Source organism: Pseudodesulfovibrio nedwellii, assembly GCF_027923765.1.
GTDB classification, from domain to species: Bacteria; Desulfobacterota; Desulfovibrionia; order Desulfovibrionales; family Desulfovibrionaceae; genus Pseudodesulfovibrio; species Pseudodesulfovibrio nedwellii.
Map to the genome: position 1 here is coordinate 3,487,716 of NZ_AP026709.1, position 57,671 is coordinate 3,545,386.

At 49.6% G+C, this 57,671-nt stretch carries 51 protein-coding genes and 2 pseudogenes (2 of these 53 cut by a window edge); 24 read left to right on the plus strand and 29 right to left on the minus strand.

Annotation, left to right across the window (positions count from 1 at the left end; translation table 11 throughout):
• The 3 genes from SYK_RS16255 to SYK_RS16265 form a co-directional block, all read left to right on the plus strand.
• A protein-coding gene (locus tag SYK_RS16255; RefSeq protein WP_281761320.1) for an arylsulfatase crosses the window boundary here: on the plus strand, positions 1 to 481 show its end. The gene continues 1,160 nt to the left of window position 1, outside the view; the window shows 481 of its 1,641 coding nt (coding positions 1,161–1,641); its start codon lies beyond the left edge, outside the window; the stop codon is at positions 479 to 481.
• Between the two features lie 113 nt (positions 482 to 594).
• Entirely contained in the window at positions 595 to 2,982 is a 2,388-nt protein-coding gene (locus tag SYK_RS16260; protein ID WP_281761321.1) for a tetratricopeptide repeat-containing diguanylate cyclase, read from the plus strand.
• 113 nt (positions 2,983 to 3,095) lie between these two features.
• Positions 3,096 to 3,938, plus strand: coding sequence for a DUF2971 domain-containing protein (locus SYK_RS16265; RefSeq protein ID WP_281761322.1), 843 nt, complete (start codon positions 3,096 to 3,098; stop codon positions 3,936 to 3,938).
• Between the two features lie 23 nt (positions 3,939 to 3,961).
• Here SYK_RS16265 and SYK_RS16270 read toward each other — a convergent pair whose 3' ends face one another.
• From SYK_RS16270 to SYK_RS16280, 3 genes are all read right to left on the minus strand, one after another.
• Positions 3,962 to 4,459, minus strand: coding sequence for a cyclic nucleotide-binding domain-containing protein (locus SYK_RS16270; RefSeq protein WP_281761323.1), 498 nt, complete (start codon positions 4,457 to 4,459; stop codon positions 3,962 to 3,964).
• Positions 4,460 to 4,476: 17 nt separating this feature from the next.
• Entirely contained in the window at positions 4,477 to 4,968 is a 492-nt protein-coding gene (locus tag SYK_RS16275; RefSeq protein WP_281761324.1) for a Crp/Fnr family transcriptional regulator, read from the minus strand.
• A gap of 68 nt (positions 4,969 to 5,036) precedes the next feature.
• Positions 5,037 to 6,275: a M48 family metallopeptidase gene (locus SYK_RS16280; RefSeq protein ID WP_281761325.1), complete on the minus strand. Its 1,239-nt coding sequence runs from the start codon at positions 6,273 to 6,275 to the stop codon at positions 5,037 to 5,039.
• 205 nt (positions 6,276 to 6,480) lie between these two features.
• On the opposite strand from SYK_RS16280, the gene SYK_RS16285 reads away from it, so the two are divergent.
• On the plus strand, positions 6,481 to 7,353 hold the full coding sequence (locus tag SYK_RS16285; protein WP_281761326.1) for a hypothetical protein: 873 nt from the start codon (positions 6,481 to 6,483) through the stop codon (positions 7,351 to 7,353).
• Here the strand turns inward: SYK_RS16285 and SYK_RS16290 are convergent, their stop codons facing one another.
• A complete protein-coding gene (locus SYK_RS16290) occupies positions 7,354 to 7,830 on the minus strand; it encodes an NHL repeat-containing protein (RefSeq protein WP_281761327.1) in 477 nt (158 codons plus the stop codon).
• A gap of 95 nt (positions 7,831 to 7,925) precedes the next feature.
• Here SYK_RS16290 and SYK_RS16295 point away from each other — a divergent pair, with 95 nt between their 5' ends.
• Positions 7,926 to 8,849, plus strand: a complete 924-nt coding sequence (locus tag SYK_RS16295; protein ID WP_281761328.1) for a LysR family transcriptional regulator — start codon at positions 7,926 to 7,928, stop codon at positions 8,847 to 8,849.
• A gap of 149 nt (positions 8,850 to 8,998) precedes the next feature.
• Here SYK_RS16295 and SYK_RS16300 read toward each other — a convergent pair whose 3' ends face one another.
• Both SYK_RS16300 and SYK_RS16305 read right to left on the minus strand, forming a co-directional pair.
• Complete coding sequence (locus SYK_RS16300; protein WP_281761329.1) at positions 8,999 to 9,223, minus strand: helix-turn-helix domain-containing protein; 225 nt, start codon at positions 9,221 to 9,223, stop codon at positions 8,999 to 9,001.
• An 8-nt stretch (positions 9,224 to 9,231) separates the two neighbouring features.
• A complete protein-coding gene (locus SYK_RS16305; RefSeq protein ID WP_281761330.1) occupies positions 9,232 to 9,804 on the minus strand; it encodes a DUF2975 domain-containing protein in 573 nt (190 codons plus the stop codon).
• A 207-nt stretch (positions 9,805 to 10,011) separates the two neighbouring features.
• Here SYK_RS16305 and SYK_RS16310 point away from each other — a divergent pair, with 207 nt between their 5' ends.
• Together SYK_RS16310 and SYK_RS16315 are read left to right on the plus strand one after the other, a co-directional pair.
• Positions 10,012 to 10,332, plus strand: coding sequence for a hypothetical protein (locus SYK_RS16310; RefSeq protein ID WP_281761331.1), 321 nt, complete (start codon positions 10,012 to 10,014; stop codon positions 10,330 to 10,332).
• A gap of 64 nt (positions 10,333 to 10,396) precedes the next feature.
• Positions 10,397 to 10,774 (plus strand): PH domain-containing protein, encoded by a 378-nt coding sequence (locus SYK_RS16315; protein ID WP_281761332.1) that lies wholly within the window; start codon positions 10,397 to 10,399, stop codon positions 10,772 to 10,774.
• 287 nt (positions 10,775 to 11,061) lie between these two features.
• On the opposite strand, the gene SYK_RS16320 is transcribed toward SYK_RS16315, so the two are convergent.
• From SYK_RS16320 to groES, 3 genes are all read right to left on the minus strand, one after another.
• Entirely contained in the window at positions 11,062 to 11,712 is a 651-nt protein-coding gene (locus tag SYK_RS16320) for a hypothetical protein (protein ID WP_281761333.1), read from the minus strand.
• A 286-nt stretch (positions 11,713 to 11,998) separates the two neighbouring features.
• Complete coding sequence (groL, locus tag SYK_RS16325; protein WP_281761334.1) at positions 11,999 to 13,663, minus strand: chaperonin GroEL; 1,665 nt, start codon at positions 13,661 to 13,663, stop codon at positions 11,999 to 12,001.
• A gap of 53 nt (positions 13,664 to 13,716) precedes the next feature.
• Positions 13,717 to 14,004 (minus strand): co-chaperone GroES, encoded by a 288-nt coding sequence (groES, locus tag SYK_RS16330; protein WP_281761335.1) that lies wholly within the window; start codon positions 14,002 to 14,004, stop codon positions 13,717 to 13,719.
• A gap of 641 nt (positions 14,005 to 14,645) precedes the next feature.
• Here groES and SYK_RS16335 point away from each other — a divergent pair.
• Both SYK_RS16335 and SYK_RS16340 read left to right on the plus strand, forming a co-directional pair.
• On the plus strand, positions 14,646 to 16,484 hold the full coding sequence (locus SYK_RS16335; protein WP_281761336.1) for a bifunctional lysophospholipid acyltransferase family protein/GNAT family N-acetyltransferase: 1,839 nt from the start codon (positions 14,646 to 14,648) through the stop codon (positions 16,482 to 16,484).
• 55 nt (positions 16,485 to 16,539) lie between these two features.
• The gene (locus SYK_RS16340) at positions 16,540 to 17,172 is read left to right on the plus strand and encodes a DsbA family protein (protein ID WP_281761337.1); all 633 of its coding nucleotides are present in this window, start codon (positions 16,540 to 16,542) and stop codon (positions 17,170 to 17,172) included.
• A gap of 126 nt (positions 17,173 to 17,298) precedes the next feature.
• On the opposite strand, the gene SYK_RS16345 is transcribed toward SYK_RS16340, so the two are convergent.
• On the minus strand, positions 17,299 to 17,928 hold the full coding sequence (locus tag SYK_RS16345; protein ID WP_281761338.1) for a queuosine precursor transporter: 630 nt from the start codon (positions 17,926 to 17,928) through the stop codon (positions 17,299 to 17,301).
• A 157-nt stretch (positions 17,929 to 18,085) separates the two neighbouring features.
• Here SYK_RS16345 and queF point away from each other — a divergent pair, with 157 nt between their 5' ends.
• Both queF and SYK_RS16355 read left to right on the plus strand, forming a co-directional pair.
• Complete coding sequence (queF, locus tag SYK_RS16350) at positions 18,086 to 18,586, plus strand: preQ(1) synthase (protein ID WP_281763285.1); 501 nt, start codon at positions 18,086 to 18,088, stop codon at positions 18,584 to 18,586.
• Between the two features lie 801 nt (positions 18,587 to 19,387).
• Complete coding sequence (locus tag SYK_RS16355) at positions 19,388 to 21,682, plus strand: AAA family ATPase (RefSeq protein WP_281761339.1); 2,295 nt, start codon at positions 19,388 to 19,390, stop codon at positions 21,680 to 21,682.
• Positions 21,683 to 21,708: 26 nt separating this feature from the next.
• Here SYK_RS16355 and SYK_RS16360 read toward each other — a convergent pair whose 3' ends face one another.
• The 5 genes from SYK_RS16360 to SYK_RS16380 all read right to left on the minus strand — a co-directional run bounded on the left by SYK_RS16360 (position 21,709) and on the right by SYK_RS16380 (position 24,738).
• The gene (locus SYK_RS16360) at positions 21,709 to 22,653 is read right to left on the minus strand and encodes a DUF4365 domain-containing protein (protein ID WP_281761340.1); all 945 of its coding nucleotides are present in this window, start codon (positions 22,651 to 22,653) and stop codon (positions 21,709 to 21,711) included.
• A gap of 198 nt (positions 22,654 to 22,851) precedes the next feature.
• On the minus strand, positions 22,852 to 23,436 hold the full coding sequence (locus tag SYK_RS16365) for an LOG family protein (RefSeq protein ID WP_281761341.1): 585 nt from the start codon (positions 23,434 to 23,436) through the stop codon (positions 22,852 to 22,854).
• Positions 23,437 to 23,543: 107 nt separating this feature from the next.
• The gene (locus SYK_RS16370; RefSeq protein ID WP_281761342.1) at positions 23,544 to 23,876 is read right to left on the minus strand and encodes a hypothetical protein; all 333 of its coding nucleotides are present in this window, start codon (positions 23,874 to 23,876) and stop codon (positions 23,544 to 23,546) included.
• A complete protein-coding gene (locus tag SYK_RS16375; RefSeq protein WP_281761343.1) occupies positions 23,845 to 24,171 on the minus strand; it encodes a DUF2958 domain-containing protein in 327 nt (108 codons plus the stop codon). Before SYK_RS16375 ends, SYK_RS16370 begins: the two co-directional genes overlap by 32 nt.
• Before the next feature lie 135 nt (positions 24,172 to 24,306).
• Entirely contained in the window at positions 24,307 to 24,738 is a 432-nt protein-coding gene (locus SYK_RS16380; RefSeq protein WP_281761344.1) for a Ros/MucR family transcriptional regulator, read from the minus strand.
• A gap of 214 nt (positions 24,739 to 24,952) precedes the next feature.
• Here SYK_RS16380 and SYK_RS16385 point away from each other — a divergent pair, with 214 nt between their 5' ends.
• The 4 genes from SYK_RS16385 to SYK_RS16400 all read left to right on the plus strand — a co-directional run bounded on the left by SYK_RS16385 (position 24,953) and on the right by SYK_RS16400 (position 29,850).
• Positions 24,953 to 25,801: a hypothetical protein gene (locus SYK_RS16385; protein ID WP_281761345.1), complete on the plus strand. Its 849-nt coding sequence runs from the start codon at positions 24,953 to 24,955 to the stop codon at positions 25,799 to 25,801.
• A gap of 436 nt (positions 25,802 to 26,237) precedes the next feature.
• Positions 26,238 to 27,146 carry a hypothetical protein gene (locus SYK_RS16390; protein WP_281761346.1) on the plus strand — a complete coding sequence of 303 codons (909 nt, stop codon included), beginning with the start codon at positions 26,238 to 26,240 and terminating at the stop codon, positions 27,144 to 27,146.
• Between the two features lie 142 nt (positions 27,147 to 27,288).
• Complete coding sequence (locus SYK_RS16395; RefSeq protein WP_281761347.1) at positions 27,289 to 28,011, plus strand: hypothetical protein; 723 nt, start codon at positions 27,289 to 27,291, stop codon at positions 28,009 to 28,011.
• Between the two features lie 114 nt (positions 28,012 to 28,125).
• The gene (locus SYK_RS16400; RefSeq protein WP_281761348.1) at positions 28,126 to 29,850 is read left to right on the plus strand and encodes a DUF5906 domain-containing protein; all 1,725 of its coding nucleotides are present in this window, start codon (positions 28,126 to 28,128) and stop codon (positions 29,848 to 29,850) included.
• 59 nt (positions 29,851 to 29,909) lie between these two features.
• Here SYK_RS16400 and SYK_RS16405 read toward each other — a convergent pair whose 3' ends face one another.
• Positions 29,910 to 30,842: a hypothetical protein gene (locus SYK_RS16405; RefSeq protein ID WP_281761349.1), complete on the minus strand. Its 933-nt coding sequence runs from the start codon at positions 30,840 to 30,842 to the stop codon at positions 29,910 to 29,912.
• Between the two features lie 109 nt (positions 30,843 to 30,951).
• On the minus strand, positions 30,952 to 31,257 hold the full coding sequence (locus SYK_RS16410) for a TM2 domain-containing protein (protein ID WP_281761350.1): 306 nt from the start codon (positions 31,255 to 31,257) through the stop codon (positions 30,952 to 30,954).
• 141 nt (positions 31,258 to 31,398) lie between these two features.
• Here SYK_RS16410 and SYK_RS16415 point away from each other — a divergent pair, with 141 nt between their 5' ends.
• Positions 31,399 to 31,725, plus strand: coding sequence for a helix-turn-helix domain-containing protein (locus SYK_RS16415; protein ID WP_281761351.1), 327 nt, complete (start codon positions 31,399 to 31,401; stop codon positions 31,723 to 31,725).
• Between the two features lie 98 nt (positions 31,726 to 31,823).
• A complete protein-coding gene (locus SYK_RS16420) occupies positions 31,824 to 32,213 on the plus strand; it encodes a CHC2 zinc finger domain-containing protein (RefSeq protein ID WP_281761352.1) in 390 nt (129 codons plus the stop codon).
• A 48-nt stretch (positions 32,214 to 32,261) separates the two neighbouring features.
• Here SYK_RS16420 and SYK_RS16425 read toward each other — a convergent pair whose 3' ends face one another.
• Positions 32,262 to 32,495, minus strand: a complete 234-nt coding sequence (locus tag SYK_RS16425) for a hypothetical protein (RefSeq protein WP_281761353.1) — start codon at positions 32,493 to 32,495, stop codon at positions 32,262 to 32,264.
• Between the two features lie 666 nt (positions 32,496 to 33,161).
• Here SYK_RS16425 and SYK_RS16430 point away from each other — a divergent pair.
• The 4 genes from SYK_RS16430 to SYK_RS16445 all read left to right on the plus strand — a co-directional run bounded on the left by SYK_RS16430 (position 33,162) and on the right by SYK_RS16445 (position 36,397).
• The gene (locus SYK_RS16430) at positions 33,162 to 33,761 is read left to right on the plus strand and encodes a tyrosine-type recombinase/integrase (protein ID WP_281761354.1); all 600 of its coding nucleotides are present in this window, start codon (positions 33,162 to 33,164) and stop codon (positions 33,759 to 33,761) included.
• Positions 33,762 to 33,868: 107 nt separating this feature from the next.
• On the plus strand, positions 33,869 to 34,105 hold the full coding sequence (locus SYK_RS16435; RefSeq protein WP_281761355.1) for a helix-turn-helix domain-containing protein: 237 nt from the start codon (positions 33,869 to 33,871) through the stop codon (positions 34,103 to 34,105).
• Positions 34,106 to 35,131 (plus strand): tyrosine-type recombinase/integrase, encoded by a 1,026-nt coding sequence (locus SYK_RS16440; protein ID WP_281761356.1) that lies wholly within the window; start codon positions 34,106 to 34,108, stop codon positions 35,129 to 35,131.
• Positions 35,132 to 35,182: 51 nt separating this feature from the next.
• On the plus strand, positions 35,183 to 36,397 hold the full coding sequence (locus SYK_RS16445) for a hypothetical protein (RefSeq protein WP_281761357.1): 1,215 nt from the start codon (positions 35,183 to 35,185) through the stop codon (positions 36,395 to 36,397).
• Here the strand turns inward: SYK_RS16445 and SYK_RS16450 are convergent.
• The 4 genes and pseudogenes from SYK_RS16450 to SYK_RS16465 all read right to left on the minus strand — a co-directional run bounded on the left by SYK_RS16450 (position 36,394) and on the right by SYK_RS16465 (position 39,191).
• Positions 36,394 to 36,771 carry a hypothetical protein gene (locus tag SYK_RS16450; protein WP_281761358.1) on the minus strand — a complete coding sequence of 126 codons (378 nt, stop codon included), beginning with the start codon at positions 36,769 to 36,771 and terminating at the stop codon, positions 36,394 to 36,396. The two genes, SYK_RS16445 and SYK_RS16450, sit on opposite strands and share 4 nt — an antisense overlap.
• Positions 36,772 to 36,872: 101 nt before the next feature.
• Positions 36,873 to 37,241: a hypothetical protein gene (locus tag SYK_RS16455; RefSeq protein ID WP_281761359.1), complete on the minus strand. Its 369-nt coding sequence runs from the start codon at positions 37,239 to 37,241 to the stop codon at positions 36,873 to 36,875.
• A 270-nt stretch (positions 37,242 to 37,511) separates the two neighbouring features.
• Positions 37,512 to 38,640: pseudogene (locus SYK_RS16460) on the minus strand (IS3 family transposase).
• A 266-nt stretch (positions 38,641 to 38,906) separates the two neighbouring features.
• Positions 38,907 to 39,191, minus strand: a complete 285-nt coding sequence (locus SYK_RS16465; protein WP_281761360.1) for a transposase — start codon at positions 39,189 to 39,191, stop codon at positions 38,907 to 38,909.
• A gap of 709 nt (positions 39,192 to 39,900) precedes the next feature.
• Here SYK_RS16465 and SYK_RS16470 point away from each other — a divergent pair.
• Both SYK_RS16470 and SYK_RS16475 read left to right on the plus strand, forming a co-directional pair.
• The gene (locus SYK_RS16470) at positions 39,901 to 50,820 is read left to right on the plus strand and encodes a cadherin-like domain-containing protein (RefSeq protein ID WP_281761361.1); all 10,920 of its coding nucleotides are present in this window, start codon (positions 39,901 to 39,903) and stop codon (positions 50,818 to 50,820) included.
• Positions 50,821 to 50,932: 112 nt separating this feature from the next.
• Positions 50,933 to 51,664, plus strand: a complete 732-nt coding sequence (locus tag SYK_RS16475) for a hypothetical protein (RefSeq protein WP_281761362.1) — start codon at positions 50,933 to 50,935, stop codon at positions 51,662 to 51,664.
• 280 nt (positions 51,665 to 51,944) lie between these two features.
• On the opposite strand, the gene SYK_RS16480 is transcribed toward SYK_RS16475, so the two are convergent.
• The 5 genes and pseudogenes from SYK_RS16480 to SYK_RS16500 form a co-directional block, all read right to left on the minus strand.
• Complete coding sequence (locus SYK_RS16480) at positions 51,945 to 52,133, minus strand: hypothetical protein (RefSeq protein WP_281761363.1); 189 nt, start codon at positions 52,131 to 52,133, stop codon at positions 51,945 to 51,947.
• 442 nt (positions 52,134 to 52,575) lie between these two features.
• Positions 52,576 to 52,935 (minus strand): annotated as a pseudogene (locus SYK_RS16485) (LOG family protein); the annotation flags it as partial.
• Positions 52,935 to 53,972: a threonine aldolase family protein gene (locus SYK_RS16490; protein WP_281761364.1), complete on the minus strand. Its 1,038-nt coding sequence runs from the start codon at positions 53,970 to 53,972 to the stop codon at positions 52,935 to 52,937. The gene SYK_RS16490 and the pseudogene SYK_RS16485, both read right to left, overlap by 1 nt.
• A 5-nt stretch (positions 53,973 to 53,977) precedes the next feature.
• A complete protein-coding gene (locus SYK_RS16495; RefSeq protein ID WP_281761365.1) occupies positions 53,978 to 54,556 on the minus strand; it encodes a GDSL-type esterase/lipase family protein in 579 nt (192 codons plus the stop codon).
• A gap of 3 nt (positions 54,557 to 54,559) precedes the next feature.
• A complete protein-coding gene (locus SYK_RS16500) occupies positions 54,560 to 55,009 on the minus strand; it encodes a pyridoxamine 5'-phosphate oxidase family protein (protein ID WP_281761366.1) in 450 nt (149 codons plus the stop codon).
• A gap of 167 nt (positions 55,010 to 55,176) precedes the next feature.
• On the opposite strand from SYK_RS16500, the gene nhaA reads away from it, so the two are divergent.
• A complete protein-coding gene (gene nhaA, locus SYK_RS16505; RefSeq protein WP_281761367.1) occupies positions 55,177 to 56,550 on the plus strand; it encodes a Na+/H+ antiporter NhaA in 1,374 nt (457 codons plus the stop codon).
• A gap of 54 nt (positions 56,551 to 56,604) precedes the next feature.
• On the opposite strand, the gene SYK_RS16510 is transcribed toward nhaA, so the two are convergent.
• A complete protein-coding gene (locus tag SYK_RS16510) occupies positions 56,605 to 56,874 on the minus strand; it encodes a hypothetical protein (protein ID WP_281761368.1) in 270 nt (89 codons plus the stop codon).
• Between the two features lie 2 nt (positions 56,875 to 56,876).
• Positions 56,877 to 57,671 carry the 3' portion of a tRNA uridine-5-carboxymethylaminomethyl(34) synthesis GTPase MnmE gene (gene mnmE, locus SYK_RS16515; RefSeq protein WP_281761369.1) on the minus strand. The gene runs 597 nt beyond the window's last position, so the window shows 795 of its 1,392 coding nt (coding positions 598–1,392); its start codon lies off the right edge, out of view; it ends in the stop codon at positions 56,877 to 56,879.

Here is a 57,671-nt window from a genome sequence, read left to right on the forward strand (position 1 = left end):
GACCGTCGGAGAAGGCGGGATACGCAGCCCGATGATAATTTCTGGCCCTGGAGTGATAGGCGGACGACAGGTTGACGCGTTTTCGTATGTCATAGACATCATGCCTACCATCCTTGAATTGGCTGATCTGGTCCATCCAGAAGAGTTCAGAGGCCGACGTGTGGAACCCATGCGTGGGCATTCCATTACAGGGTTGCTGTCTGGGGCGCGTGAAAATGTATACGCAAACGATGAGTATGTGGGCGGAGAAATGGGGGCCAATAAGTGGATGCGTCAGGGGGACTACAAGGCCATATATGTTCCAGGGCCGTATGGGCCGGAGCATTGGCGACTTTTCAATGTGGTCGAAGATCCCGGAGAAACAACTGATTTATCGAAGGAAAAACCGAAACTGCTTGCGCGGTTGAAAGCGGCTTGGGATCAATATGCTGATGACGTTGGTGTTGTGCCTGTGGCAGCCGGGATGGATGTTCTCAATTAAATGATGAAGTTGAAAAGTCTGCTATAAGGGGACGGACGCTAACACACCGTCAGGTGTGGGCTTCTCAAACTTTCATTTGAGAAAAAACACTCTCCGTTGTACCCTCCCGGATTATGAGGACAAAAAAAGACATCTTTGCGGACCGGGCCATTTCGTTCACTCCTCAGGAGTTGATCGATTTCGAGCATACCATCAAGGATTGCATCGCTGAATTTCTTCCTTTTACCTCCTACAGTCTCTTTTTTCCCAGAGAAGAAGCAACGGTCATTCCCGAACCGGAATATCGTGCCGAGGATAAGGAGTTGATTCTGCCGTTGGTTTTTCAGGACAAGATGCTCTGTTTTTTCATTGCCAAAGGTGTTCGTCTCAAAGCACCGGCCACGGCTCCCAAGTACATTATGGCACTTGCTTGTTCCGTGCTGGAAAAACTCGCATTGTACAAAAAAGCCATTACGGACCCCTTGACCGGGCTGTATTCTCGCAATTTCTTTTTCGGGGAATTGGAGCAGGCCATTGAGCAGGTGCAGGGATGTCTGGCAACAGGCAGTTGTCGAGCCGGTATTGAGGCTCGTAATGCAGACTTGACCTTTTCCGGTACTTTTGGGGTCATTTTTCTCGATTTGGATACATTTCAGCCTGTGAATGAGCGGTATGGCTATCTGACAGGTGACGATATCTTGTCCGAGATCGGCCGTCTGCTCAATATGGTGTGCCCTAAGTATACAACCGTGTCCCGGTTCGCCAATGACAAGTTCGCCATTCTTGTGCCGGATGCCAAGCCTCGGGCCTGTTTTCAATTGTCTGAAGTTATTCGTTCGGGCATCAGCAAACTTTCTTTCATTGACGATGTGACCAACGACACCCTTCGGGTTTCCGGCAGTCTTGGGTATGTTTGTTATCCGCAGGGCCTTGAAGGCGCACAGTTCCGTCGTTCGGGGTCCGAGCAAGCACGAATGATCGTGCGTAAGGCCCGAGAGGCTATGGCCGTGGCCAAGGCACAAGGACGTAACCGAGTGTTTGGCTATGCTGATATCTTGGCGCGGGGTGGGCGTGTACTTGAAGTTTTGCCCATGAATCGGGTGAGTGTTTCTTTGGGTGAAGCGTCGGGAGCCAAGATCGGGCAACGATTTCTCGTACGAGCTCCCAAGGGCGGACAGAAATCGGCCACGCTGCCATTCAAAGGTGAAGTCGTGTTGGTTGAAGTCCGGGACGATATTGCTTTTGCAGAAGTATTGCATTTGGGTGATGCGGCTTGGAGTATTGAAGAGAATGATCGACTTAAACTTATTGAAGGCGAGGAAAGTCTTTTCGCCCATACGGAGGAAGCAAAGGACGACGCCATGCCAAGTAAGGACGCAGCTACCAAACTCTACCGATATTCTGAATTTATTTCTTGGTTTTCCGAGGCACGGCTGACGCCTGAATCCTTTGGACTTACTCTTATACGTATTCTCGACCAGCCTGATGAACAAGCCGAAGGGTATCAAGACGGTATGGACCAGATGGCTTTGATCGTGGCTAAATTGGCGCAAGGGGCCTTCGGAGAAAATGCGACTGGCGGCCGGTATGGTCTTAACGGAATGATTTTCTTTCAGGAGGATATCGATCGGGAAACGCTCATGGAGCGTTGTCTGGAGATAGAAAAGCAGGCCGATGACGCGTTAGGCATCAAGGTGTCTGTCGGCGCAAGTTGCTATCCGTTCCTTAATTTTGATAGGGCTGATATTTTGGACAATTGCCGGAAGGCTCTTGAACACGCATTGTTGCTGCCCGATCCGCGAGTGGCTGTCTTCAATTCGATTTCCATGAATCTGTCTGCGGATCGTAAGTTTATGGACGGAGATATTTACGGATCTATCGAAGAATTTAAGTTGTCCTTGCTGGATGATGAGAATAATTTGCTCGCGCGAAATTCACTCGGCATTTGTTATGCCCAACTTGGTCGTTTCGAAGAGGCTCGGCATGAGTTTGAGACCGTGGTGTCTTTGGACAAGAAAGATGTGCTTGCATTGTACAATCTTGGCTGGGCCAACCACCGTCTCGGCGATCTCGACAGCGCGGCAAAGGCGTATCGCCAATGCCTTAAAGCAGAGCCGGGGCATGTTTATTCCCTCATGCGACTGGGATCTATTGAAGAGAAGGCCAACAATCTCAAGAAAGCGGCCAATTTTTATACGAAAGCAGCCGAACAACCCGGTGGCGAACGTATGGTTTTTCGTTCACTGGCTCGTGTCTCCTACAAACAGGGGGATGTCGAAGGGACTCGTGAGTATTTGCATCTCGCATTGAATGCCGATCACAACGATCATCAGGCTATGCACATGCTCGCCAAGCTCTATCTTGATCAGGGCGAAGATCCGCAGATCGCGGAAGTATTGGCCCGTCAGTCTTCTGCCCTTTCTCCCGGCATCGACGCCTATTGGGATACCCTCGTGGAGGCGCTTGAGGCGCAAGGCAAGGCTGAAGAAGCCGCCAAGGTTGCGGCCCGGGCGGCGGGTTAATCTGTTTTGCTACTTCTTCTTTTATGATTTGTAAGAGCATAGTGTCTTTTTAGGTGGTATTGTAAAAAATGTGTGCCCTATTTAAAGATCGCAGGTCTTTTTTTTATAAATATGTGACAGCTTCAACTTGTGAAACCATATTAAAAAATGGAACGCTTCAATATTCTTGCCCATTGGTCTTTAATGATCCATTTGACGGTCAGGCTACAATAAACCCCAATTATTCAGCAGATGACTTGCAAAGGGTTTTGTTTGCATTCATTCAAAATCTTCTAAAAACTGACACACCACCAAAATTTGCAAGTTCGAATGAGGATTCTGAAAGATTGTATATATTGTGGCTGAATAGGCAGACCATATTGGCGGAAGGTTTGTTAGATAACATGGCTTCTTGTTTTAGTAAGATAAAAGATAATGATGTTTGGAGAGAATTAAATGATAAATTAAAAGAAAGTATTAAAAATACGAAGGTACTTTGTTTAGCGGAGAAAAAAGACAACCTTTTGATGTGGTCTCATTATGCTGACAATCATAAAGGGGTCGTGTTTAATTTTATAATAGATGAAAAATATGATTCTGCATGGAGTGCCGCGCAGAAAGTTCGTTATTGTAGTGGCTATCCTACTGTTTCCGCAGAGGAAATGGCGAGCTCCCTTGTCGGTTTGAGTTCCCAGCCGATTGAAGAAATTGTTTTAGATCGTTTTATTACATCCAAAAGTATGGACTGGAGTTATGAAAAGGAATGGAGGGTTGTTGTCCATATGAGTGACGACGATAGCTATGTGTATTATGGTTTTCAACCTGCAGAGCTTAAAGAAATTTATTTTGGATGTCGGGTTTCTGAGGAGAGTAAAAATCGGATTCTTCAGCTTGTGAAGAGCCGTTACAACCATGTGGATCTTTTTCAGTGTGTAAAGAATGATACTTGCTATAAATTAGATTTTGAGAGCCTATAAATGATAGTGATGCTCTAAGTTTTTTATTGATTCATGGAACATTCTTCCAATTTGTCTTCTAATTCCAATATGCGGGCATTGGCGTCCCGGACGCGGGCGGATAGCATCTCGGAAAATATGCGGTAAAAGAGTGCTTCCGCCAACAATTTGTCCACGCCCTCCAGACGTTCCATGAAATTGCTGTCCAGCACGAGACAAAGTACGGGTTTTTCAGCTCTGACAGTGGCAGACCGAGGTTTTTGGTCAATGATGCCCATTTCGCCAAAAATGTCGCCGATTTTATTGATTGAATTGACCTTCACTCCTTCAATGACAACGGTGCAACTGCCCATTATGAGGAAATAAACTGTTTGATCCGTATCCCCTTCTCGGATGATGGTTTCATCTTTTTCATAGCGGCGTAGTGTCGTCATCCCAAGGACATTGGGCAAACGGTCTTCGGTTATGGCTCCGAATACCGGCATTTGTCGTAGCCTTACCACTGTCTCCCTGTCGTTCGGGTCAAAGGGGATTTCTTTCATATGCGCCTCCTGCCAGATTATTCTTTCGATGCTTTTAACTCTGTCTGCATATCTGCAATTTTCTGATTTGCAGCCCGCAAACGGACCGCAAGTACTTCGGCGAATACCCGGTACATGACGGCTTGTGTGAAAATCTTGCTGGTATCCCCCAATGAGCCAATGGCCGTGTCGTCCATGCTTATGACCAGTGAGGTTTTTTTCGTGGTGATGGTGGCTGACCTTGGGCTGCCATCGATAATCCCCATTTCACCGAATACATCGCCTAGTCGTTTCAATTGACCGACTTCGGTGCCTTGCACGGAAATTGAGAGACACCCGAAGATGAGGAAGAAAACCTGATTATCAAATTCCCCTTCTTGAATGATGGTTTCATTGGCCTCATAACGGCGGATGGAGGCCGCACGCATGGCTTCGCGGATATGACTTTCAGGGAGGTTGTCAAAGACCGGAACACTTTTCAGTCGTTCCATGATGTCGTCATTATCTGGATCAAAGGGTACTTCGCGCATAACAACTCACCGGGTTAGGGGTATCAACTATCCCGAATATTGCCATAATGGCAGGAAGAAATCGAATATTATTTGCGGTGCGATTTTAGTGCCCTGATGCGGTCGAGGACCGGGGGGTGGCTGTACCCGAGCCAGACCGTTAGTGGATGCGGAGTCAGATTGGACAGATTACTGGCCGAGAGTTTTTTCAAGGCCGAGATCATGCTGTCAGGGTACTCTGTGGTCGTGGCGGCAAAGGCATCTGCTTCATATTCATGCGTACGGGATATGCGGTTGGAAATTACAGACAGGATCAGTGACAACGGTGTGTAAAGGAGAACGAAAAAGACCAGTCCCGCGTAGATGGACGTCTGCTCCATGCCAAAGGCATCAAATAATGGACGGGAGTCGAGAAACAGGGACATGAGATAGAAGATGGCCCCGGTTTTGAGAATGCCGGTGAACATCCGTTTCTTGATATGTCCGAGTTTGGCGTGTCCGACCTCATGCGCGAGTACGGCCACGATTTCGTCCACGGTCATTTCCTTGATGAGCGTGTCAAACAGTGCGATGCGGCGACGCTTGCCGAATCCTGTAAAAAATGCGTTGCTTTTGGTGGATCGTTTGGAGCCGTCCATGACGAAGATGCCTGAGAGTTCAAAGCCTGCTGAATCGGCGTATGTTTCAAGAGCTAAACGCAGTTCACCTTTTTCAAGTGGAGTGAATTTGTTGAATATCGGTAGAATCCAGGTGGGGGCCACATACGTCAAGCCTAATGAGACTGCCACGGCAAATCCCCAACAATATAGCCAAGCGTATCCTCCGGCCTCCCTCAAGAAGAGTAGGATAGCAGCAACCAGTATGCCGCCGATCAGGCCTGTAAGAAATAATCCTTTGATGCGATCAGTGACGAAAGTCGTCAAGGATGTGGTGTTGAAGCCGAATTTTTTTTCCAGCACAAATGTATGATAGGCTTCAAACGGCAGGCTCATGGTCCCGCTGATGAGTCCGAGTGCTCCGATATATATCAGGCCGGTAGAGAGCGTGGACAAGCCGAGCGAGCGGATTATCTGGTCCAGCAGATTGAACCCGCCGAAGAGGATGACAATAAGAATGACTGCGGTGTTGAATGAATCGGTCAGGGAGGAGAACTTCATGGAAGCTCGTGTATACTCCTGTGACTGGCGATACGTGTCTGTATCAAAGACATCGCGAAATTCTCGCGGTGGGGCAGGTCTCATGGCCCGTGCATTCAGAAAATCAGAGGTGACGCCGAGCAGCCATGATATGATGAGAGAAGTGATAATGACCGCGAAGTATATGTTCAAATCAGGCTCCTGAATGGGGTAATTTCACTTGATTGGATGGTCGAGTACGCTAGCCCGACCGAGTGTTGTGCGTCAACTGCTGTGCAGGAAAAAGGGCAGAGCATGTTGGGAAAGCTGGAACGTTTTCATGTGCTCTTGATAAAATCTATAGGCTGATGTACTTTACGTAAGAATCTCAACATATTTGACGTAGGAATCGAAGTTCATGCCACGTGTGAAGATGACTGCCAAAGAAATTCGGGAAAACATAGCCCGTGCTCGCGCTTATGCCAAAAAGAGTGATTATCTGCGGACGCTCAGTTGTTTGGCCGGTGCTATCAAAGGGCTGGTAACCAGTCAGGTTTTCGGTGCCGAAAAATTTGAGATTCATGCCCATCTGGATGAAGCTCTGCGCGATCTCAATAAGATGAAGATGATACGCAAGCTTTTTCCCAAGGGGCTCAAGTGTGAAAAGGGCAAGGAAAAGGCCTTTTATCAGACTCTCATGCGGCTGCACAAAAAGCTGGGTGAGGCCATGGAAAAGGCTCGTGTCGCCAAGATGCGGAAACGATTGGGCGTATTGGATGACAATCTGATCAAGGCCGCCAATCTCGTCAAGGCGGGCAGTCCGCTCGAAGCTCGGAAGCTTTATTCTAAAATTTCAGAATATTTTCAGGATATTGAAGGGATTAATTCGGACATTGGTAATCGGATGACCACCTTCGGCATGTTTTCCGAGGCCGTGCCATATTTGCAAAAAGCTCTTGAAACCCAGAACAATGACGCCCGTGCCCACAATGCACTTATCCTGAGTTATGAGGGGATGCATGAAACGGGAAAAGCCATGGCTGCCATCAAGGATGCCATGCGGTGGCTCGGTCCGAGCGAAGGGTTGTACCTGCGGATGGCCAAGCTTCATTTCGCCCGGCGCGAGTGGGGCGAAGTCTTCAACAATGCCAAGGCGGCATTAGATCGCAACCCACTCAACACCGCGGCCGAAAAGCTCATGAAGAGGGCAGAGCCAAAGATTTTCAGTGCGACGAAAAAAGCACCAGGCAAAGGCAAACCTGTCAAAAAGACCCACGACCTGAGCTTTTAATTACTTCCTGCTATCTGTTAGTTCTTTCCGTTCGACAGTGATGACTGAGCCATTGCCCATGCCAATGACCAATCCGCCGTCACGGTCCACGCTCAATCCAATAATTCGCCCATCGCAGCGGTAAGCCTCACGAACACTCCCATTCCGTGTCACTGCAAGGACTCGTCCTGATGCTGTGCCTACATACAGTGTTTGTTTGCTGTCTACGGCCAACACCGTTGGGGTGTCCTCCACCTGAGCATACATGATGGGTTCGCCTCCTGAAGGCAGGCAAAATATCTGACCTGTCTGGCCGCATGCGGTGTACACGTTTGACCGGTTGTCCATGACCAACCCCACTGGTTTGGCTCGGTTCGGGCAGGCAAAATCTGTCGTTTTTTTGACCGGTTGCGCATATGCTACGGTGATTCCTGCAAGCATGATAAGCAGGCCGGTTAACCCTAAAACACACAGTCGGCGATTCATTGTTTTCTGCATTGAGAGTCTCCTAGGTATGCTCAGAAACTAGGAGCGAGGCATCAATATGTCCAATACATATTTACACCTTGATTGATATGTTGTACCTCTTGATGATGGAACTTAGACAGCTCAAATATTTTATTGCCGTGGCAGAGGAACTGCATTTTGGGCGGGCCGCCGAGCGGTGCCATATCGCGCAACCGCCGCTTTCCCAGCAGATCAAGCGACTCGAAGAAGAACTCGGTGTCATCTTGTTGGAACGAACCAGCCGGAAGGTGTCGCTCACGGACGAGGGCAGTATGTTTCTTGCCGTGGCGCGTGATACCCTGTGTACGCTTGATGGCGGTATCGAGAAAATGCACATGATGGCCGAGGGCCTTATCGGTAAGTTGCGGGTCGGGTTTCTCAGTTCCGGCTTGCATACTGATTTTTTCAAAGGAGTGACCGCTTTTCGAAAGAAATATCCCGGCATCATGTTAGATATCCGCGAGATGCAGTCTTCTGATCAGAACAACGCCCTACGCGCAGGTGATCTCGATGTCGGGCTGTCGCATCATTGCTATGCCAACCATTACAATCTCGAAGCCAAAACGTTTATGGCGGATCGCTATTTCCTTGCAGTGCATCATGAGCACCCGCTCGTTGCCCAGGGCCATGCGGGCTATCCGGACATCGACAAGGAACCGTTTATCATGTTCTCGCGGCAGCATTATCCGGAAGCCTATGATCGCGCTATTGGTCGCTATTACAAGTATGGCGTTCAGCCCCGTGTTGTGCAGGAAGCCAAGACACACCAGACAAAGCTTTCCCTCATTGCCGCAGGTATGGGCATTGGTTTTGTACCCGAGCGTATGTGTGCCGCGCTCCCTGATTGCGTTCGTATGATTCCTTTTGATTTTCAAGGCGAAGTACACAACACCCCTCTCAAGCTTGTTTGGCGCAAGGGCGACAAGTCCCCGACGCTCAAATGCTTTCTTGAGGTGCTCAGTGAATTTTGTCGTGAAGTCGATGATGTCGCGAACGGCTGTAATACTTAGGCCTACTGGCGGTCGCTTTCAGCGGGACCAGAGAACCCTTTGAAAAGGGTTCTCTGGACTCTCCTAAACTTTTTGGGTCGCCTTCGGCGAGGTTGTTTAGGGGAGTTTTTTATCCGTCTGGGAGGGGTGGAGGAAAGGGTGGTTCCTTTTTATTCCGATTCAGTTAATTCGTCGGTTTCATACCGCAATATATCGCCGGGTTGGCAGTCCAAATGTTTGCAGATGGCATCCAGTGTGGTGAAGCGGATAGCCTTTGCCTTGCCTGTCTTCAGGATAGAAAGGTTTTGAGGAGTGATACCCACGGCTTCCGCCAGTTCTTTTGAGCTGGTTTTGCGTCTCGCCAGCATGACATCAAGGTCAATGATGATACCCATAGCGCCCCCTAAACCGTCAGCTCGTTCACTTCGCGGAGTTTACGGCCCTCTTCCATGATCCAACTCACCAGTATGATGACACCGGCTATAACCACTTCTTCAAAGTTGGCCGAGTCCAATGATATGGATATCATACGTTCTCCCGGTGGGTTGTTGATGGTCAAAACAAGGGTCAGCAAAGCCTCATGTATCGGTCCGACGCAGACTCCAATCAGCATGGTCCAACCCGTGCGACGAATATACATGACCGTGTTTCGCGTGAATATTTCACCCGCAGCAAAGCAACTGAACAGTTGAACCAGCCACCACAAGGAAAGCATGCCTATGGCCGTCGGGAGCATATCAACACCCAGTCCAAGAATACGTGTGCTCCACGCCAGCGGGTAAGCCGGGGCCTGAGCTTCATCTATGCCCAAATCCTCAGTCAGGAATTCAATGGCCATTGAAGGGCTATCATCATCCATGAGCATTATTTCGCCGCCAGTAAGCCAGATGCTTCCCACAATCAGCGGGCTTGCAATAAGGGCAACAAGGAATATCGCGCGGAAAAATTTGGCAAATTTCTGAATACGTTCGTTCATAACAGACTCCTGTGTTGTCGTGATGAGTCCTTTTTGCGATGATTTATTATCGTTTATCAATAAATTTTTGCTGAAAAAGGACGTTTTTTATATTTGCACTTCTCGGTGTGCGTAGGGAATTTGCAGGAAGATGAGAGATGTGTTTGACCGTTGTGGGAGTTGGCCGTTACATTGTAAGTAATGCATAAGTGAAGAGGATAACACCACATGGAAGAAATGAATAAGCGGGAAAGGGCCGAGGCCGATATCAAGGATGCCGAAGAGCGCATTCGTTTTTTTAACAAGCATTGGTTGAATCACAGGAATATTCTTCCTGCCTTCGCCGTTTCCTTGATGGTGCTCATTTTTCTCGGGATGCTGGTTCCCATTATCATGGTGCCGGTGTGGATTCTCGGTGGCGTATACGTAGCTGTCTTTGTTGGCGCCATGTATTGGCGGTCCCGCCGAGCGGATACGTTGAATGAGGAGATGGAAGCCGTTCAAAAGGCGTTCAAGGAATACGAACGTGGACGGCGTAAAAGGAAATAAGGCATCAAAAATTATTGTTCATCATGCGCCCAAAGCGCAATTAACTTTTTGAAAAGGACTGAAAATGGGATTTTTAGATGGATTGATGGGGAATGCAACGGAAGTAAGTGTTGAGGAAATCGAGCAGGAATTTTCCCCTATTCTCGGCAACAACGAGCACGTCGAGCGCGCCTTCAAAGTCGTGCGTGATATGTATATCTTCACCTCCGGTCGTCTGATTCTTATCGACAAGCAAGGACTCACAGGCAAAAAAGTCGATTATCTCTCCATCCCCTATCGCTCAATCTCAACCTTCAGTGTCGAGTCCGCTGGGCATTTCGATCTCGAATCAGAACTCACCCTCTGGGTTTCCGGGCGGCACGATCCCATCAAAAAAGAACTCAAAAAAGGCAGCGACGTAGTCGGTATTCAGAAATTACTGGCTAACAAGATTTTGAAATAGTTTTCTGGAGGGGATGCCTACCGGCGGTCTCCTTCGGAGAGAGCAGGGCGCTGCCCTGCACCCGCCTAAGGCCGAGGGCCTTAGGAATCCCATGTCGCCTAGCGGCGAAGGGTAAGGGGGTGCAGAGGCCGGGCCATGGAATGCTTGCGAGAAACGGGGAATCCCCAGCTGGTCGCGTCTTTCGACGCTCTCTGGCTGAGGATTCCCCGTTTCTCGCAAGCGGTTGCCAACGCCGCCTGTTAAGTTAGAAAAGCGCGAGGGGGAGGGATGGCGGCGTGGTTGTTTGTTTATGGGCAAGAATTCATTTGTTTTAATTTTCTCTGCCAAGAAGTTAACTGTTTAGTAAGGATTTTTTTTATAGTGTCGTTAACGAATTCTGGATCGCTGTATTCAAGGTCTTCTTCAGCTTCTGTCCAGTAATTCGTTAAAGTGTCGTTTGTAACAATATTTGTTTGTATTAGTAATAAGATCGGAAATTCGGTTCGGGATATCTTTATACTGCAGTATAAGGCAGCTGGATTTGTTCCGAATTTTGATTCACGCCATGCTATTTCATATGCATCTAGTTTGTCGAAAAAATTCTTATCATTTTTGTATTTGGAATAGATTTTATTAAAACGTTTGTTGTACCCTTTTGTAGTGTCATGATAGGGTAAATCCTTTTTTATAAGTCGTTCGAATTCATGAAAGTAATATTTCTTTAAGTTGTCAGCTACATGATACACGCCAACAGATGATTTAGACCCTAGTTTTAGTGATTTTATGGCACCAGAATTATAATAAAAGTCAGAGACAGAGATATTGACTTTTGCCCAGTACCTAATGTCTCTGTATTTATTATAATATTTAGAGCAATATTGATTATAGTCGCTAGCAATAGAGGAGGCCGGGATTAGGCTAGCCAATACACAGATGGTAAAGATGTAGATATGCTTCATGATAAGTGTTTGGTTGAGTAACAAAGAATATTATATAATATTCTTATTCGTTTGATTTTACAACTATTTAAATATTATTCCCACCTCTTGCGCGAAGAGCACACAAAAAGTTTAGGAAGGGAGAAAGGGATGGGGGTCTGGGGGAAGGGGAAGAGGGGAAGCCCTTTCCAAAGGGTTCCCCTCTTCCCCTTCCCCCAGCCGCCGGAGGCATTCCAAAAAAGAAAAACCCGGCCCGCGATGAGAATCGCGGGCCGGGTTATTTAATTGGCTATGCGTACGTACTAGTTTAGTACATGCCGCCCATGCCGCCCATTCCGGGCATTCCGCCGCCCATTCCACCGGGCATACCGGCGGGCATTCCGCCAGCGCCAGCGGGTTCGGGCTTGTCTGCGATAGCGCACTCAGTGGTGAGCAGCAGACCAGCGACGGACGCGGCGTTCTGGAGAGCGGTGCGGGTGACCTTTTTAGGATCGATGACACCGGCCTTGATGAGGTCTTCGTATTTGTCGGTAGCGGCGTTGTAGCCCATGCCACCTTTGCCTTCTTTGATCTTCTCGACGACGATGGAGCCTTCGAGACCAGCATTAGCAGCGATCTGGCGAAGGGGTTCTTCGACAGCGCGGCAGATGATGTTGATACCGGCCTGTTCGTCGTCGTCAGCTGCCTTGACTTTGAGGGCAGCGGCGCCGGAACGAGCGAGGACAACACCGCCGCCGGGGACGATGCCTTCTTCGACGGCAGCGCGAGTGGCGTTCAGTGCGTCTTCGACGCGGGCTTTCTTTTCTTTCATCTCGGTCTCTGTAGCGGCGCCGACGTTGATGACTGCGACACCACCGACGATCTTGGCGAGGCGCTCCTGGAGCTTTTCGCGATCGTAGTCGGAGGAGGAGTCAGCGATTTCAGCGCGGATCTGGGAGATACGGGACTTGATTTCTTCGGCTTTGCCAGCGCCGTCAACGATGACGGTGTTTTCTTTGTCGATGACAACGCGCTTGCAGGAACCGAGGTCGTTAACGGTGAGGTTTTCGATCTTGATGCCGAGATCCTCGGAAACGACCTGGCCACCGGTGAGGGTAGCGATATCTTTGAGCATGGCCTTGCGACGTTCACCGAAGCCGGGGGCTTTGATGGCGACGACGTTCAGGGTGCCACGCAGCTTGTTGACCACGAGGGTAGCCAGAGCTTCGCCTTCGATGTCTTCAGCGATGATCATGAGCGGCTTGGACATCTTGGCGCACTGTTCGAGTACGGGCAGGAGTTCCTTCATGTTGGAGATCTTCTTCTCGTTGATGAGAATGAGGGGCTCTTCCATTTCGCAGGTCATGCGTTCGGTGTTGGTGACGAAGTAGGGGGAGAGGTAGCCGCGATCGAACTGCATACCTTCGACGACGTCGAGGGTGGTGTCCAGACCTTTGGCTTCTTCTACGGTAATAACGCCTTCTTTGCCGACCTTGTTCATGGCTTCGGCGATGATGTTACCGATGGTAGCATCATTGTTGGCGGAGATGGTGCCAACCTGAGCGATTTCTTTCTGGTCACGAGTCGGCTTGGCGACTTTTTCCAGATCAGCGACGATGGCTTCGACAGCTTTGTCGATACCGCGCTTGATGGACATGGGGGAGCGACCGGCGGCAACGAGCTTCACACCTTCGGTGAAGATAGCCTGTGCCAGAACGGTAGCAGTGGTGGTGCCGTCACCGGCAACGTCGGAAGTCTTGGAGGCAACTTCCTTGACCATCTGTGCGCCCATGTTCTCGAACTTGTCTTCCAGCTCGATTTCCTTGGCAACGGACACGCCGTCCTTGGTGATGACGGGGGAGCCGAAGGACTTCTCCATCACAACGTTACGGCCCTTGGGTCCGAGGGTGACTTTGACTGCGTCAGCCAGTTTGTCAACACCCGCTTTCAGTTTTTCACGGGCCTTGGCATCGAAAAGTATTTCTTTCGCCATGGTGTATACTCCTTAGAAGAAATGTTTGTGTATGAATTCGGTGAATGTAACGACTAGTCGACGATAGCGAGGATGTCTTCCTCACGCATGACCAGATGTTCCACGCCTTCGATGTTGATTTCCATTCCGGCGTATTTGGCAAACAGCACGGAATCGCCGACCTTAACGGTCAGGGCAACGCGGTCGCCAGCGTCGTTCGGCTTACCGGGACCGGCAGCGACGATTTCACCCTTCATGGGCTTTTCCTTGGCAGAATCCGGGATGTAGATGCCACCCGCGGTTTTCTCTTCCATTTCCAGACGCTTGACCAAGACGCGGTCGTTCAGCGGTTTCAGTTCCATCCTTTATTACCTCCAAAGGGAATAATTTGATTTTTTGTGGGTCGGCATGTGCTACCAGACGGCCCATTATGCTGCGTGAAAGATAAACACCGCGTTCAGAGTGTCAAGCTGGATAGGCAAAAAAAATCCAGTCCGTAGAGAGTGAAAAACAGGTTTATATCCCATTATTTGAGATATGTCGGTTAACCTACTGATTTTATAAAAATATTATAAATAATAATAGTTACTGCTAATTGAAGCCCGTTGATTGCATAATATTTGATGTACCGCAAACGGAGGTCGTCAATATGTCGAGTGCAGATCGTTCCGGTTATTTGGCATTATTTCATAAGGACCACGACACGGAGCCGGTGCTTCACGCCATTGATTATGAGCATTGAGCATGTGCCCTCCCCATTCCGTGCAAACATTGGTCGGTACGGTGTGACCTTGTAGGTTCGCTCCAGTGAGAGAGAATTGATAAATAGAAGATACTTTGACCCCGGATATGTCGGTGTCCGGGGTTTTCCTTTTGGATGAGATTGCTGTCACAGAACAGTCGAAAGAGCGTCACCAAAGTGTGGTGTTTTGTCATGAAGGCGGCGCGAATTCGGCAGGGATTCATCATAGGGTTCGGCAACCAATCACCCTAGGAGGAATGAATGGAAGATCGCATAGCCGGTCCGATTTTCAATCTTGATTCGCCTTTTGCCGACCCTGTTCGTCACACCTTGTTTTCCATACTCAAGAAGCCGCTTGCCAAGGTGCTTCGGCTTGATACGCTTAATTCTATGTATTCGACGCTTCAGGAAAAGGGCGGCGATGCTTCGTTTGTGGAGCAGACATTGGATATGCTCGGCGTGAAGTTCTCCGTGGACGGCCAACCTGTAGGCCGTGTGCCAAAGACCGGGCCGCTGGTCGCGGTGTGTAACCATCCATTTGGCGTACTGGAGGGACTGCTGCTCGTCCGGGTTTTGCGTGAGGTTCGGTCGGACATTAAGATTATGGCGAATTTTATGCTCGGAATGATTCCCGAGATGGACGACTTGATTATCGAGGTTGATCCGTTCGGGAACCTCGGCTCCACCAAGAAGAATATAGCCGGACTCAAGGCGTGTATGCGTTGGCTCAAGGGCGGCGGTATGCTCGTGGTTTTTCCGGCGGGAGAAGTGTCGAGTCTTAAGGTCAAGAAAGGGATGGTGGCCGATCCAAAATGGAGTCCCATGATCGGCAGGATTATTCGCAAGACCGGAGCTAACGCGCTACCGGTCTTTTTTGATGGCCGCAATTCCGGACTGTTTCAGACGCTTGGTTTGATCCATCCTCGTTTGCGAACCATGCTTTTGCCGCATGAGAACCTGCGTCATGCCTCGAAGGATGTCATCCGTATGGGGCTTGGCTCGACCATTGCCAGCGAGAAGATGCGCGAGTTCGATAGTGATCAGGAGTTGGTGGATTACCTACGGTTCCGCACCTACTTGTTGCGCAAGGATAAGAAACCGCGTTTCAATTTTAAGCCGCGTGAAGCCAGCCGGAAGTTGGACCCCATCGCCAATTCGCGGGGCAAGCATATTTTAGCCAGTGAGGTCGCCAGTCTGCCGGACGAGAATATCTTGATAGAGAACACGGAATTTGTGGTGTTCCATGCCAACGCCGAACAGATTCCCCGGATTCTCCGCGAGATTGGTATCCGGCGCGAAGAGACGTTTCGTCAGGTGGGCGAGGGCACGGGCAGGGCCATGGATATCGACGAGTTTGACGATACATACCGTCATCTCGTGTTGTGGAATCGCACTGATCGAGAAGTTGCCGGTGCGTATCGATTCGGCCTGACTGATGAGATTCTCAAACAGCAGGGCGGCAAAGGGCTGTATACCTCAACCCTGTTTAAATACCGAGAGAGCTTTTTGCACGAGCTTGGTCCCGCCCTTGAAATGGGCCGGTCATTCATCACGCCGAAATATCAGAAAAGCTACCAGCCGTTGCTGCTGTTGTGGAAGGGCGTTGCCGAGTTTGTTGTGCGGAATCCGAAGTACACCCGACTGTTCGGCTGTGTGTCCATATCCAGTGAATACTCCGGCGTGTCCCGTGAGTTGATCATGGGGTTTATGGAGCGTCACTCATCCCTGCCAGAACTGGCGCAAATGGCGTTACCCAAGCGGCCACCCAAGGTCAGGAAACTCAAGAAAGTGGATTTCACCTTGCCGGATAACATGTTCGACGATCCAGCCGACGTTGCGGATTGCGTGCGTGATGTGGAAGACGGACGATCCATTCCGGTTTTGCTCAAGCAATACCTCAAGCTGGGCGGGAAGATTATCGGCTTCAATGTTGACCCAGATTTCGGCGACTGTCTGGACGGGTTGATTCTGGTGGACCTCATGAAATCCGACCCCAAAGTGCTGGGCCGATTCATGGGGAAAGAGGGTGTACAGCAATTTCTGGCAGCCAATGCGGGCGCGGGCGTTTTGCCTCTTCGAGACACCAATGCGGCGGCCTGACCACGGAGAATAATTCGCGGTTGGCATCGGGCGGAGAACCGTATAAAGTCCGGCCATGCAGCGATATATACCGATACTTCTTCTGGTTTTGGTCCTTTCTGTTCCTGCCCTTGCCTCTGGTGAAGAGCGGAATGGATGTGAGCCCGGATATCGGGCCTTGTATGACAACAGCGTGGTCGAATTCACGGGTACGGGTGAACTGGACATCGTGGTCGTGACCGATCCTTTGTGCTGGCATTGCCGTCTGGGCCACAAGCTCCTTGGTGAATATCCCGATCAATATCGCACTCTGCGCCTGTCCTTTTTCCCGCGCTTGAGTTTCCCCGGTTCCGATATGGCTGCCTGGATTTTGGAGGATGCTGTCGGAACGGACCACCTCAAGGAATATGTGGACTTTGCATACTCCGATCTCAAGATGGTCAAGACGGATGATCTGATGCAGGCGCGTATGCTTATGCTCATGCAGTTTACCGAAGCCTTCCCGGATATGCTGAAAGATACGACGCTGCCGGAATTGGCTGTTCGTCTGCAAAAGGAACACGAGCCGCACACCATGCTGACCACTGATCTTGCCAAAACGGTGGACCTGCCCGGTACGCCGATTCTTATCGCCGGGAGCACGGTTCTTGTCGGTTACGGTCCCGGCCCATGGCTGGACGCTCTCAAAGAGAAAAAGATATGCAAGTAATCGAAGTAGATTTTTAATGCTGAAAAGATGAACCCCCAACAGTGTATGCTGTTGGGGGTTCATTATTTGTATGAGAAGTGAACGGCTTGCGTGCGTAGAATCTTTTTGCCGCGAGGGGAATTGGTACTACGCGGTGACGGGCCTGACTTTTCCTCGGATAAGCGCGACGAGCATGTAGACCACGGGGGTATCGAGTGCCGCAATCAGCAGTTTTACCAACCATTGTCCGATAATGACTTCTCCCAGAGGAAGGATGCCGTAAAAGGCGACGGTGACAAAAATGGTCGAATCTATAAGCTGGGAGGCCATGGTGGAGAGGTTGTTGCGAAGCCACAGGGAGCGGCCGTTCATGCGGCGTTTCAGCAGATGGAAGAGCCAGATGTCATGCTTTTGGCTCACGACATATGCCAAGAGCGAAGCCACAACGATACGTGGCGTGTTGCCGATAACCCCGGCGAACGCTTCCTGATTCTGCCAGAAAGGTGCTGCGGGCCAGTAGACGGCCAGCCATGCGATTCCCGTGATGAAGATGAGGGTTATGAATCCGCAGGTCACGGCTTCGTTTGCCAGTTCCTCGCCCCACACTTCGCTGATGACATCGGAAACGGCAAAGGTGATGGAATACGCCAGCACTCCGGCGGGTACGGCAAGGCCAAAAATAGTGATGATTTTGCTGGAGATGATCGCAGCGACAACCAGCCCGCCGATAAACAGGCTAATGAGCAAGACATACGCCTTGCGTTCGAAGGTTTTCATTTTTTCTTCCTTGGATTGAACTGTCCAAAAGTATTGGTACGAACCTGCCGCTTGGGGGAAAAACTGTCCCCGGCGGCGCCTCTGTTACGCAGCACTTGCCATTGGGTCCGGTAAAAGTCAAAATATCCGCCAAGAGCCTCGACGGATAAAGGAGAAAATTATGTCAAAAAGCCAAGATAAAACCAGCCACCTGCAAACCCTCGGTGAGGGTGGACAAACCAAATACCAGATGGATTCGCCCAATCCCGGGATTCTCGAAGCCTTTCCGAACAACTATCCCGGTCGGCCATACGTGGTGTCCATTTCATTCCCGGAATATACATCGCTTTGCCCCATGACAGGCCAGCCCGATTTCGGAACCATTGTCATGGAGTATATCCCGGACCAGAAGATCGTCGAATCAAAGAGTTTCAAGCTCTATATGTTTGCCTACCGCAACCATCAATCCTTCATGGAAACATTGACCAACAAGATGCTCGACGATTTCGTGGAAGTTCTCGATCCTCTTTGGTGTCGGGTCAAAGGACTCTTTGCCCCCCGAGGTGCCACGGATTTACATGTCTTTGCGGAACACTACAAAACGGATTCCCCTCAAGCCGAACAAGTAAAAGAGCTTGTCTCGGACTGGAAACAGGAAGTCGGCAAACACACTGCCTAGAAAAAAGCCCCAAATTTGGGGCTTTTTTTGTGGATGGCGGAGGTGGTTCCAGGTCAAATGCTTGAGGGGCGATTTCCTTTTTTGATTTATAGCTAAAATTTTAAAATAAATCAAGCATATAGGTTGACATAGAGAACGCAGGCCTAGGTCCGTCTTGAGTGCCTTGATATACGGATTGATATACATTTGAGTGCAAGGGGATGCTCTGGGGTGGCAGGCGTGTATACCCCACTAAAACAAAGGCCCTCAGGTCATGGGGCTTGATGTGGAGGTTGGGATTTTTCCCAAAAATGGATGAGTATGAAACTCTCTGCCACAAACGATCCTGAACAATTCATTAATGATCTCAACTCAGCGGCAGAGAAGGTGGGATACTCGTTTTGAAAGACAGACAGATGGATCAAAAAACTTCTTAATAATCTTAAATACATGGATATAGTAGCAAATCTTTGATATCCCTTTATCCATTGAATTTTGCTCAAAAGTACCCATTTATGTCCCATTATTCAGAAAGCTGAGATTGTGGGGTACACACTGAAGCTGCGGATGCATATAATAAAGTTCCTTAATTTGAGGGGCTTTATTATTGGTAATGAGCAGAGGAAAAAGTCTCTCCGGGGGGGGCAAAAATTTTAGATAATAATTACAACAGTTGCTGAGGCGCACATCTTTTGACAGCCTATTAATAGCCTCAACTGGGGGCAGTCGCTAAGGGGCTATATATATGAACATACGTTTGACATGAATTGTACGAATGATTTATTTGTTTGAATCTTTTTCACATTGCATGGGGATTCTTATATGCCAGTTAAAATTGAATTTATTCGCAGTGTAGGCCGTTTCTCAGATTTTACATCCAAGGGAAATACGACCTTTTTCTCTTTGGTTTCGTTGTTTGCTCCAAATGGCAACGGTAAAAGTACTCTGAGTGACCTTCTTCGCTCCCTCCAAAGCGGCGATGCAGATATTTTGGTGGGTCGCCATACTCTTAATAGCGACAAGCCAAGTGAAGCTGCGATTAAGCTTCAGGATGGCAAACAAGCTCGATTCAATGGAACCAAGTGGAATCGGATTTGTCCTGATATTGCAATCTTTGATGAGGTGTTTGTTGCAGAGACAGTTCATTCAGGCAGTGCCGTGGAACCGCATCAACGTCAACGGTTGCATCAAGTTGTTATCGGAAAAGAGAGTGTTGCTCTTCAGTCAAAGATGGATGCTATTGATGAATCCAGTCAACGTATCAAGGATAAAATTACAATCATTACTGACAAGTTGGAAACTGTTTTTCCTGATTTAAAACCAAAGACAGTTTCCGACATCCCTGAAATTGAAGATATTGATAATAAGATAAAGCTTTTGAAGATTAATATTGCGAACCTGAAACTTTCCAACGAAATAAAAAAAGCATCGCCACCTCAACAACTTATCGGGTTGGCATCTCCTTGTAATACAGCTTCTTGCCTCGCTACGGGGCTGCCAGGCTTAACCGCTGCCGCGAGGGAAAAAGTCACGGATCACCTCAAGTCGAAAAAAATGGAGACGAAGGGGGAAAAGTGGTTACAGATGGGAATGGACTGGAGTGATGATGGGTATTGCCCATTTTGTGCTCAAAATCTTGCGATGAGCCCTCTCTTTGAGTTGTTCGAGACATACTTTGATGAGACATACAAGGAGCATTTAAGGGAACTGGAACAAGTTGGTTCCGATATAAAAGTAGCTTTAGGGGATAAGATCCTCCATGAAATCCAATTGGCTGTCACCCGTAATGAAACCGCAATGGCCTTTTGGGAGAAAAAGATTAATGCTAAACTACCTGTGATTGACGTTGATATCCTTATATCTTCGCCTGTTAATCTTGCCTTTACTGGTCTCATCGACCTTCTCGAAAGTAAAAAACAGAATCCGATCAAAAGTATCCAGATTGTTCCTGATACGGAATGGATCACAGAGTTGCAACAAGCCTGTGAGTTGATTCATGTCTATAATGAAGCTGTTGCCATTGTTTGTGAACAGGTGGAAGAACTTCGTGAATCTCTTGAAGCTGGCAATCTCGTTGATTCAGAAAAGTCATTAATTTCTTTTCTTGCTTCAAAAAAGCGTCATAGCCCAGATGTGTCGGATCTTTGCAAAAAATATATCCGGTACGAAGCTGCGAAAAAGAAATTGACGAATAAAAAAGCGGAGATCAGGGCTTCATTGAATAAACTTTGCGAAGAGGTACTTGTTAAGCACGGTCGTAATATTAACAAGTATCTCAGGCAATTTGGGACAAATTTTAAGATCGACAACCTTGGGACCAATCATATCGGTGGTAAGGCCAGAACAAATTTTGAGATTTCAATCAATGACTGTTCAGTGAAAACAACCAATGGAAAAAATGATACTCCTCATTTTGGGAATACAATAAGTACTGGTGACAAACGTGCTCTCGCTTTCGCATTTTTCTTGTCGGTCCTCAATCAAGATGCTGATTTAAAGCATAAAATGGTTGTCTTTGACGATCCGTTTTCAAGTCTGGACAGTTTTCGCAGAAGCCGGACGAAGGATCGGATTTTGGAACTTGTTGGGAAGGCTAGGGTGGTATTCGTCATGTCTCACGACAGGGATTTCTTGTGGCATGTAAGTGAGAAGGCTGGAAAGCAACAAACTGCATTGAAAATTATTCAGGAAAATGGTTCGAGCGTAATAGCTGAGTGGGATATTTCGGCTGATTTAATGGATCAGTATCAGAAGGACGTTATGCAGGTGCGTGATTATGCAAACGGGGATACGCCAAAGGATTTATTGAGCGTTGCACGGGCTCTTCGTCCTGTCTTTGAGGGCATGTTTAGACGGGAATTTCCTGAGATGTTTGGGCCTCAACAGTGGCTAAACAATATGATTGATGCCGTAGTTAATGCTGGAGAAGATGATCGGATAGCTCGATTCAAACCGGTTGTCAGAGACTTCATAGATATCAAGAACTATACGAACTCGTTTCACCACTCAGATGAGAAAAAAGACAAGGTGGCAATCGACCCAGAAGAATTGAAGAGCTATGCGGTTAGCGTGCTGTATATTCTCGATGGTGGGTTTGAAAAAGAAGTTGCTGCATAGCTGGTGTAATTCTTCTTATTCCGTTTTTAACGTGCTTCAACAAGCAGGATTGCGTCCTCTTGCAAGAACTCATCAATAAGAGAGAATGCTTTTCCAAGCTCGTTTAATGACAACAGTAGGCGGTAAGAAGCTGTCTCCCCATCTTCAGAACACGGCATGATTTCCGTTGGTGGAGTGTACCATTCATCAAAGGGCATCGTATGATGAACCGTTCCCGTTTCTTTATCCGTTCCCCAGTAACATTCTGCATCCCATATTGCTTCAGCTCCCTCGCGGTGTGAATCTTCATCAAGATTAAATTTCGCCCATGGGATGACATGCTGTAAGGCTCTTTCCATTGAGCCTGAACCATAAATCATCGGCCATTTTAATTCTGGAACATCTGGACGGCCCTCACAACCTATACGAAACACAAATCTAGCCAGAGATTTATTTATCCAGTCTTCAAATTCTACATAAACTGTTTCACCTTCAGTAATTAGGTCCATCCACTTTTTATCGAGGCGTAACCTATTTAATCGCCTTATATAACTTGGTGGTTGTACCAATTCATTGAGGTCTTTAAGAGCCTCCTTGGACAGTAAATTGCTCTTTGGAATATGAATTTTCCAGCCTTTCCCTGTGCTTATAAGCGTGTCGCTATTTATGATTTGCCATACTAGTATATTTTCTGAGGGGTGGCACATTACAATTATTACTGGGAGACTGTGACTAGTCCAATATGTGGCATGCCGAGAATCAAATCGGAATATATAGTTGTCCTTGTGGCTTTCTTCAAAAAAACTATTACCAGTCTTGATTTGGATGCCAATTAGCAAGCCCGTTGGTCCATCTTCATCCACAATTTCAACATGTGCATCAATCCCGTAATCATTTACTGGCTGTTCGCGGAACAACCAACCATTTATCGAGAAGAAGGCATTTATTTTTCCTACGCCAATTTGGTCAGTGATTGGGGGAAGGCTATTCATGTATGGGCTCTCATTATTTTTAGTTTGATGAAATCCAATATCCCGATATCACACATGAATCAATGTGTAATCCATCTAGAGTAGACACATCTTGGACAACTTCGGTGAGTTGAATTTCTGTCTATCTGGAATCCAAAATCCTTAAATCGGCACTCTGTTTATTTGGAGCTAAACTCAGAATAAACACAGTACCGCAGTCTACAGCCCTTTTTTCTTGTCAATCCACTTGTCCACCTGCGGCGGATCATACGTCTCGAACTGATCGAGCAACCCATCGGGCGATGAATCGGTCAACACCATTCCTCGGTGCTCCTGCACAAGGAACCCGTTCAGCACCATACGGTCCATGTGCTCGGCAAGGCAGGTGTAATAGCCTTTCACGTCGAGCAGGCCACATGGTTTAGCGTGATATCCTAATTGGTTCCACGTTAAGGCCTCAAAAAATTCCTCCAGCGTGCCTATGCCGCCGGGCAGGGCGATGAAGCCGTCAGAAAGATCGGCCATGAGTTGCTTACGCTCATGCATGGAGCTAACCACGTGCTGCTTGGTCAAGCCGTCATGCGCGACCTCTTTTTCCACTAATAACTCCGGGATAACGCCAATGACTTCGCCACCAGCATCTAGGCAAGTGTTGGCAAGCAGGCCCATGAGTCCGACGTTGGAGCCACCGAAAACCAGCCCGATTTCGCGGGCTGCCAGTTCCTTGGCCAAGGCTTTAGTCGCCTCTGCATAGGCTTCGTCAAAGCCGGGGTTGGAGCCGAGATAAACACAAATACGTTTCATGATGTCACCTTGATATTTTTTCAGCGAAAGGTGGAGGTTGCTCCCCCTTCAAGGCTGTTCATATACGGAAGATGCCAGTATGGCGTCAATGACGAAGCCAAGGGAATTCACCCGCTCCTCACCTCCCGCAGAACGTCCGCGAACCGCCTCAGCACCTTCCGACGCATGATCATCATGCCTGGCGTCATCATCAGGTGGGCCAAGCTGAATATTCCCCATCCAGCTTTCTCGTAGTCGCCGTCCAGGACGACGTACCCGTAGTACGATCCATCGCCGTCGGTCTCTGCTGCCATCCAGTGCGAGTCCGTTTCAATGACGAAGAAGTGGAGCCATATCTCCTTGTCCTCAAAAGAAACGCCATCCGTCTCGTCAAGCCTGGGCATCTTCGCCTCGTGCCGCCGAAACCCCTCAGACATCCCATTCCCCTTGGTGCCGCTCATCCATTATCTCTTTGAACTCACGCACCTTCCAGCCATCCTCGACGCAAACCACGAACGGTCCCACCTTGAGTTCCGTCAGCTCGGCCAGCGAGAAGTATCCCCACTCGGAGTTCTGCATGTCGCCGTTCAGGACGACGTAGCCGAAGAACGTGTCCTTGCCGTCGAACTCGGCGGCGTACCAGTGGGAATCGCCAAGGAAGAAGTGTGTCCAGATCAGCTTCTCGTCTACGGGCGAGTCCTCGGTCTCGTACAGCCGGGGCATCTTGGGCACCCAGCCCTTGTTCTCGTTCGTCATATATTGCTCCTGCCACGCCGCCTAGGCGCGGCTGCTTCGCAAGTTGATAAGCTATGCCGAGCGAGAAGCTTCCGCGTCCCTGCTCGGCCCTAGGAAACGAAAAAGCCCGTCGATCATTCGACAGGCTTTTTCAATCTAAGCGTCCTTGGTCTTGTTCTTAGCGGGCTTCGGCTTCTCCTCTGCGTTCTTTCCCGTCCGAGTCCAGAGCTTCATCTCCTTCATGCGTTCTGACCGCGCCTTGGACGTCTCACGGCACGAAAGCGGTGCGCGTTTCTTGTACCCCCATTTATTCCTGTACTCGTCAGGCGTCAGCCCATGCGACTCAAGATGCTTCTTGGAAAGGGTCTTGAAGGTCCGTCCGCACTCAAGGCACACGATGGACTTGTTCCTGATCGCCCGTTTGGGATCACAAGGCGGCTCCTGCTTTGGCGGTTCAGCATCGCCATCAGCAATCTTTTTCAGACCTTCCGTCAACCTCTCGACCGTCTCGCACAACTCTTCAGCCGTCATGGCCCTAACTCCGGCCTGAGCCTCAACAATCCTCGTCGCTTTTTCAACGTAATCCATGCACATCTCCTTGTTTTAGCTTGATATCCAAGGAGACGTCGTTATCTCGCCCTATGGGTTTCGTACACCCCTACTTTGTTGAAGAAGACTGCATTGAGGATATCCAATCTTTCTTGCGCGGCACTTGATTGCAAGGTCGCTGCTAATAATATATCATTTGAGAAATCAAGTAGTAAGTTAATATCCACTGCCCAAAAGGACTGCGAAAAGACTCATGCCGCGAGTAGACAAAATTAATACAAAAAAATGGAAGGAGCTCTTCAGATACAATCGTGAAAATATCCGATTTGATTTTAACAAAAAGAAAAAAGGAAACCGCTCACACCAGCATGCTTTTTTGGCGAGCGACTTAGTCCCTAAGATCAACCAATTCTTAACAAATGCTCAAAAACCAAAAGAGCAGCAAGAAACTATCAAATGGGAAGCTTGGCATACTCAATTCGCATTCTCTTTCAGTGCAGCACTCTGCTCGACAGCGAGACCAAGAGTCAAACAAGGCGCGGTAACCACTGCCATGGAAGTGATTGACTTCTACTGTTACGCTTTGAAAAGCACTTCAGATACGCATTTTTTGGACTTGTCAAAGCGTAAACAGAAAGACTTCATCAAAATTGCAACTGATCGAATAGGAAGGCTGGCCTACTGCTATTTCACCGCCTATACCGCCTCCAGCTTATTCGAAGCATCAGATTGGGATGAAGCAAGCCAAATACATACTGATGCTGTTCAAAAATTAGGCACAGACCAATTCTACTTAATCAAGCATCATGCCGCAAAGCTCATTGAGGACATCTGCCCTTCGCCTCCTGATGCCCCATGGCTTTACGCCGATTATGATCCTAGCTCCCACCGATTAATCCCTGATAGGGAACGAGCAAACATCAGAAAACGTATCGCCAGACTGATTGACAACATCCCTGTTGAAAGACTTGCTTATGAAGCGGCATACTTCTCTGTTGAGAACTGCGCACATGATGTCATCAAAAAATTCGACCTTAAAACTACACGGTACACTTTTGTTAACGGACTGTATGTAGAAATCCTCCCCCCTAAAAAACAATAATCAAGCCATAGCCCCCATCAGAGCTCACTAAGAACCTCCACTGGCTTTCCCTAAAAGCCAAGCACCAGTCTTCTCCATCCAATAGATTCCAATTTTGCGCCTTGCCTTCATCTAAAATGGCAGATTCAGTACAACTTTGTTCTCAAAAAACGGCAGATTCGGTGCAAGTGCGTCATTCTTAAACAAAAAGCCAGCCACACAACAACGCCATAAGAACCTATTATATCTACTTTTTCTTGGGAAGCCTGAAAAAAGTTTATCTTTTTTCCAAAAAGCCACGATCACAGCTTCAATCAGTTCGCCTATAATTCACGAATCGACGCCAAGATTGGTTTGGCACTCGAAAGTCCAACGACAAATGGCCCCATGCTGGGAATACATCCCAGTCGTCCAAAAGCGGCGCAAGAAAGCGCAGCAAGTACCAAGGAGGTACAACATGGCAAATTTTGCATCCAAAATGATCAGATTCATCGAAACCCTTACCACTCACGGCGAATACGCCAACGCAACTGAAGACCGCGATCCCGACACGCATTTTCGCGCACCTCAGGGAGTGCAGGACTTGATGATCTTTGGGGCAAAGGCAGGAGAAGCTGCCGAGAAGCTTGACGAAGGAGATGCGACGCCTGTCGGCGAAAACCGCGCCAATTACAGTGACATTTCTGCGCTCGCAGCTGTGGCTGCCACCCGTGCCTCTCTCTGGAACTCCATGGAAGAGTGGCTGAACAGGACAATTAACCCGATCATCGCTTCGCTGGACACCTCGGAGTTCGCTGAAAAATGGAGCCACGACGAGTTTAAACACCATGATTTCATAGCCAGCATTGCTTACGGAGCTACTCAGGAAATCATCAGAGACATTCCTATGGCGTTGACCATGAAAGCCCTACTCCTCTCTTTAAAGAAGTCCGATAATATGGCTGAGCAGGTCTCCTTCCTCATGCCTTACTTGAAGGATCAGTGCGCAAAGTTCATGTCAACAAGTGGGATGCCATTCCGTCAGTTGGCATTGGGAACCGCTATCAGCATCGTCGAGAATTCGACAGACATTAACGAGACATGGGCAACCGACGCCCTCCAGGCTCTCCAGACCATTGACCTCGATTCGAACTATGATCTGACGGAGGAGAACAAGCTGATCGCCGATCAGGTTCATGACGCCTACTGGGAGGAAGTGACCCCCAAAAGCATTGCCACCTTCGCAGCTTGGCTCACCGCGATCTGCCGCTACACCGAGTTCGGCAACACCATTGAGATGCTTTACATGAACTCCAGGGACACCCAGGAACTGGAAGACCACCAGGGGGACGTTGACGAAAACGCTCCTGATGGTCTTGCCGCATAACCTAAAAAACCGAGTGGGGGCAGTGGGCGCTGCCCCCGCTCAAAGGTCTTCCTGTTAGTCACGTAAAAACAACATTATCTTAAAGATAACCAAATGTGAATGTCCTTCCCGTTGGCATTCCAAAACGAAAAGGAACAAGAAATTGATTACTAATACGCATATCGACAACACAAAGTTCACTTTCCCTCATGCATCCGAAGCTACACAAAAGGCTGACAAAGCCAAACACTTTGCCAACAAATACAAATCGTCAGGAACTCATTCGCTCAAATCGGCATGGTTCCATGGCGGCGCACATTGCTACCTTGCCGCTTACTCGGCACTCAGCCCTATAGTTGAGGAGTTGGTTATCACTTCGGCGGTGGCTGTGGTCGAACACATAATCCATGTCGCTGATGAACTCGACAAAATGGACTTGATCGATATGCCAGACCGACGCAAGCGAAAGGAGCAAAACAAGTATCTGCGCAAAGCACTGGAAGCCTACCTTCCGACCTTTTACCAGACTCCTGTAGAGAAAGCCCTGTACTATACCACGCCTGACGCCGGTTACCATGACGCCACCCAGATTTTCCATAACGTCATCAAAAACCTGCCCAACGACATCAGCCCGCAAACCATCTACGAGAACAAACAGCCTATCTTGACCCTCATGATGGAGCATGTCTCTGAAAAAGTGGACCAAGCCGACGTGATCAAGTTTGTGACCACCTACGATCCCTTCACCCCTCGGCACCACGCACTCGGAAAGCGGCAAAAGGAGCGTCTTACCCGAAGAGCTAATGAACGCTTCCAGAGACTTGATCCCAGCCGAACAGCCTACGATGTAGCCATGGCGACCCACTACCAAGACATGGTCGCCTAGTATTGATCAATACCGAGAAAGGCTGGTGTGACCAGTCTCTCATCAAGGACGACAATCCACAGATATTGAAATCCATTCACTATCAAAAAAATCAGACCAACAAGGAGAAAGAACATGAACTATAATCCTGAAATCGCAACCGACGACAACCAGCACCAGTCCACCCATCACACGACAAAAGACATACTGACTTTACCAACTTTACCGACTTCCATACCCGCTAAGAAAAAAACTTCTCTTGAGGAAAACGTAATCTCGCCCAACCCTGGCAATTCGGCCAAAACCCGTAACACTGCTGATGAATTCGTACAGACCATCTTCTACGATGGCCTCACTCACCCCGACGACATCATGCTGCTCGAAAAAATGAATCACGAATTCTTTGTCGCACGCCACAACGGGAAGGTGGGAGTCCTGCAAGAGACCACAAACGAGCACGGGCAAACCGAAATCATCGCATTGACTGACCGCGAACTGTTGTTGCACAAGTCCCACGAGACTCTCAGGCAGGTCAAGGGGTACGACAAGAATCACAACCCTGAGTACAAAACCGTACGGATTGCCAAAGCCTGGCTCAACTGGGAATTCCGGCGCACGTTCGAGGCGACAGTCTTCCGCCCTGGAGGGCTGAATGAAGAGGAAGCTAAACGCTTCTACAACCTGTTTCGCGGCTTCGAAGTAACGCCCGCTGAAGGGAAATTCTCTAAAATCGAGCACCATCTCAAGGAAATCTGGTGCAAAGGAAACTGGCGGCATTACAGGTACCTGACCAACTGGTTCGCACACCTGCTCCAGTACCCCAAGGAGAAAGCCAAAGTCGCATTGGTCATTAAGGGGGGCAAAGGCGCGGGTAAATCCACCATCTTTGAGGGCATCTTCGAGCGTATCCTGGGAGCCGCGTATTGTAAGGTAGATCGTCCCGAACAGGTCACAGGCAAATTCAACGCACACCAGCGTGGCAAGCTTCTCCTGGTCCTCGAGGAGGCTGTCTGGGCCGGAGACAAAGCGGCAGAGGGTGCACTCAAGAGCATGATCACTGATAGAAAAACCATGATCGAGCCCAAAGGTGTGGACGCGTACCAAGAGGACTCGTACTTCCGTTTGGCGTTCGTCTCCAACGAGCGCCGCGCCGTTCCCGCCACCGCTGATGAACGACGCTACTTTGCACTGTCCGTGTCCGGCGACAAAGCCATGAACATCGACTACTTCCGCGACCTGTGGGAAGAAATCGAAAACGGCGGCGTGGAAGCCTTTATGCATTACCTCCTTAATTGGAATGTGGACAAGGTGGAGCTGTTGAACCCACCCCTGACCGAGGCCCTGTTTGAGGACATCTACGAATCCTTCAGTGCTTTCGAGAAGTGGGCCTACGAGGTGCTCCACGATGAAAATGCTTTCGATTGGGGCCACCCCGTTCGGACCCGTGACCTTTACGACAACTACAAGCAGTGGTTTGAGGAAGCTCGCGATCTCGGCGGCTACCTTAAAGGCGGTCAGATCACCAGCCAAGGCAAGATGCGATCGATAGCCGAAGCATTCTTCTCTGCGCCATTCCGAAAAATCGAAGGCCAAGCGCACCTGAAAATGCCAACCAGGGCCCAAGCTCGAAAAATCTTCGAAGCTAAGGTCAAGGCTGTGGTCCTGTGGCGAGATGAAGTCGCTAAAGCGAGCAGGCACACCGCAGGAAAAGATATTTCTGCAAGCCAGCTCCACAGCAAGGATGCTCTCGACTGGTTCTTCGAAGACGAAGTGAGACCGGAGCCGAGCGAACACTTCAACATCCGCAGCAACGACCCGCTTTTCCAAGACGAGATTGCCGCTGCATGCACTGACGACTAAACACAAAACGGGTGTCCTGACAGTTTTCAGGACACCCGTTTTCTTATTAACCAACGAAATTATTGCGCCGATCTAGACTTAATGACTCCAGGCGCGGCCAGTATCTTGTACTTCAAGCCAACGGACTCTGTGGGCTTATATCCAACCGTAAAAGAGACGCTGTAAAGCACTTCTTGCCCAAGTAGAAAAGGCTTGTCGTAAATAGACAGCATGACCAAACTGCTCACTCCGCCTGGAAGGGAAGCAAATGATACTCGCACGCAGCCTGCCTCCCCAAGCTTTTCAGTAAACTCTTCTTTATTCCTCAACGCGACTTCTGCCCGCTGGGTGGCCTCACCAAGCAACTCAACCAATCTTTTTGTTTCCTCTTCAGACAACTCAAACTTTCGCATTTTTCCGCCCCAGCGATCGTGAGAAGAGAATGTCTCCCACTTAAAGGCTCCGGCATCATCAACATAAAATGTTGTAACGAGGCTACAAATCGCTGAGTCACCGCACTGATCTGCTGGCATAACATGATCATAAACGGTTATTCCCATGTCCGTAATGTCTTGACGAGCTAAAGCATTCGCCGCTTCGGCCAACAACACATCACTCCTATCGGCAGACTTAATGGTGCTGGCTGCCTTTTCTTGCCCCACATCTCCCGTTCTCACAGCTTGCTGTGAGTTACTCTCTGCTTCTTCACTATTCGACTTCACCCCAGAAAGTTCTGGGCCATCGACGCAAAACCCCCAAGTCGGATGATCTATGACAAGCCCGTTCACAGTAGCTTTTTTCCCCACATTATTTGCCAAAAGCTCCCGCACTTCAGGGGTCAGCTCTGATTCATCGCTGCATCCGACAAGAAAGCCCATGCCCGAATCGTAGAGTCGATAATACGTTTTACCACCGTCCTCGGATCGCTCAACCACGCCCGTTACTGACTCAGCAACCGCCGTCCCACACATCGCCGTCAACACCATCGCCAACGCCATCACAAATTTCCGCATTAGGATATTGCCTCCTATCATCAAGGCAAACGTCACGCGCCTGCCCTTGTGCATGAAAAAGGCCGAGGACGCAGCCCTCGACCCATCATCGTTCGCCGATAAGCAAGTGCTACCACTCCCTGAGAGGTGCTCCCGCATTGTCCTTGAAACTTCCTGTCCAAATCGTCACGGAGTCCCAGAACCAGCCGATTCCAAACAGCCCGTCCGTCAGCGCATACGCTATGCCTTTGCCGATCCTGCCAACGTAAAAAAGATGCACGCCAAAGAAGCCACTCACAGCGCACAAGATAAGAGCCGTCTTCCGGCTCTTATCTGACGACACAGTCATGTACTTCCTGCCGCCTGCGTTCACATTAACGTTAATTGTCTGTTGCCCTTGCTCTGTTGTTGTCTGTTCAGATGTAGCCTGTGTCATTAAGAATTCTCCTCATCTTGTGTTCGAACATGAAACCTCAAAACCTTTAACCGGATATATCCACCCTTTGAGAACATGTAAACATATATATACGGTTTAGATTTCAAGTAAGCCGTCTATATATGTCGAATGGAGACAAACATGGACGATATCCTGCTCAAACTCGGCAAACGAATCAAAGAGCTCAGAACAAAAGAGGGGCTTTCCCAAAGTAAGCTGGCCGAACTCGCTGGCCTCAACGACAAGTATCTTGGCGAGGTCGAGAGAGGGTCCAACAACATCTTCATCAAGAATCTCGCCCAGATTGCCGCAGGCCTTGACGTCGATACCCATGAGTTGCTCGCCAGCTCACATGAGCGCATCATCGACCGCGAAGCCATCACCCAGAAGCTCCACAAGACCATCGAATCAGCATCTGATGAGGAACTCTGCGCCATCTACGGCTTCGCTTCTGACATCGTAAGCTGAACAATATTTCCGTTCGCATAAATAGAATCGTGAGAGGCTCGTGGATCGACCGCCTGTCTTGCTCACGCTCTTCTATTATATGTAATACGGAGGATACGATGCTCGAAACCATCGACTACCAAAGCCTTTTCGCCGAGCTTGGCCTCGACGCGGCCACCCACAACGGAAACCACGTCTGCCCGTTCTGCGGCATGAAAGCCTTCACGCCGTACCGAGACAACGGCGTCGCTCGATGCCACTCATGCGGATGGGGAGGCAACGCCATCAACCTTGTCGCCAAGGTCAAAAGCGTGGACAACGACGAAGCCTTCGCCGCACTTGTCAAGATGTACAATCTCAAACTCATCGCCCTGAAGCCAAAGACACGCAAAGACGCCATCGGCCAGCTTGCCAACGACCTTGACTTCCTTGCGTCCGTCCGACTCCACTTCGCCTTTTACAAATCCGAACGCATGGGCGCGGCTCACTACCAACGAAGGTCAGGCTAAAGCCGATCGCACTTCACCAAGGTCTTGAACGGCCAGTTCGACAAGGTGTCACGCAAGGCGTGGAACGAGATCGTGATGATGCTGAGGCAGTCCATCAACCTGGGCCAGCTCAAGAAAGACATGGGAAGGAGGTCGGCATATTGGGTGGAACACATCGGAAGCGACGGCCAGCTGAGGGAGAGCGTGTCGAAGTTCCAATAGGATCGATGCGTGAGACTTGAACGAATGTTGGGCGTTTGTGGGCATGGCCTGCAAATGCCCTTTTTTTGTTTTGTTCAGCATTGTGAAGTCGGAATTGGTCCAAAACGACGATCGGCTTGATGATGGTTGCACACATATTGAACACTTGACTTGCCCATGTGTTTAAATTTCACACACGTCAATTTTCGTTCATTGAAATATCCATTCAAAATTTTCATTCTCGAATTTGAAATTTTGAAGTCCATTGAACTGCTCATGGCTTAAACATCCCACATGTCAATTCTCATTCTTTAGAATTTTCATTCAGCATGTTTCAAATTTGAAATTTCAAAATTTTGAAGTTCATTGAATGAGTCATTGTACGCTTCGCGTATGACCACACTCACGTACGTGGTGAGCAAAGCTCACCCATACGATGAGCGATGCTCATGAGTTGCATTTCTTGAAAGAAACACACCTCCGTTGAACCGCTCCCGCCGCTTCATCTCCGATTGCTATTATTTATCAAATCAATGTTTCCACGAACGTGATTCTAGCCATGTTTTTTCAAAAACATTCCACTTTTTTTCTTTAAAGCACGTTCACGCAAACCCTCAAGAATATTAAGTTTTAGATAAAAGTTAACATTTCAAGAAATGGTGTTGTGATTTTGGACACTTACACACATCTCGAAATCGTCCCCTTCGACAACGTTAAGTAACCACCAAAAATCAAGCACATACTTAACATTCAAGGATTACCAACGAAATGACGTCTAGAAACCCGAATCATCCCGTCAAGGGAAGTTCCACCATTGTCGAGCCAATCCGCTCCCTCGACGCTATCTCCACAATCAAAGAGATGCTCCACGACAAGCCACGCGATTTGCTCTTGTTCGTCATGGCAACCAACAATGGCATTCGTTGTGGCGACCTCCTCAAGCTCAAAGTCGGCGACCTGCGTGGCAAGAACGTCGACGACACACTCACTATCAAAGAGTCCAAGACGGGCAAGCCAAACTTCATCGCAATCAACGACTCCGTCCACTCGGCCCTGACGCGATTTCTCGCGTCAGGCTCGTTCGGCGACGAGGCTTATCTATTCCGATCCCAAAAGGGTGAGAACAACCCTCTGACCATCCAGTCCGTCAACCGCATGGTGAAATCATGGTGCCGAAATGTCGACCTCGAAGGCAACTACGGAGCTCACAGCCTACGCAAAACGTTCGGCTACGTGCAGCGCGTTCACTACGGAGTCGGCTTTGAAGTGCTCTGCAAGCGATTCAACCACGCCTCGCCAACTATCACCATGCGCTACCTCGGAATCAACGACGCGGAAGTCATCGGAATATTGAAGAATTCAATCTAATTTTGTGAGGTGCGTTTACTATTAACCCCAAAATATGAGCGTAATAACAATGGAGGAAGCGTTTTCCTCCGTTTGGACGAACCATTTCACACAGGAGTTTATTAGTAATGATCAGGCCCATCACTGTCGAAAGGCAGTTCTACACCCAGAAAGAAGCAGCGGAATACTGCGGATACTGCGTGGTCACGTTCAGGAGCTTCGCCAAAGACTATGAAATCCCGAAGTGCGGCCCCAAGGGTGATCGCTACCGCAAGGATGATCTTGACGATTTCATGTCCGATCCTGCCAACTTCCACAATCCCGTGCGAACCCGCAGGCACGGTCATGCACAGGTGGTGGTTTAAATGAGTGTAGGCTCCACCAAAGACGGCCGTTTTTATGTCCAGTACAGAGTCCCGCACAGCAAAAGCCCGAAGCGTGAGTATTTCGGGAGAGGGATTGAAGCCAGGAAAGCAGCCAAAGAGCGCGATGCTGAGGTTAAGCTCATGAAGGCTCGACAGGAAGATGTTAGGGAAAGCGACGTCTACCTTGACGAGCTTGCTCAGACATACATCGATCACGAAAAAGCCATCGGAAAGAAGTCGATCAAAGACCTCACTGAGCTTGCTAACAGGCTCAACAGATCATATCTACCCGTGCTGAATCATGCTCCGATCCACAAGCTCAAGGCCAGAGACTTTGACAAGCTGGCACTTGAGTACAAGGGGCTCTCCAATTGTTCGTTCAACCGCTACCTCGCTTACCTCAACGTCATTTTCAACTTTGGGATGGACTCTGACTACATCGAAAAGAATCCCATGGCGAACTGGTGGAAACGAGTCAAGAAACAAGAAAAGCCCAGAGAGCTTGAGATCGGTCGAGAGGAAATCCAGGCCATCTCTGACAACGCCCCTCCGCACATCCAAAGGGTCATCAAGATAATCATGAACACCGGGTGCCGCCCTGGGCAGACCGAATTGCTCAAGATCAAGTACAGCGACGTGGACTACGAGAACAAGGTCATCAGGATTCGTGGAACCAAGACAATCAGGAGTGATCGGTACGTCCCTGTCCAAAACGAATTCCTTGAAGTCATCAAGGAATGGGAGAAAGAAGCCAGGACGGAGCACCTTGTCGAGTTCAGAGGCAAGCCCATCAAGTGCATTAACGGCGCATTTTTGAAATCCGTGAAAAGGGCGGGCATCACCAAGGATGTCGTACCGTATCATTTACGCCATTACTTTGCTTCCATCCTGGTCGCGCGCAAGGTCGACTTCAAGACACTCTCCGTACTCATGGGACACTCAAGCCCGGCGATGCTGTTTAGCACTTACTGTCACAGCGTCGACGGCACAGGAAGGAAAGCCATCGAAAAGCTTCCCCGCTTTTAAATTAACCAGCTTGGGTGCCTTTGCCCCGAGCACAAACCTTCCACTAAAACCATGACTAAGAAAAATTTCATTTCGACGACCAAAGGCAAGCACATCAATGGCGGGTTCCAGCCGATCACCAAGTCCAAGCTCGACCTCCTGACAGACTCCAAGGACGTCCAGCCTTTGTTCCTTTTCATTCTCGAGAACCTAGGCTTTCATGCCTGCCTCGGTGCAATGGACGCTGCTCCATACATGTACGAAGAATTCATCGACAAGACGCTTCGGCTGCTGGCTCTCGACGCAGCGTATCGCACCATGCTTCTGTGGGCAGACACCGAAGTCAGCCAGGACGGCCTCAAAGAGATCATGCGCTTGGCCCATCTCTATGCCCATGGCGAAATCGAATACGAGCAACTCCAGGAACGCCTCTTTGAAAAGCCCCATCCGACCGTGATCAAGGACAAGGCCAGCAGGCACTTATTCGCAGCTCTGGACGCGAGAGACTGTGCCTTGCTCACGGCGTCTTACAATCTCATGTCCTCACTTGAGAAAGCCCGCGAAGCCCTGAGCGACCACCACGGATGCATCGCCCGAAGCAGCGCATACGCATTCAAGGGAGACCAAGAACACGCCTTGCGCGAGGCATGGTACAAAGGCGGGGCGATCTCGTTCGGCGCGGTCTACGGCGTCACGTCCAAGCATACCCTTGCCGCTGTCGAAGCGGAGATATGGCACGTCTCTCACACCATCGCCGAGGAGCTGCTCGGCTTCATCGGCTACGACAACATTCAGATCAGCGAAAAGGACATGAGGGACTTCCTCATGGAGTCTCTGGAGTCAGCAGGGAAGGACATCGCGCATGACGTTATGCACAAAGGAGCACGGCTCGTGATCGAAGCGGTGCAGGCTGCCGAGTCCTTTGAAGAAGCACGTACACTTGCACTCAATGCCGCCCAAAAATTCTTCATAAGTTCTTGTGAGTACCCTGATTTATACGAATATCTCGCAATAGGAAGGGTTGCCATCGCCGCAGCCAGCTACGACTTCGACGAGCAAGAGACGTTGGCACTCTGCCACACCCTGCACTATCTCCATAACGGAAGCTTCTACAAAGTCCACCCGATCAACGCCAAGGCAAACGAGATCGCTGAGAAAGTCGCCTTGAGCGTTAGGAAACAACTCGACATCGAACAGTTGGTGTATGCAGCGGCCAGCAGCTACGCAAGGAAATGCGAAGAAGACGTCCAAGCAGAAGTCCTGGCTCGCCTTTTGTCGGACGCTTAATAGCGCACGATGTTCGGATACTTCTCGGCCATCTTCGGCCAGAACGTCTTGGCTTCGCCATCCGTGGAGTCATAAACGCACACCTTCATATCTTCGGGCAAGCAGTCCATGACCACGGACACCAGCCCGGTACCTCCACCTTTGATGCACGACTCAACCGTCACGATCTGCATGTGTTCCCCATACTCCTTATCCTCAAGGTCAAAGTTGAAATGAAGCGCGATGCAGACGTTGTTCGGCTCGGTGTTGGCTTGGCATTCTCCGTTCAGCGAGGCGACAAGAACGTCTTTCGACCAGGATATGGTGGGAAGGTTTAGCTTGGTCAGTCCGTCAATGATGTTTCTGGCAATGGGGTGGTTTCGGTACTTTGGCAATTCGTTGCTCCATTCGCGCTTGGCGTAATCTCGTTACTACGGATTCTTTCCGTCAGAGCTATTTATGTCAGCCGAATGGGTTCAGAAACTTTGCGCTGTCACTATATATTTGGGTCGCCAGCCTCGATTTGTTCCTCTACATCACCCCAATAGTCATAATCCAACATTCTCAATGCATTGGCATCATAATAGAATAAAAAAGATTCTTTATCTAAAAAATGCGTTAATGAAAGACTGTAGCCACCAAACAAATCCTTTGGCCCTTTGTTAAAAAGAGCGAACGGTGCGATACAATTATAGGATTGCTTATTGCCATAAGCCCTCTCAACATGTTTATAAACAATCCAATCTGCCAAATTATGAGAAAGACGCGGAGAAACAGCTTTGATTAGATCCTCTAGTTGTCTGTCTTCTATTATCTTAGCGCTTTGACTCGTGTCGAGAGTCGTAAGTTTTGTAAAGATATCCATAGCCTTTTCCAATCCAGATGGAGCTTTGGACGGAAAAACGTATGGGAAAACCATAAGTCTGGTAAAAAAAATTACCATTTCGAAAATATGTGACTCCTCGCTCATCGAAGTAGACATCAATTCCGTATTTTCTATACTTATAGATGGAAAAAACTATGTATGACAAACGTTTATTGTTCATTGCTGACCGTGTAAAGTCCCCATTCTTCGGTCCACCTAGGAGTAGAGACTTCCGCTCAGTTGAAGGTCTCCCCGTTTTAGGGCCCAGCACTATGCGAGTTTTCGGCTCTTTTGAGGTTCATCCATGCCGGGCAATTGCCCGGCATGGATGGCAAATTCTAGCGACGTCAGATTTCTCATGGATTCATGAAGACGCTCCTCATTGTATTCCCGGATAAATTCTTCTGTAGATTTTCGAACCTCACTCAAGCTATTAAAAATATAAAAATCAAACACTTCTTCTCGGTGTGTGCGGTTGAAGCATTCGATATATGAATTTAGCGTTGGCTTTCCAGGTTGAATAAATTGCAGCTCAACGCTATGTAGTTTTGCCCACTCTTCCATGACATTGCTGATACACTTAGGTCCATTATCCATTCTGAGATTTTCCGGGTAACAGCCTTGTTCTTCTGATATCCTATCGAGAACCCTAATCACACGGCCTGCAGGTAGATTCGTATCAACTTCCACAGCCAGCACCTCGCGGTTATAGTCATCAATAGCATGAAAGTTCTATAGGTTCGTCCGTTGTAAAGAGTATCGCGCATGAAGTCGATCGACCAACAAGAATTGGGAGACAAAGGCTGGGCCAAGGCCTTCCTAGCCCTTTGAGGCAGCCGTTTCTTTGCCTTACGCTTCAAATTCATTTTCAAAAGGCAATACACTCTCCAAACCCTTTTGTAATGCCATGGCTTACCTTGTCTTCGAAGCGCGGAGAACAGTTTGCTAAAGCATCTGGTGGACTTTTTTGCGGCTAGTTCAGTCATTGCGGTGATTACTTCGCTGTCATCGCGGGGATGTGGCTTGTAGGCATACAAGCTACGACTGACGCCCAATGCTGCACACGCTTTGCGTATGCTCAACTTGTGTTCGCAAATAGCGTGTGTCACGATCTTCTTTCGCTGGACTGGCCTCAAAGTTTTTTTTCAATGACATCCTTGAGCATTATATTTTCAAGGCTGAGGTCGGCGAACATTTGTTTACGCTTACGATTCTCAGCTTCAAGGTCCTTCATCCGCTGAATGCCGGATGTTTTCATGCCGCCATATTTCGACTTCCACTTGTAGAAAGTGGCACTGCTCACGCCGTGTTCACGGCGTACGTCGACGATGGCTCTTTCGCCTTCCACAGACTTCAGGATCTTGACAATCTGATACTCACTGAATTTTGACTTGCGCATATGAAATTCCTGCTCCTAGTTTGGGCAGAAGTCTCTACTTTGCAATGGACCTACTATACAGAGCCTTTACACACCTGTCGGGATCAAAAAAACGGCAATTCCATGAACAGCTCACCGATTTTCCGCATCAATTTCAGATTGAGTGGAGACTCGCCGACGGGCTTATAATAATATGTCGATCTTTGTAATTGCAGAACTTTGCATTGTCGTCGAATACTGAGATTTGGATACCCGTTGTCGACGACCTCGCGCTTGTTGACCGTAGCTCATCTTTTGGCGAAAGCTTGTTGCAAAAAATCTTTTTCCACAATCAACTGGCCGATCTTTGCATGGAGATCTTTGATCTGCGCTTCGTTGTTTTGTGGGGTATTCTTGGTCTTGCCGGAAAAGGATTCGACGATCCCTTCCTTAGCTTGTTTCTTCCACGTGGAAATTTGGTTGGGATGAACGCCATGATTGCTGGCCAGTTCTGAAATCGTGTGTTCACCGGATAATGCATCAAGTGCGACACGGGCTTTGAACTCTGCAGAAAAACGTCTTCTCTTGGACATGATCGAGCCTCCTTCGGCTACTATATGTCCACCTTTTTCCATTTGTTTTTAATTCATGATTGTTCCGAATCTTTATACGACAGTTTGGTGTTATGGTAGGTGCTTTGTGAGTTTCTGTGCTTTTCCTCAGTAAAAGTTTAGTGGATTTAGTGTTTTGGGAAAAGACGGGTATCTGGTGACTCCAAACTTACCTCTGTGTGGTGGATATCTTTTTGTCAATATTCCAATCTGTTGTCTTTGTGGTAAAGTCGTTTAAGTTGTTTTGCGTCAACGTGTCCCATGGCTTGAAAGTCGTAGCTATCGTGTTTAGCTCTATTTTATGTGGTGTCCTTTTCCATTAAATTTGACGTCATTTTATTTTAATTATGCTCAAGCAGACATTTGGGCTAAATAAAATCCGCTATTTAAGGTGGTTATATTGAGGTTCGGCTTGTATGTAATTGGTGGAAAACATGCGGATGGGAAAATATTTTTCAACAGATAGCTGTGGAAATATAAACCAACTTCAGATAAATACCCAAAATAGAATCATAAGCTCTTGTTGATGTTTTACATGGATTTGAAATGACGATCAGTTCTCTCCACACCCTAAAGGGTCGAATTATTACTTTTTTGTGGCATTGACCAAAAAAAGAGATATATGTATAAAATATGCTGAATTAATCAATAGCGTTTTCAATGCCATTTTTTATTTAACACGGAGGATACCATGGCTGGCCCCAAGACCCCAATGCTGATCGTTTCTCTTCCTGGCGCAGGACAGACTAAGGGGTATCAATTGAATGCTGATACCCCGATCAAATTCGAATTCGACATTTCCGAAGCCGTATTTACCGGTAATAATGGTAATCTGGAAATCGCCATTGAAGGTGGCGGGACAGTTATTTTCGAAAACTATGAAAAGCTCGCGGCTGCTGAGTCTCTGCCTTCTTTCGTAATGGCGGATGGTGAAGAGGTTACCGGTGATTTTTATTTGTTCGCATTTGAAGGAGCTGAACAGCCTGGTGAGACCGAGCTTGAAACCGCAGCCGATGGTGCAGCCAATGGTTCTGGCGCGGGCGAGTACAGCGACGATCCCGGCAAGTTGGGTGATAGCATTGATTCTCTGGGTGGCCAGGAAGATGTTTTTGGCGCCCATCTCTTTTCCGCAGCAGTTGGTATTAGGGGTAACGAGAATCCTGTCGCTATTGACGATTTTAATGATATTATTGAACAGGGTGATCCTGACTTCGATCCCACTCAACATTTCGCTATCATTCAAAATGGTATTGTATATGTATACGATGGTGAAACTTTCGTAGAGTCGCCTGAAGGCTTTGTGCCTGGTGGTCGTTTCTTCGAACTTGGTAGCAACCCTCTCGATGAAACTCATGATGATGGCTACCTTGAGCCCCGGCTCACTGACTACGACGGCGGATCAGATTTTCAGAATGGCTTCTTTATCGATTACCCCGGTGTTGTCGTTCCTGAGGTGAATCCCGTTGAAGGTAACGTCATCGAGAACGATTGGGACCCGAACGTCGAACATAGCATCGACACTCTGCGAATGAATTCCATCGACCTTATTGGTCCTGATTCTGACGGAAATAATCCCGATCCCGTCGGGATTCCGAATGAAGGGCAGGTCATCAAAGGTATGTACGGCGAGCTGACAATCCATCCTGACGGCTCTTATTCTTATGAATTGGACCAGGGTCTGGCAGACAAGCTCGAAGAGGGCCAGATCGAGCACGAAGTTTTTAATTACACCATTCAGGATCCCGTCGGTGCCGAAAGTAACGTTGCGCAGTTGACCATCAACGTTTTTGGTTCTAACGACGCCCCTTTCGCGGTCGCCGATACCAATGTTCAGGCCATTGAGCAGGGTGATTCCACAGGTTATCAGTATCCTGACGGTTATCCTGGTGCGGGCGATACCGGAGAAGTCGACGTTGATGTGACCACTGGTGAGGATGTCGGCATTGTCTCTGGCAATAATCTGATCAAACTTGACGGTACATCTTACGGTGATCAGATTCTGCCTGGCGCGGATGACGAATTTGAATATGTCGATCTCTCCAGCGTGTTCGAAGGCGGGTTTGATTTCGGCAACCAGAATTACTCCGGCTTTTATGTTGGCAGTAACGGTTACATCACTTTTGGTGAAGGGAGCGGCGATTTTTCCTGGAGTGGTGATTCCGAGCTTACGAATATGCCGCCGTTCATTGCCGCACAATTTAATGATATTGTTCTTGATAACGGTGGTGGCCTTTATCTTGATATTGACGAGGCATCCGGCACCGTCTCGATTACTTGGGAAGATGTAAGAGCTTGGAATGACTATTCTGGATCGGACAATTCCATGCAGATTGTCCTGCACGTCCATGACGACGGTGATTTCGATTTCGAAATTCGTTATGCCGACATGGAATGGGCTTATAACAGTGCAAAGGGCGGTTGGTCCGCTGGCGACGGCGTGAATTACGACCTGCCATTGTCCGGCAGTGAATTCCTCAATGCGGAAGCCGTTTCCAACATCGGTCATGACGGCGTTTTCGCCTGGAGCGTGGTCGGGAGTGAAGTTTCTTCTCACAACTACACCACCCAGGTGGACGCACACGGCAACGTGCTGACCAACGATACCGATGTCGATGACGCGGCTGACGCGCTTTTCGTCATGGGTGTCTACTCTGCACATCTTTCCGGCGACATCAATGATCAGACCGATTTCGCCCTGCCCACCGTGGAGGCAAATGGTCGCAATGTTCCGAATACAGATGATGTCGATGGCGATGGCATCGCCGATGGCGCTTCCTTCACCGTTCAGGGCCACTATGGCGAACTGACCATTCGTGCCGATGGCTCTTACGATTATATCCTGCACAGCCCGGATGAGAATACTGACCTCGACAAGCTGAATTACAACAATTCCGGTGAGGATTCTTTTACCTACGCCATCATGGATGACTCCGGCGCGTTGAGCTATGCCAACCTCACTTTCACGGTGAACGGCGCCAACGACGCACCTGTGGCTTATGACGACGCGAATTCTATCATCGAATTCGGCGCGAACCTTTTTGGTCTGGACGGAGAAGTTGACCAGGCCGGTACCGTGTCCGGCAACGTGATCATGGGAATGGACGATGGCGTGCTGGTTGAAAGCGCCAAGGACACCGATGTCGACGATACCGAGATATTCGTATCCAAGGTCTACACCAAGCGTCCTGTCGAGACTGATCCTGACTTTGGCGAAGGTGACGGTGGGTACGAAGGTAGAAGTGCAGATGGCTTTGAAATTAATGAGTCCTTCAACGTCTATGGCAACGATATCGATGGCGACGGCGTTGTTGATCCTGTTACCATCCAGGGCAATTTCGGTACGCTGATCATCCACGAGGATGGTAACTACTCCTACGAATTGAATAATGGAAATCGTGCCGTTCAAAGGCTGAACACCGACGATGATCCGTTGACCGATACGTTCTTCTACACCGTTCGCAATGAATACAACGACGGCGTGGAGAGCAACGAAGCCCAGTTGGATATCACCATCTACGGCAACAACGATGATCCTGTCATCAAGGTCACCGGCAAAGATCATCATGATGGTGAATTCATTGAAGCGGGCGTCCATGGTGACGGCACTGGCGCTACTCATGTCCTCGGCACTCACGACCTGAGACTGAATGATGTGGACAATAGCGGCAAGGAACTGACCGTTACCCTGACAGAGCTTGATGATCCCCAGAATCCGATCGACATGTCCAATGATATCATTGGGTTTGATATATCACATGCCAGGGCCAACGCACTATTTGACGCTGACCCGACCGACGCTGTGACCCAGTATTCCTACAAGGGACTTCTTATTACCATTGATAATGATGCCAATACTGTGACCATGGAAGCCGCAGACGGGAAGAATCCCGGCTTTAATCAGTATAGGCAGGCTCTTAAGATGGTCACCTTTGAAATCGATGGTTCCGATCACACCCCGGATACTTCTCCGCGTGAGTTCGAAATCATGGTTGAAGATAATCAGGATGGTATTGAGCCTGGTTTGGATATCGATGGCGTTCATCATGGCGAGACGGGTGTCGCAACCGATACCTTCACCTTGAACATCGTGGCTGCCAACGATGCACCCACCGCAATTGATGACGGTATTTACGCTGTCACCGAACTGAGCGACGTGATCACCGACGGCGGTTGTTTCCTCCTGGAACTTCTTGAAGACCTTGAAGGTTTCGTCAACGGCATTCTGGCCGAACTCGGACTTCCGTTTCTCCCCCATACGGAGTTTGATATCGCTGACAACGTATTCATGGGCAACCTGTTGACCAATGACTTCGATGTTGACGGGTATGTCGATGAAAACGATAGCACTGACGATCCCAATAACAACGCCAATGACCTGCACGATTTGCGTGTAACCGGTCTTGCCGCAGGTAACTTCGACAACGAGTTCCCGCCCATCGATGCCCCGGATGGTACTGTCGACCTCGATCCCGCTGGCGGATTCGAAGTTCAGGGTATTTACGGCACTTTGTATATCGACGCATTGGGTAACTTTACCTATGTGGCCGACACTGATGCAGCCAACAGGCTGGCAGACGGTCATTATGCTACCGAGACTTTTACCTACCAAATCTCGGACGGTGACGCTGAGGCCGCTGGTGGCGACGGCAACGATTACAACAATCCGGCCTTTGATACCGCTACTGTTACCTTCAAGGTGAACGGCAGCAACGATCAGGCCACCATTGAAGTGGAAGAAGGCGAAGTCAACGACGACGGTGTCGCGATCGCCTCCGTACAGGAAGCCGAGTGGGCCGACGATGCCGTTGACCCCAACGTTTCCGGTTCTTTTGATGATGGCGATGCAACTGTTATGGATGACTTCTCTGGAAGCACCGGCGAAGACACCGGAACAACCGAGAATGCCCTTGATCAGTTTGGGAATTACGAAGTGACTCCGGCCGCTACAATGCTGTCCGTGGGCGGCAAGCTCGAAGTGACCGACCCGGACGATCATACCTTGGGCCAGAATGACCCCGGCCACAGTCAGACCCCGGTTATCGACGAGTCGACCCTGGCGGCAAAGATTGAGCACGACGGCTCTGTTTACGAAGGCTCTTTTGTTGAGCAGGCCGACGGCAGCATGGAATTCTCCGTGCAGACCAGTGAAGGCGGCACCTTCTCCATCAATCCGGACGGTACCTGGAACTACGAGATCGACAATACGCTTAGTGAGGTCCAGTCCATGGGCCAAGGCGAGTCTTTCGAGCAGACGTTCACCGTCTATTCCTATGATGATACAGCCAACCAGACGATCACAGTGACCGTGGAAGGCTCCAACGATGCCCCGGTTATCAACAGCATCACCGCCCCGGTCGAGACTTTCGAGTCCGGCGCAGGCGGCTGGGATATCGCTAGGACCAGCGCACCGGTCGACAATGTGTTGGTTGATGCACTTAATGACCTCTTGCACGGTGTGGACGACATCTTCAACGTCGACCTGAGCAATATTACGAACGTCCTTGAAAATCGTTTCCTCGGCATGTTCAGTGATAATGAGCACACGGCAAAGACCTTCTATGTTGACCCTGATGCCGATACGGTGACTGTGGAATTCGACATGTTCGAACACGGTTTGTGGGGTGGCGAATTCTTGGATAGCGATAATTTCACCGTTAACGTCGGTGACGCTCATTTCGAAATTCCGCTTTCCGCTTTCGAATGGTTTGGCATTATCCCGACCGGCTTGGATCACGAAAACTTTACGGTGAAGGATCCCGCCACTGACGCAACCCTGAGCATTTTTTCGCCGGACGGTCCTGCAGGTGCGTTTATTCACCATATTTCCGTGAGCATGACGCCTCCTGCGGACGGTGAACTGACAGTGGACCTCAGTGCCAACACCGAATCCAGTTTCTGGGAAGGTGTTGAAGCCTTCGGCATCGACAACGTATCCGTGGCCTCCTACGGTGAAGGCGAAGTCCCCATGTTCTCGGTTGTCGAGAACGTGACCGGCGACACCTTTGTCGCTCAGTTCGGTTCCACTGACGTTGACGTCAATGACGATCCCGCTACCTACACCGTGGACAAGGTCCAGGCCCTGGCTGACGACGGTAGCATTGTTGATATCGATCTCACTGAGGGCATGTTCTCGATGGTCGGAAACACCCTGGTCGCTCATGGCGGCGCAGAGGGCTTCGATCACGAGACCTATAGTGAGTTCTACGTCACGGTTACCCCGCACGACGATCATGAAGCAGGGCAGGATGTCGTTGTTACCGTTCATGTCGGCGATGTGAATGAGGCTCCGATAGCCATTGATGATTACCTTGACGCAACGGAAACCAACGTCGACGCATGGATCGGAATTGGTAATGTCGGTGATGTCAACTCGGCTCCCGGTGACGACTTTATTGCCAAGGATTACGATCCCGACGATGGCGACGCCATTGATTCCTATCAGTTCATCAGCAGCAGTCATCCTGCGGTGAAGATGAACGCGGACGGCTTGGTTGAGTTTGATCAGGATCATCCTGACTTCAACCACCTGGCCAAGGATGCAACCGACACCATCACCCTGACCTACAAGGCCTATGATGGCGAATTGTACTCCGACCCCGCAACCGTGACCGTGACCGTGATCGGTACCAATGATGTTCCGACCTTCGACCTGAATGGCGACGGCGACGGCGTCAATTATGCCGATACGTACACAGAAAATCATTCGGCTGTTTCCATCACCGGCGGTTCTGTGATCATGGACGTCGACGATGGTGCATCCATTGCCAAGGCAACTGTGTCCTTTACTCCGAGTGAGCCTGAAGACCTCACCGCTTTCAACCTGAATCTGGATCCAGGCTGGTCCGCTTCGTCGGTCACTGATATCACCACTGGTATGATTACCTGGACCATCACCGGTCCTTCCGGCGCATCCATGGCTGAGTATCAGGATGCTCTGGACGGTATGACCTTTGGCAACCCGGCAGATCAGGATCCGCTGGACGGCAACAGAGAGTTCACCATTACGGTGTACGATGAGCATGGCGGAACAGCTTCGGCCAAGTCCGTTATCAACGTGGAACCCGTCAATGATGCTCCGGTTGCATTGGACAATGCTGACGCAGTGCATGAACCCAATGAGTCGGGTCACGCAATAAGCACAGGTACAGCCCCCATGGGTAACGTTATTGACGATGCCGGTACAGCTGGTACGGATTACGACGTCGACAATCCGACGGATTCTCTCTTTATTACCGCTGTGAAGTACAACGGTGTGCTGACCGCTATCGCGGAGAATGGTCCCACCGAAATTCCCGATGTTGATCATGGCACCATGAGATTCTGGGCCAATGGAGATTACGAATATATTGCCGACGACAATTCGTTGGGAGTTCATCAGGATCCTCCGGTCGAGACCTTCGAGTATACGTTGTCCGATGGATCGGATACGTCTCTGGCTGACCTCAAAGTCACGGTCACTCCGGTGAACGATGCCCCTGTGGCCGAGTCTGATTCCCTGACTGTTGTCGAAGACACGACAGAATACAGCCAGGTAACGGCGACTGATGTCGACCTGCCCGCAGGTACGGACCTGACGTTCGCATTGAACAGCAACTTCGAAGATGCTCCCGAAGGCTTGACATTTAACGGAGATGGCTCCTGGAGCTTCAACGCTGATGCATACGATTACTTGAGTCCCACGGACGATTCCCTGCACTTCAAGGTGGGTTATACCGCTACGGACGATCAGGGTGCGACCGGTGATTCATTCATCGAGATTACAGTGACCGGCACCAACGATGCCCCGGTTTTGGACCTGTCCGCCGGTACTGTGAACTTCGTGGAAGAGGGAGCCGGGTACAACAATATGCTCGGTTTCTACCAGTTGGTTAACGGCAAGCCGGTGAACCCGGAAATCATCATGGAAAACGTGAACGATTCTGATCCCAGCCAGGCTGGTGAACAAGCTTACGCCGAAGGTGATATCCTCACCACGTACGGCGATGGCGCAGAACTCCACTACTTCCTCGTCAACGTTGAATACGGAGATACTCCTACTGGTACACCCGAGTTCGTTTGGGATACCGCTACCGAACAGTGGGCGATCCAGTTTACTGACGGAACAACCGTGACCCAGTTCGACGCTCGTTTCGATAATCCCGACCTGAATCCGGCGGGTGAAGAAGCGACCTTCGGCGATCCGAATGGCCATCACAATCCTGACAACAGCGTCGAACTTGACGACCAGTTGATGAATGGCGACCAGTTCGGCCTGAATATTGACGGCGATGACGACGATTACGACGACGTCGTGGCTCAGGAAAATCCCGGCGATCCTTCCACTTACAATAGTGAGGGAACTTACTACGAAGGCGATCCCGCCATGAACGTTACAGGTGCCGTGGATATCTCGGATGTGGATTCCGACTTCATCTCGCAGATCACGGTTTCCATGACACATCAGACGGGTGACGTTTTGACCTTGGATGGAAATGTTGTTGATTCGAGCACGGGTACGGTCACCCTTAATGGGCATTGGACCCCGGCGGAAGCCGAGGACCTGATCGAATCCATGACCTTCTCTAATGATAATGACGCCCTGGCATCCGGTGACCGCGCTGTCAACGTGCAGGTGTGGGACGACGCCAGCAACCCGGTCGGCGCACCGAGCAACGAGGCCGTTGCGACGATTCATGTGAATGGCTTCAACGACGGTCCGACCGCTGTTGATGACGGCTCTGTTGCATCCCCACTCTCAGTTGCTGAAGACGGAAGCATTACCATTAACGTTACGGGTAATGACACTGATCCTGAAAATGACCAGTTGTTTATTAACAGTTACGATTCCGTTGCCCACAAAAATGCGGATGGCTCTGGTGACGTTGTCGGTACCGTCGCGCTGAATGCTACTGGCGATCAGTTGGTGTTCACTCCGACGGAAGGTTACGATGGACCGGCATACTTCACCTACGATGTGAACGACGGCGACCTGACCTCCTCCAATCGCGCCACTGTGAGCCTGAACGTGATCGACGGCAACGCAGCTCCGACACCTACGGATGACCCCGGTGTGAATGGTGACGGTGTGACCAGCGAAGGCACGTATACGGCTACCGAAGCTGGTGTTGGTGTCGAGAGTAATCCGAGTAATTACCTTTTGGTTGTGGACACCTCAGCTTCTATGGCCGGAAGTCGTATGGTCAATACGCAGAACGCCCTTTATGAAATGCTGGAAACCTTGCAAAACAGTCTTGAGGCCGGTGAGTCAACAAATGTTGGCATCATTGATTTCGATACTGATACCGTAGTTGATACATTCGAATTGAAGGGTGATGACACTACCGGATACCTTGCTGCTCGCGGTTTTGTGGCTACCCTGCAGGCGTGGGATGGCATTGATCCTCGGGTAGACAATGGCACCAATTATGTCGAGGCTTTAACAGAGGCCGATGCTTGGTTGGGCGCACATGAAGGCCCGGCACAGATGATCTTCATGTCTGATGGTGAACCTACGCCTGAGCTTGGTGGTGATTCTTGGATGCCGTTGGCTACTGCTCTTCACACTGATCATCCGGACGCGACTGTGACCGCCATCAGTGTTGAGATGCCTGCCGAGTTTACAGCTAATATGAACCTCATTGATGGGGATCATAGTGCTACCATGCTCTCAAGCTCCAGTGATCTGAATGGATTGCTTGTCGATCTCCTCAACAATGTTGAAAGTTCGGCAATTATAGCCGAGGGCAACGTGCTTACCAACGACACTGATCCTGACGGCGATGACATGAGCGTCATGACCATCTCCTACACTGATCCCGATACGAGTGTAACGGAAACAGCGGACCTTGATTCGGACATCACTCCCGACGTCGTTGGCGACGCCCTGGGTGCGGTTATTGTCGGCAAGTACGGTACATTGACCATCAATGTCGATGGTGATTTTGACTACAACCCGAATCAGCCGGCAGCCAATGCCTTGGGTGAAGGAGATGCCCCGGTATTCGAGACCTTCTCTTATACGATTAAGGACTTTGAAGGCTTGGCCGGAACGGGAGCCGCAGAGATCACTTTCCAGATCAATGGAGCCAATGACGCGCCCGTGGCAACCAATGCCCTGGGCCATGGCGCAATGGTTAATGAGGTCTCGGAGACAGTGACGGACTTCGGTTGGACTGCCAGTGGCGATGAAGTCTCCCTTGCCTTTGCTGGTAATAGTTGGGCTGCCAATGCCGCTAATAAGGGCGTTACCTTCGAAGCAGACAATAGTCTTGATAGAGATGCTTCCATAGTGAAGGTTGGCATCCAGTCCGCAGAAAATCATAAGGGGGCGCTGTTTGATTATTATGGGTATGAAGACGACAACGGTCAAGTTGGTCAGGGTGTAGAATGGACTAGAGCTCCTTTCTCGTCTTGGCAATCCCAGGAAGCATATGAAATCATGGTCATCAACTTTGGTGGAAAGAATAAGGATATGCCGATTGAGGTTGAACTTCAATTTGGTGATGTAGCTTCCGGTGAAACCCTCCACTTTATCGTATACGACCAAAATGATAATCGTACTACCATATCGGTTGATCCGGTTAATGGAACTAATGGCAAGTATATCGTGTCCGGTGTTCAGGCACAGCCTGGTGATGACTTGGTGCTTATCAAGTCTATCCATGTTGATCCTGGTAATGGTGATGGGTTTACGCTGAAGTCCATTAAGATGACCGAAGCAGGTCAAGAAGCAGTCGGTTCGCATCAGGAAGTGAGCAGTCAAGTCTCAGGAGCCTCCGGTAACCTGTTCGGCAATATGTATGACCCGGATGCAGGTGACGCTGCGAATAGCGTGGAACTTGTTGGTGACATTGATGGCGACGGCTCTCTTCACGGCCAGTGGGGTACATTGGCCATGGGTGCTGACGGCAGTTGGACCTATACGCCTGATACCGATATCTATGAAGAACATGCCGGTGACCTTCCCGGTTTGGAGACATTCACCTACGAGGTGACCGATGGTTTCGGCGCAACTGATATCGCAACCCTGACGATTCCGGTACATTACAATGTCACTCCTGCTGAAGTTGACATTAACGCCGATAACGTCATCGTTGACGATGCTGGAAGCCATTCTATCTCCGGTGGAAACGGTGACGACTTCCTGTACGGCGAAAGTGGCGACGACTTCCTCAACGGTGGAGCCGATAACGACTACCTCAGCGGTGGTGCTGGTGATGATGATCTGGTTGGCGGACATGGTAACGACATGCTGTTCGGCGACGGCGGCAATGATCATATCTATGTCAGCTCCGGTACGGATACCGTCACTCTCGGCGAGGGCGCGGATACGATTCATGTCGACCCGACTTGGATTCCGTCCAGCGGCGGTACGCTTGAAGTGACTGACTTCGACGTTATGGCCGGTGATGTGCTTGATCTTGGTGCCAGCACGAATGTGCAGATTAACTCTGATGGCAGCCAGAACAATGATCTCGTCCTTACCATGGATAACGATGGAGCAGCGGTTGAGATCGTCCTTCAGGGCGTACTGACCACCAATACCGGCATCGGTACTGTAGATGTTGACATGAGTAATGATGATGTGAACTCATTGATTCAGCAGATCATCGATTCGCCCGACCAGTTCTAAACCAAATAATAATCCCGGACCCGGCCTGTGTGGCTGGGTTCGGGACATTCTTTTTGCGAATCTTTATTTCTCCTGTAACTGGAGAAGATGAAATATAAACGGTGATATTTCTATGAATATCAATATGTTGGGGACGTTTGTGTTGAAAGATGGCATCCCATCCGAGCCTGATATCGTCTTGGCAAACTGTCGGGATTCGGCCATGCTTGGCCGTTTGGTCTCCATGTTTTCAAACCATTCCGACATCCGGTTCTTCCTTGTGGAGAACGTGGATGACATGGGCCTTGACCTGAACGCTGATTTACATTTCCTCAAGGATGGCGGCAACTGGGTGTTGGCCAATAACGATACACTGGTCGACGTGCTGTTCGACAGGGCGAATTTTAATCCCGCCGGAAGCGAGGGGACGTTTCTGATCGTGCCGGAAGAAGGCGGATATGCCCTCATCACCTCCGACGACGAGCCCGGGCAGATGTTTTCGGATGACTTTTTGTTCGTGGCCCACACCGTTGCTGGAGTTGATGATGATTCCGACGGGTTTTTCATTGACCCCTCGGTGCTGGAAAACGGCGAAGACAAGATTGTGGTTTCCGATTTCCATTTTGGAAGTGATGTCCTGGAATTGCCGCTTGGCATGTACATCAAGGATGTTCTGGTCGATCATGAACACGATTTTACAGAGGTTATTATCGGTCAGATCGATGCCTTGCACGATGACATCGTGGTCAAGCTTCTGGGTGTATCTCAGTTCGACATGCCTACCAGCCATATGGATATGGCCGGTGATCAGGATGCTGTGAACTCCATGATTCAGGCCATCATCGATTCCCCTGATAAAACCTAAAGAGGCTGTACCAGACAATTAGCCCATATATTTTCTAACCCACTGTTTCAGCAATTTAAATTGCCTTCGGGGATTACTGTTATTAAAATGCCAGTCACATTTTTTTAAAAACAGAGAAAAAAATGTTTGGTTGGAATTCTGAAATATCAAGGACATTGTATCTGTACGAGCAGTCTGAGTAAACCACACTGTCTGCCTCAATCTTCTTTTGAATAATGGAAAGTAAGGGTTTTACCTTTTGCGTCAGAAATCCTTTGTGTATACTTTCCCATCCCATTACCTAAACAAGTGGTCCAATTTTCTGAGGCCACCCCCCCTCAACATTGGACCGATTATCGGTCCCATTCTTCAACTGAGTAATCTGCGCCTTCGGAATCTTATAGGCTTTCAGCAGATCAAAAATGAAGTCATCTTCGGAAACGGGATCAACAAGCTTCTCAAGTTTTTTATAGAGCTGGGTAGTGTTCATTTTAACTGATTTTCTCGGTGTTCAAATGTGGCAAACATCTTGATCAAAGGCTGCCTTGTCGAGCCTTCAGAATTTAGTACGCGAAATTTATAGCACTCTGTCAATTCAAGCAAGTGTTCAAATGATATTCACACACAAGTAGTCAATATTCTCAGCATGTTGGAACCAACAATTTGATCCTATGTAACTGAGCATACTCTCTCCACACGCCATCCAGATTTAGAGTCAGCACGGCACCCGAGTTAACCGTCTGACATCATACGGGTTTTGGAAAACTGCTTCCAGCATAACAAATTAGAAAACCATAAGTAAACGCCTGAAATAAAGCAATTTCACCCTGGTATACGGACTGTATATCAGGGTGTGCTTTTATGTGCCTAGGCGGCAAAATTTGTCGAAAAAGATGAATAATTACAACGGGTATAAGGCTGGGTCAATGATTCCATGTCAGGGCTTCGAAGAATTCTTCGAGCGTGCCGAGTCCGCCGGGCAGGGCGATGAAACCGTCGGAAAGATCGGCCATCTTCTGTTTGCGTTCGTGCATGGAAGTAACCACGTGGCTTTCGGTCAGGCCGGTGTGGGCCACTTCCTTTTCTACCAACAGTTTGGGGATGACGCCGATGACTTCGCCGCCAGCTTCCAGACAGGTATTGGCGAGACGGCCCATGAGTCCGGTGCTGGACCCGCCATAGACAAGGCCGAGGCCTCGGTTGGCCAGTTCCTTGGCCAGCGTCTCGGCACATTCGCCATAAGCCGGATTTGTTCCGGGGTTGGAGCCGAGATAGACGCAGATTCTTTTCATTAAATTGCCTTGATAGCCTTTTCGATGTCAGCCACGAATTCGTCAACCATTGCTTCGGTAGTGGCCCATGAGGTCATCCAGCGGACAGTGTGGTCGTGTTCGTCCCAGACATAAAAGTAATATTTTTCATGAAGAATTTCAGTTGCCTCAGGCGGGATGGAGGCAAACATGGCGTTGCAGTCCACGCTGCCCTTGATCGTGACGCCATCAATGGCACCGGCTTTTTCAGCCAGTCTTTTTGCCATGGCGTTGGCGTGGCGGGCGTTCTCCAACCACAGATCATCGGCCAGATATCGTTCCAGCTGGGCGGACACAAAGCGCATCTTCGAGACGAGCTGCATGGCCTGCTTGCGGAGATACTTAAATCCTTCGCCAATGTTTGGCTTGAGGAAGATGACGGCCTCGCCCATGAGACAGCCGTTCTTGGTGCCGCCGAACGAGATGAAATCAACATCAAGAGCCGTGGTCATGTCGAAGAATGAACAATCCAGTGCGGCGCAGGCATTGGCGATACGTGCCCCGTCCATGTGCAACAGCAGGTCGCGGTCATGGGCGAATTCCACGAGGTCTTCGATCTCTTTTAATGTGTAGAGCTTGCCCAATTCTGTGGGCTGGGTGATCGAAATAACCTTTGGCTGCGAGGCGTGGACGAATCCAACATGGCCGAGATACGGGGCAATGGCACCGGGGGTGAGCTTGCCGTCTTCGGACGGAATGGGAACGAGCTTGATGCCGCCGAAAGCTTCGGGAGCGCCACATTCGTCGTTGTTGATATGCGCTTGTGCCGCACACAAAACCGAGTTGTAGGTCTGTGTCACTGTGCGCAGGCCAAGGACGTTGGCAGCGGTGCCGGTAGTCACGTAATGAATACTTGCCTGAGAACCGAAATATTCCTTGAACACTTCATCGGTATGGATGGATATTTCATCGTCACCGTAGGATTTCAGAAAGCCTTCGTTGGCTTTGATCATGGCTTCCATGATGGCCGGATGTGCGCCGGAATTATTATCGCTGGCAAATGATTTCAATGCACTCATGATGATTACTCCAGCCCGAAAAAGGTTCGGGCCGCTTTGTGTTTCAAAATTGAATCGGCAAGGGCGATGTATCCGGCAGCCGTTGGATGCACGGTGTCACCGTCGCTCAAGGCCTGCTCGTATACTGCGGAACTTTCCATGCTGTCAAAGGTCGAGATGGCCGGGATAGCAAGCTCGTCGCAGAGTCGGGCTATTTCGACGGCCAAAGACTTGACGCGTGTGTTCTTGTGAGTATCCGAGACAGGGGGCGGGCCGATAAACAGGACATCGCCTTTTGCTTGCGCCGTGCTCAGGATGTTTCGGGCGGCCTTCAACGATTCCTGAAGTGGAACATCGTTCATGATGTCGGCCACGCCGAAGCTGAAGACGAATCGGCTCTCCATGCCATCTATGGTGCGGGGGGCCGCCTCACTCAGCCAGCGATCTTGCAGCCGGATGGTTGTATCTTTGCGCACACCGAGGTTGTAGCCAGTGATGTCCTTCCCGTTTTTTGCGAGCGAGGCGGTGATGCGTCCGGGCCAGCCAAGGCCCGTCTCATCGCCATAGCCCAACGTGAGAGAGTCGCCGAAAAAAAAGACGATCATAAGTTATTCCTTGATCCGTGCGGATATGTTTTCGACATCAATGGCGTAGACAACCGTGGCAGGAAGGGCTGCTTCCTTATAGGGAAGTTGTTTGCCGAGATGCTTGACCGTCAGCAAATCCAGACCGTGCATTTTCTCGTCGTCGTCAACGAGTCGGGGAGTGCCGTGGCCCATGACGGAACGGAAAAGATAGCCCTGATCACAGGCGTTGTCGCCACCTTGACGCATGCGAACGTCTACGGCTGTTGAGAAGGCCACCGTCGCACCAGTGTTCAGGCAGGCAGCCTTGCGGCCACGTTTGCCGGAATGGATGTAGATGACGTTTCCTTCCACCGCAAAGTTGACGGGAACGCAGTACGGCGCGTCATTATCGGTCAGGGCAAGCCAGAGAATATTGGCTTCGGTCAGAATATTTGCGATAGCGGTTTCGTTTTCAGTGTACCCTTTGCGCATGAGGATTCTCCGTTGAGTGTGTTTCGAGCCACACGTTTTATGAATCACTCGAAGCTGGAAAACAACCTTTGTAGTGCAGAAAAAACAGGCTGAGACTGTCGGGTAAACAATGATTGCTCTGTGTGGAAATATTGTTATAATGCCGCTGTTATAACCGGGAGATACCCATGAGCCGATCCAGAGATAATCAATTACCTATTCACTATCTGCTGAATTCCTTTGACAGCTTTTTCAAAATGGAAGCAGCGGGTGGCATCGCCTTGATGATTTGTACGATAGCGGCATTGGTCTGGGCCAATTCGCCGTGGGCCGAAAGTTATCACGCCTTATGGCAGACCAAAATTACCGTGGGATTCGGCAGTTGGGTGCTTTCCAAAGCGGCCATACTGTGGATCAATGACGGGTTGATGGCTATTTTCTTTTTTCTGGTCGGTCTGGAAATCAAACGAGAGCTTCTGGTTGGCGGGTTGTCCACCCCGAGTCAGACGATCATGCCTGTGGCGGCAGCCATAGGTGGTATGGCCGTTCCCGCACTTATCTTTGTTTCGATGAATGCAGGACAGGAATCCGCGGCTGGTTGGGGTATTCCCATGGCCACGGATATCGCTTTTGCGCTCGGCATCATGTCTCTTCTGGGCAACCGCGTGCCGTTGGGTGTCAAAATTTTCCTTACCGCCGTTGCCATTGTGGATGATATCGGAGCCATTCTTGTTATCGCCATTTTTTATACAACATCGTTGAACCTGACAGCATTATCAGTCGGTTTGGCGGTGCTTGGCCTTATGGCTATTCTTAATTTGCGGTGGGGAATTCGGCATTCCATTCCGTACTTGGTGCTTGGGGTAATCGTCTGGTTTGCCTTTCTTTTGTCCGGTATCCACGCGACCATTGCGGGCGTGCTGGCGGCCATGACAATCCCTGCGGGGACACGGATGAATTGTTCCACATTTGTAGAGGAACTGCGACATGCTGCTGAAGTCTTTGAGTTGGCGATTACGCCGGGTAAGACCGTGCTGACCAATAAGGAACAGCAGATAGCCTTACATTCTCTGGAGCATGCATACGAGGCCGCGACAACGCCATTGCAGAACATCGAGCACGCCTTGCATCCATGGGTATCCTTTTTTATTATGCCGATTTTTGCATTGGCCAACGCAGGGGTTGCGCTGGAGGCAGACGTCCTGAGTGAATTGCTCACTCCGGTGTCACTTGGTATTTTCTTTGGGCTTGTCTTGGGCAAGCAAATTGGTGTGACCGGTGCCTGCTGGGTGGTCAATAAACTGGGCTGGGCTAAATTTCCAGATCGGACGACGCTTGTTCACTTGTGGGGAGCGGCCTGTCTGGCTGGTGTCGGATTCACCATGTCTATTTTTATCGCCAACCTTGCCTTTGCGGATGCAGCGCGACTGGTAGAACTTTCCAAGATCGCCATTCTGTTCGCTTCGTTAGTCTCAGGAGTGGCTGGCTATGTCGTTTTGAAGTACATGGCACCGGATGCTTCTGGAGCCGGAGAGACGACAGCGGAAAAGATTCCTGAATAAGATCGGAAAAAAAAGCAGTAACCCCGGTACACGAAAATGTGCCGGGGTTTTTGTTTAGAAATCCATCAGCCCGAGCGGGTCGAGATCAGACAGTTCTACACGGACGAAGGTGTAGACATCAAAGAATAGATCTTTGGTGATATCGTTAAGAAGCCATTCACTGCCCGTGCCGAATGAGTTCCAGAGTTCGGTTTCAATCCCTTGGCGCACTTTGAATCGTACGGTTTCTACTTCGGGATCAGTGCCGCAGAGATGTGTTTGCATGAGTGGCACCAGACCACAGGTGACGTGTTGAACGTCGATGATATCTTTGTCGTCGATCATGATTATTTTCCTATGCAGAATGCGTCGAAAATGGAGTTCAGGACATCGTTGGATGCGATTTCACCCGTGATGCCGGACAATGTGTTGCAGGCGGTTTCAAGTCGGACACTCAAAAGGTCGTAGGGGATACCAGCCGCTGTATCCTGTTCAAGTTCGGATAATTCAAGGGCTGCTTCGCCAAGTACGGCGGCCTGCCGTGCATTGGGGGCGAGCTCGTCGGGGTCGGGTTGACCTGCGCCTTGAAGAATGCGGTCGCGGATACGTGCGCAGAGCGTGTCGATATCCGTCCCCTTCTTGGCAGAAATGGCAAGCATTTCAAGGTCATGGGCAGCCATTTGTGCGGCGTTGCTTGTGTCAAAGCCGTCCAGATCAGATTTGTTGAGCACCAACACCGTTTTTTGTGGGTCAAGAGTGGCTGCAGTGGACATGGTTTCATCGGTCAGCGGCGCTGTTCCGTCGGCTAGCAACAGAACGAGGTCAGCCTGATCCATCAGCTCGCGGCCTTTTTCCAATCCAGCGGCTTCGATGGCATCGTCCGTTTGTCGGATGCCGGCGGTATCAGCCAATCGGATATTCAACCCATTAAGGTTGATGGATTCTTCAAGGTAGTCTCGAGTTGTGCCGGGTTGGTCCGTGACGATAGCGCGATTGCGGCCGAGCAGAGCGTTCATCAGACTTGATTTGCCCGCATTGACTCGACCAGCCAAGACGACCAATGCTCCTTCGCGCCATGCTTTGGTGCGGTCTACGGCAGAAAGAAGTTCGTCGATTTCAGTGCGTACAGACGCTGAGGTCTC

Bases quoted from the DNA above. Each gene is read 5' to 3' on its own strand.
- SYK_RS16260 (WP_281761321.1), top strand. From the start codon at position 595: ATGAGGACAAAAAAAGACATCTTTGCGGACCGGGCCATTTCGTTCACT.
- SYK_RS16270 (WP_281761323.1), bottom strand. From the start codon at position 4,459: ATGAAAGAAATCCCCTTTGACCCGAACGACAGGGAGACAGTGGTAAGG.
- SYK_RS16275 (WP_281761324.1), bottom strand. From the start codon at position 4,968: ATGCGCGAAGTACCCTTTGATCCAGATAATGACGACATCATGGAACGA.
- SYK_RS16285 (WP_281761326.1), top strand. From the start codon at position 6,481: ATGCCACGTGTGAAGATGACTGCCAAAGAAATTCGGGAAAACATAGCC.
- SYK_RS16290 (WP_281761327.1), bottom strand. From the start codon at position 7,830: ATGCAGAAAACAATGAATCGCCGACTGTGTGTTTTAGGGTTAACCGGC.
- SYK_RS16295 (WP_281761328.1), top strand. From the start codon at position 7,926: ATGGAACTTAGACAGCTCAAATATTTTATTGCCGTGGCAGAGGAACTG.
- SYK_RS16300 (WP_281761329.1), bottom strand. From the start codon at position 9,223: ATGGGTATCATCATTGACCTTGATGTCATGCTGGCGAGACGCAAAACC.
- SYK_RS16305 (WP_281761330.1), bottom strand. From the start codon at position 9,804: ATGAACGAACGTATTCAGAAATTTGCCAAATTTTTCCGCGCGATATTC.
- SYK_RS16310 (WP_281761331.1), top strand. From the start codon at position 10,012: ATGGAAGAAATGAATAAGCGGGAAAGGGCCGAGGCCGATATCAAGGAT.
- SYK_RS16315 (WP_281761332.1), top strand. From the start codon at position 10,397: ATGGGATTTTTAGATGGATTGATGGGGAATGCAACGGAAGTAAGTGTT.
- SYK_RS16320 (WP_281761333.1), bottom strand. From the start codon at position 11,712: ATGAAGCATATCTACATCTTTACCATCTGTGTATTGGCTAGCCTAATC.
- groL (WP_281761334.1), bottom strand. From the start codon at position 13,663: ATGGCGAAAGAAATACTTTTCGATGCCAAGGCCCGTGAAAAACTGAAA.
- groES (WP_281761335.1), bottom strand. From the start codon at position 14,004: ATGGAACTGAAACCGCTGAACGACCGCGTCTTGGTCAAGCGTCTGGAA.
- SYK_RS16335 (WP_281761336.1), top strand. From the start codon at position 14,646: ATGGAAGATCGCATAGCCGGTCCGATTTTCAATCTTGATTCGCCTTTT.
- SYK_RS16340 (WP_281761337.1), top strand. From the start codon at position 16,540: ATGCAGCGATATATACCGATACTTCTTCTGGTTTTGGTCCTTTCTGTT.
- SYK_RS16345 (WP_281761338.1), bottom strand. From the start codon at position 17,928: ATGAAAACCTTCGAACGCAAGGCGTATGTCTTGCTCATTAGCCTGTTT.
- SYK_RS16355 (WP_281761339.1), top strand. From the start codon at position 19,388: ATGCCAGTTAAAATTGAATTTATTCGCAGTGTAGGCCGTTTCTCAGAT.
- SYK_RS16360 (WP_281761340.1), bottom strand. From the start codon at position 22,653: ATGAATAGCCTTCCCCCAATCACTGACCAAATTGGCGTAGGAAAAATA.
- SYK_RS16365 (WP_281761341.1), bottom strand. From the start codon at position 23,436: ATGAAACGTATTTGTGTTTATCTCGGCTCCAACCCCGGCTTTGACGAA.
- SYK_RS16370 (WP_281761342.1), bottom strand. From the start codon at position 23,876: ATGAGCGGCACCAAGGGGAATGGGATGTCTGAGGGGTTTCGGCGGCAC.
- SYK_RS16375 (WP_281761343.1), bottom strand. From the start codon at position 24,171: ATGACGAACGAGAACAAGGGCTGGGTGCCCAAGATGCCCCGGCTGTAC.
- SYK_RS16380 (WP_281761344.1), bottom strand. From the start codon at position 24,738: ATGGATTACGTTGAAAAAGCGACGAGGATTGTTGAGGCTCAGGCCGGA.
- SYK_RS16385 (WP_281761345.1), top strand. From the start codon at position 24,953: ATGCCGCGAGTAGACAAAATTAATACAAAAAAATGGAAGGAGCTCTTC.
- SYK_RS16390 (WP_281761346.1), top strand. From the start codon at position 26,238: ATGGCAAATTTTGCATCCAAAATGATCAGATTCATCGAAACCCTTACC.
- SYK_RS16400 (WP_281761348.1), top strand. From the start codon at position 28,126: ATGAACTATAATCCTGAAATCGCAACCGACGACAACCAGCACCAGTCC.
- SYK_RS16405 (WP_281761349.1), bottom strand. From the start codon at position 30,842: ATGCGGAAATTTGTGATGGCGTTGGCGATGGTGTTGACGGCGATGTGT.
- SYK_RS16410 (WP_281761350.1), bottom strand. From the start codon at position 31,257: ATGACACAGGCTACATCTGAACAGACAACAACAGAGCAAGGGCAACAG.
- SYK_RS16415 (WP_281761351.1), top strand. From the start codon at position 31,399: ATGGACGATATCCTGCTCAAACTCGGCAAACGAATCAAAGAGCTCAGA.
- SYK_RS16420 (WP_281761352.1), top strand. From the start codon at position 31,824: ATGCTCGAAACCATCGACTACCAAAGCCTTTTCGCCGAGCTTGGCCTC.
- SYK_RS16425 (WP_281761353.1), bottom strand. From the start codon at position 32,495: ATGCTGAACAAAACAAAAAAAGGGCATTTGCAGGCCATGCCCACAAAC.
- SYK_RS16430 (WP_281761354.1), top strand. From the start codon at position 33,162: ATGACGTCTAGAAACCCGAATCATCCCGTCAAGGGAAGTTCCACCATT.
- SYK_RS16435 (WP_281761355.1), top strand. From the start codon at position 33,869: ATGATCAGGCCCATCACTGTCGAAAGGCAGTTCTACACCCAGAAAGAA.
- SYK_RS16440 (WP_281761356.1), top strand. From the start codon at position 34,106: ATGAGTGTAGGCTCCACCAAAGACGGCCGTTTTTATGTCCAGTACAGA.
- SYK_RS16445 (WP_281761357.1), top strand. From the start codon at position 35,183: ATGACTAAGAAAAATTTCATTTCGACGACCAAAGGCAAGCACATCAAT.
- SYK_RS16455 (WP_281761359.1), bottom strand. From the start codon at position 37,241: ATGGATATCTTTACAAAACTTACGACTCTCGACACGAGTCAAAGCGCT.
- SYK_RS16465 (WP_281761360.1), bottom strand. From the start codon at position 39,191: ATGTCCAAGAGAAGACGTTTTTCTGCAGAGTTCAAAGCCCGTGTCGCA.
- SYK_RS16470 (WP_281761361.1), top strand. From the start codon at position 39,901: ATGGCTGGCCCCAAGACCCCAATGCTGATCGTTTCTCTTCCTGGCGCA.
- SYK_RS16475 (WP_281761362.1), top strand. From the start codon at position 50,933: ATGAATATCAATATGTTGGGGACGTTTGTGTTGAAAGATGGCATCCCA.
- SYK_RS16480 (WP_281761363.1), bottom strand. From the start codon at position 52,133: ATGAACACTACCCAGCTCTATAAAAAACTTGAGAAGCTTGTTGATCCC.
- SYK_RS16490 (WP_281761364.1), bottom strand. From the start codon at position 53,972: ATGAGTGCATTGAAATCATTTGCCAGCGATAATAATTCCGGCGCACAT.
- SYK_RS16495 (WP_281761365.1), bottom strand. From the start codon at position 54,556: ATGATCGTCTTTTTTTTCGGCGACTCTCTCACGTTGGGCTATGGCGAT.
- SYK_RS16500 (WP_281761366.1), bottom strand. From the start codon at position 55,009: ATGCGCAAAGGGTACACTGAAAACGAAACCGCTATCGCAAATATTCTG.
- nhaA (WP_281761367.1), top strand. From the start codon at position 55,177: ATGAGCCGATCCAGAGATAATCAATTACCTATTCACTATCTGCTGAAT.
- SYK_RS16510 (WP_281761368.1), bottom strand. From the start codon at position 56,874: ATGATCGACGACAAAGATATCATCGACGTTCAACACGTCACCTGTGGT.